The organism is Paenibacillus sp. P4_E11 (assembly GCF_056401635.1).
In genome coordinates, this window is the sequence record NZ_JBFUIX010000041.1 from 1 (window position 1) to 56,173 (window position 56,173).

At 50.6% G+C, this 56,173-nt stretch carries 37 protein-coding genes and 2 pseudogenes; 28 read left to right on the plus strand and 11 right to left on the minus strand.

From position 1 onward, the window contains the following. Window positions 1-383: pseudogene (locus AC1DWB_RS16700) on the minus strand (DNA topoisomerase III); the annotation flags it as partial. On the opposite strand from AC1DWB_RS16700, the gene AC1DWB_RS16705 reads away from it, so the two are divergent. After that, window positions 361-1,095: a phosphoadenosine phosphosulfate reductase domain-containing protein gene (locus AC1DWB_RS16705; RefSeq protein ID WP_477542211.1), complete on the plus strand. Its 735-nt coding sequence runs from the start codon at window positions 361-363 to the stop codon at window positions 1,093-1,095. The pseudogene AC1DWB_RS16700 and the gene AC1DWB_RS16705 overlap by 23 nt on opposite strands. Window positions 1,096-1,534: 439 nt before the next feature. On the opposite strand, the gene AC1DWB_RS16710 is transcribed toward AC1DWB_RS16705, so the two are convergent. Continuing rightward, window positions 1,535-3,787: a helix-turn-helix domain-containing protein gene (locus tag AC1DWB_RS16710; RefSeq protein ID WP_477542212.1), complete on the minus strand. Its 2,253-nt coding sequence runs from the start codon at window positions 3,785-3,787 to the stop codon at window positions 1,535-1,537. A gap of 309 nt (window positions 3,788-4,096) precedes the next feature. On the opposite strand from AC1DWB_RS16710, the gene AC1DWB_RS16715 reads away from it, so the two are divergent. The 10 genes from AC1DWB_RS16715 to AC1DWB_RS16760 all read left to right on the plus strand — a co-directional run bounded on the left by AC1DWB_RS16715 (window position 4,097) and on the right by AC1DWB_RS16760 (window position 13,443). Further along, on the plus strand, window positions 4,097-5,920 hold the full coding sequence (locus AC1DWB_RS16715) for a right-handed parallel beta-helix repeat-containing protein (RefSeq protein WP_477542213.1): 1,824 nt from the start codon (window positions 4,097-4,099) through the stop codon (window positions 5,918-5,920). Window positions 5,921-5,956: 36 nt separating this feature from the next. After that, complete coding sequence (locus AC1DWB_RS16720) at window positions 5,957-7,615, plus strand: extracellular solute-binding protein (RefSeq protein WP_477542214.1); 1,659 nt, start codon at window positions 5,957-5,959, stop codon at window positions 7,613-7,615. A gap of 145 nt (window positions 7,616-7,760) precedes the next feature. Beyond that, window positions 7,761-8,618 (plus strand): ABC transporter permease, encoded by an 858-nt coding sequence (locus AC1DWB_RS16725; protein WP_477542246.1) that lies wholly within the window; start codon window positions 7,761-7,763, stop codon window positions 8,616-8,618. A 49-nt stretch (window positions 8,619-8,667) separates the two neighbouring features. Further along, complete coding sequence (locus AC1DWB_RS16730) at window positions 8,668-9,552, plus strand: carbohydrate ABC transporter permease (protein WP_477542215.1); 885 nt, start codon at window positions 8,668-8,670, stop codon at window positions 9,550-9,552. A 130-nt stretch (window positions 9,553-9,682) separates the two neighbouring features. Further along, window positions 9,683-10,909 carry a Gfo/Idh/MocA family protein gene (locus AC1DWB_RS16735; RefSeq protein WP_477542216.1) on the plus strand — a complete coding sequence of 409 codons (1,227 nt, stop codon included), beginning with the start codon at window positions 9,683-9,685 and terminating at the stop codon, window positions 10,907-10,909. Window positions 10,910-10,939: 30 nt separating this feature from the next. Beyond that, a complete protein-coding gene (locus AC1DWB_RS16740) occupies window positions 10,940-11,209 on the plus strand; it encodes a Gfo/Idh/MocA family protein (protein ID WP_477542217.1) in 270 nt (89 codons plus the stop codon). Beyond that, window positions 11,206-11,943, plus strand: coding sequence for a Gfo/Idh/MocA family protein (locus AC1DWB_RS16745; RefSeq protein WP_477542218.1), 738 nt, complete (start codon window positions 11,206-11,208; stop codon window positions 11,941-11,943). The genes AC1DWB_RS16740 and AC1DWB_RS16745 overlap by 4 nt, the downstream gene beginning before the upstream one ends. A gap of 23 nt (window positions 11,944-11,966) precedes the next feature. Continuing rightward, complete coding sequence (locus AC1DWB_RS16750) at window positions 11,967-12,170, plus strand: SGNH/GDSL hydrolase family protein (RefSeq protein WP_477542219.1); 204 nt, start codon at window positions 11,967-11,969, stop codon at window positions 12,168-12,170. Further along, window positions 12,152-12,619 carry an SGNH/GDSL hydrolase family protein gene (locus AC1DWB_RS16755; RefSeq protein WP_477542247.1) on the plus strand — a complete coding sequence of 156 codons (468 nt, stop codon included), beginning with the start codon at window positions 12,152-12,154 and terminating at the stop codon, window positions 12,617-12,619. Before AC1DWB_RS16750 ends, AC1DWB_RS16755 begins: the two co-directional genes overlap by 19 nt. 350 nt (window positions 12,620-12,969) lie before the next feature. Continuing rightward, window positions 12,970-13,443 carry a DinB family protein gene (locus AC1DWB_RS16760; RefSeq protein ID WP_477542220.1) on the plus strand — a complete coding sequence of 158 codons (474 nt, stop codon included), beginning with the start codon at window positions 12,970-12,972 and terminating at the stop codon, window positions 13,441-13,443. A gap of 770 nt (window positions 13,444-14,213) precedes the next feature. Here the strand turns inward: AC1DWB_RS16760 and AC1DWB_RS16765 are convergent. Further along, window positions 14,214-15,224, minus strand: coding sequence for a LacI family DNA-binding transcriptional regulator (locus tag AC1DWB_RS16765; RefSeq protein ID WP_477542221.1), 1,011 nt, complete (start codon window positions 15,222-15,224; stop codon window positions 14,214-14,216). Window positions 15,225-15,882: 658 nt separating this feature from the next. Between AC1DWB_RS16765 and AC1DWB_RS16770 the strand changes: the two genes are divergently transcribed. After that, window positions 15,883-17,217, plus strand: a complete 1,335-nt coding sequence (locus AC1DWB_RS16770; RefSeq protein ID WP_477542222.1) for an ABC transporter substrate-binding protein — start codon at window positions 15,883-15,885, stop codon at window positions 17,215-17,217. Between the two features lie 89 nt (window positions 17,218-17,306). On the opposite strand, the gene AC1DWB_RS16775 is transcribed toward AC1DWB_RS16770, so the two are convergent. Next, on the minus strand, window positions 17,307-17,603 hold the full coding sequence (locus AC1DWB_RS16775; RefSeq protein ID WP_477542223.1) for a hypothetical protein: 297 nt from the start codon (window positions 17,601-17,603) through the stop codon (window positions 17,307-17,309). 306 nt (window positions 17,604-17,909) lie between these two features. Here AC1DWB_RS16775 and AC1DWB_RS16780 point away from each other — a divergent pair, with 306 nt between their 5' ends. The 3 genes from AC1DWB_RS16780 to AC1DWB_RS16790 all read left to right on the plus strand — a co-directional run bounded on the left by AC1DWB_RS16780 (window position 17,910) and on the right by AC1DWB_RS16790 (window position 21,162). Continuing rightward, window positions 17,910-18,926 (plus strand): sialidase family protein, encoded by a 1,017-nt coding sequence (locus AC1DWB_RS16780; protein WP_477542224.1) that lies wholly within the window; start codon window positions 17,910-17,912, stop codon window positions 18,924-18,926. A 211-nt stretch (window positions 18,927-19,137) separates the two neighbouring features. After that, window positions 19,138-19,296 carry a hypothetical protein gene (locus AC1DWB_RS16785; protein WP_477542225.1) on the plus strand — a complete coding sequence of 53 codons (159 nt, stop codon included), beginning with the start codon at window positions 19,138-19,140 and terminating at the stop codon, window positions 19,294-19,296. Window positions 19,297-19,353: 57 nt separating this feature from the next. After that, a complete protein-coding gene (locus tag AC1DWB_RS16790; RefSeq protein ID WP_477542226.1) occupies window positions 19,354-21,162 on the plus strand; it encodes a beta-L-arabinofuranosidase domain-containing protein in 1,809 nt (602 codons plus the stop codon). 345 nt (window positions 21,163-21,507) lie between these two features. Here AC1DWB_RS16790 and AC1DWB_RS16795 read toward each other — a convergent pair. Further along, a pseudogene (locus tag AC1DWB_RS16795) lies at window positions 21,508-22,335 on the minus strand (IS4 family transposase); the annotation flags it as partial. A 46-nt stretch (window positions 22,336-22,381) separates the two neighbouring features. Between AC1DWB_RS16795 and AC1DWB_RS16800 the strand changes: the two are divergent. The 5 genes from AC1DWB_RS16800 to AC1DWB_RS16820 all read left to right on the plus strand — a co-directional run bounded on the left by AC1DWB_RS16800 (window position 22,382) and on the right by AC1DWB_RS16820 (window position 27,994). Next, window positions 22,382-22,681, plus strand: coding sequence for a hypothetical protein (locus AC1DWB_RS16800; RefSeq protein WP_477542227.1), 300 nt, complete (start codon window positions 22,382-22,384; stop codon window positions 22,679-22,681). 15 nt (window positions 22,682-22,696) lie between these two features. Then, a complete protein-coding gene (locus tag AC1DWB_RS16805; protein WP_477542228.1) occupies window positions 22,697-23,602 on the plus strand; it encodes a phytanoyl-CoA dioxygenase family protein in 906 nt (301 codons plus the stop codon). Window positions 23,603-23,634: 32 nt separating this feature from the next. Further along, entirely contained in the window at window positions 23,635-24,192 is a 558-nt protein-coding gene (locus tag AC1DWB_RS16810; RefSeq protein ID WP_477542229.1) for an SGNH/GDSL hydrolase family protein, read from the plus strand. 68 nt (window positions 24,193-24,260) lie between these two features. Beyond that, window positions 24,261-26,900 carry a glycosyl hydrolase gene (locus AC1DWB_RS16815; RefSeq protein ID WP_477542230.1) on the plus strand — a complete coding sequence of 880 codons (2,640 nt, stop codon included), beginning with the start codon at window positions 24,261-24,263 and terminating at the stop codon, window positions 26,898-26,900. 32 nt (window positions 26,901-26,932) lie between these two features. Continuing rightward, window positions 26,933-27,994 (plus strand): Gfo/Idh/MocA family protein, encoded by a 1,062-nt coding sequence (locus tag AC1DWB_RS16820; protein ID WP_477542231.1) that lies wholly within the window; start codon window positions 26,933-26,935, stop codon window positions 27,992-27,994. 558 nt (window positions 27,995-28,552) lie between these two features. On the opposite strand, the gene AC1DWB_RS16825 is transcribed toward AC1DWB_RS16820, so the two are convergent. After that, the gene (locus tag AC1DWB_RS16825) at window positions 28,553-35,353 is read right to left on the minus strand and encodes an S-layer homology domain-containing protein (protein WP_477542232.1); all 6,801 of its coding nucleotides are present in this window, start codon (window positions 35,351-35,353) and stop codon (window positions 28,553-28,555) included. Between the two features lie 379 nt (window positions 35,354-35,732). On the opposite strand from AC1DWB_RS16825, the gene AC1DWB_RS16830 reads away from it, so the two are divergent. Next, window positions 35,733-36,878, plus strand: coding sequence for a response regulator (locus tag AC1DWB_RS16830; protein ID WP_477542233.1), 1,146 nt, complete (start codon window positions 35,733-35,735; stop codon window positions 36,876-36,878). A 79-nt stretch (window positions 36,879-36,957) separates the two neighbouring features. Here AC1DWB_RS16830 and AC1DWB_RS16835 read toward each other — a convergent pair whose 3' ends face one another. Next, on the minus strand, window positions 36,958-40,032 hold the full coding sequence (locus AC1DWB_RS16835; RefSeq protein WP_477542234.1) for an ATP-binding protein: 3,075 nt from the start codon (window positions 40,030-40,032) through the stop codon (window positions 36,958-36,960). Window positions 40,033-40,167: 135 nt separating this feature from the next. On the opposite strand from AC1DWB_RS16835, the gene AC1DWB_RS16840 reads away from it, so the two are divergent. From AC1DWB_RS16840 to AC1DWB_RS16860, 5 genes are all read left to right on the plus strand, one after another. Continuing rightward, window positions 40,168-41,214, plus strand: a complete 1,047-nt coding sequence (locus AC1DWB_RS16840) for an IS1595 family transposase (RefSeq protein WP_477542235.1) — start codon at window positions 40,168-40,170, stop codon at window positions 41,212-41,214. 47 nt (window positions 41,215-41,261) lie between these two features. Next, the gene (locus AC1DWB_RS16845) at window positions 41,262-41,711 is read left to right on the plus strand and encodes a YhfM domain-containing protein (protein WP_477542236.1); all 450 of its coding nucleotides are present in this window, start codon (window positions 41,262-41,264) and stop codon (window positions 41,709-41,711) included. A 235-nt stretch (window positions 41,712-41,946) separates the two neighbouring features. Further along, window positions 41,947-42,390 carry an OsmC family protein gene (locus tag AC1DWB_RS16850; protein ID WP_477542237.1) on the plus strand — a complete coding sequence of 148 codons (444 nt, stop codon included), beginning with the start codon at window positions 41,947-41,949 and terminating at the stop codon, window positions 42,388-42,390. Between the two features lie 163 nt (window positions 42,391-42,553). Then, window positions 42,554-45,679 carry a hybrid sensor histidine kinase/response regulator gene (locus AC1DWB_RS16855; protein WP_477542238.1) on the plus strand — a complete coding sequence of 1,042 codons (3,126 nt, stop codon included), beginning with the start codon at window positions 42,554-42,556 and terminating at the stop codon, window positions 45,677-45,679. After that, a complete protein-coding gene (locus AC1DWB_RS16860) occupies window positions 45,654-46,805 on the plus strand; it encodes a response regulator (RefSeq protein WP_477542239.1) in 1,152 nt (383 codons plus the stop codon). Before AC1DWB_RS16855 ends, AC1DWB_RS16860 begins: the two co-directional genes overlap by 26 nt. A gap of 100 nt (window positions 46,806-46,905) precedes the next feature. Here AC1DWB_RS16860 and alr read toward each other — a convergent pair whose 3' ends face one another. From alr to AC1DWB_RS16875, 3 genes are all read right to left on the minus strand, one after another. Next, window positions 46,906-48,036, minus strand: a complete 1,131-nt coding sequence (alr, locus tag AC1DWB_RS16865) for an alanine racemase (protein WP_477542240.1) — start codon at window positions 48,034-48,036, stop codon at window positions 46,906-46,908. Between the two features lie 12 nt (window positions 48,037-48,048). Next, window positions 48,049-49,182 carry an alanine dehydrogenase gene (gene ald, locus AC1DWB_RS16870; protein ID WP_477542241.1) on the minus strand — a complete coding sequence of 378 codons (1,134 nt, stop codon included), beginning with the start codon at window positions 49,180-49,182 and terminating at the stop codon, window positions 48,049-48,051. A 103-nt stretch (window positions 49,183-49,285) separates the two neighbouring features. Further along, complete coding sequence (locus AC1DWB_RS16875) at window positions 49,286-50,527, minus strand: PucR family transcriptional regulator (protein ID WP_477542242.1); 1,242 nt, start codon at window positions 50,525-50,527, stop codon at window positions 49,286-49,288. Between the two features lie 262 nt (window positions 50,528-50,789). On the opposite strand from AC1DWB_RS16875, the gene AC1DWB_RS16880 reads away from it, so the two are divergent. Continuing rightward, the gene (locus tag AC1DWB_RS16880) at window positions 50,790-52,154 is read left to right on the plus strand and encodes an amino acid permease (RefSeq protein ID WP_477542243.1); all 1,365 of its coding nucleotides are present in this window, start codon (window positions 50,790-50,792) and stop codon (window positions 52,152-52,154) included. A gap of 206 nt (window positions 52,155-52,360) precedes the next feature. On the opposite strand, the gene AC1DWB_RS16885 is transcribed toward AC1DWB_RS16880, so the two are convergent. Beyond that, window positions 52,361-54,997, minus strand: coding sequence for a winged helix-turn-helix domain-containing protein (locus AC1DWB_RS16885; protein WP_477542244.1), 2,637 nt, complete (start codon window positions 54,995-54,997; stop codon window positions 52,361-52,363). A 96-nt stretch (window positions 54,998-55,093) separates the two neighbouring features. Between AC1DWB_RS16885 and AC1DWB_RS16890 the strand changes: the two genes are divergently transcribed. Next, a complete protein-coding gene (locus AC1DWB_RS16890) occupies window positions 55,094-55,762 on the plus strand; it encodes a transglutaminase domain-containing protein (protein WP_477542245.1) in 669 nt (222 codons plus the stop codon). Window positions 55,763-56,173: the final 411 nt, after the last annotated feature.

The window sequence follows — 56,173 nt, forward strand, 5'->3', positions numbered from 1 at the left end:
GCGCTTCGCCGCGGCGCGTGCCCGCGCGCGAGGCGCCGCTCGCGCCCGGCGCTTCGCCGCGCTTCGCCGCGGCGCGTGCCCGCGCGCGAGGCGCCGCTCGCGCCCGGCGCTTCGCCGTCGGCGTCGCCGCTCGCCGCCTCGAAGGCGGCCTTGTCGGCCTGCGGCTGCACGCGGACCTTGTCCACGATGGACCGCGTGAACTTCTTCACGTTCTCTATGAACGTGGCATCGGACGCCTGACCGCGCGAAATCTCGTTCAGCCGGCGCTCCCACTGCCCGGTCATCTCCGGCGAAGCGAGCAGCTCCACGCCCGCGCTGCGGATGAGCTCGATCGCCGCGCGGCCCTTGCCGGTGATCAGGATGCGCTTCAGTCCGTCCGCCAATTTTAAGTGGTGTGTCGATCGCCTCAAGGTCACTCCGGGCCGCAAGGCGCTGGAACAGTTTGTTGCCGAAGGGAAGCGGGTAAGCCAGCTATTAGGTCTCCGCGAGCCGGAGTCAACCGCCCGCGCCGGCAGCATTGAACGGCATTATGCGGACGAATTTTACGGCAATCATGTGGTGAAAGGCATCCGGACGGCAGCGCCAATCCGCGCATGGTCTGCAACCGACACGATAACGTACTTGGTCCGTAATACCGCACCCTGGATGGAAACCTACGATTATGGCAATTCCCATCTGTTGAATCTCTATGGCTCTGCCATGAGCGGCGGCGGACTTGAGGAATGCCCGATCGGGGCCGCCATCCTTAGCGAGAATGAGGCCGTCCGCTCGTGTACGGGCAAAGCGGCGAGAATGGGCTGCTGGAGCTGTACCTTGGTGTCGGACGATACTTCCCTACGGAACCAGATGGAACTACATGAGGAAATACGGCCACTTTACGAAATGCGTCAGTTTTTCAAGGCCGGACAAGACATTCGGTTCTGCGCCTACACCGGTTACAAGCGGGACAATCATAACCGGCCCCGCTTCGAACCCGGATTCGGTAACTGGTCGCTTGATTTTCGGACGACACTCCTTCAGAAGATGGCGGATCTTCATATTCCGCTGCGGGATGAAGAAGTCGACGAAATCTTTCGCCAGGTGCAGAAGCGGTGAAATTCCAGAAATAATTAGATTTGCTCCAAAATTCGTTAGACGTTATGATCCAAAATCCGTTAGAAAAAGGTACTTATGCAACGGTGTGAATAAAAATGCAAACGGGTCAGGCGAATGCCAGACCCGTTCATTTTTAACCGGGAGTGGAAATGGTGAAGCCGTTGTTGAAGCGTCCGTTCATTTGTCATGATGAATCCGAAGTGGGATATCTACATAGATTAGCGGCAGCAAATCAAAGATAACATAAAGTTCTTGAACTAAAGAGCCTTGATGAGATGAAAGTGTGAGTGAAAAAGTTTTGGTGCTCTTTATTGCGGGGGTGACGAACAAATAAGAGATGGGAGAGGGGCATCGTTTCGATGATGTCGCGCCAAGTACGAACGCAACAGGTGATCGGGCGGCTGAATGGCGCAAATGGCAGACGGCGCCTGTTTCGGCCTCATTGCCTTGACTCCCGTTCCTGAAGTGCAGTTGTCCGCAACCTCCGATATTCTCCCGGTGTGACATGGGTCGCGCTGCGAAACATGCGGATGAACGAATTGGCGTTCGGGTATCCGACATTGGCGGCGACTTCGTGAATCTTCATATCGGTGCCCTCGAGCAGCTTCTTCGCCGCCATCACCCGCACTTCGTTGACGCAATGGGTAATATTTCGCCCGGTTTTCTCCTTGAAGTAGTTCCTTAAATACCCGGCGGACATGTTCAGCTTGTCGGCGATCAAGTCCAGGTATAACTCGTCGCCATAATGGGCGTTAATATACGCGAGCACAAAATCGACGATGGGGTCCCGTTCCGATTTTTTCGCTTCGATCCGCTCCGCCGCTTGTTGGGTCAATTCCTCGAAGAACGCTATATACTCCGCTTTGGACACGAACCGGTCGATCGCCTCGAAGGGCGGGTGCTCCAGCTGCAGTTTTGCGGTATCGATCTTGTTGGCCATGAGTGTCAGCAGCAGCTTCGACACAATCGAGTGCGCGAACTGGCGATATTGCAGCGCTGTCGCGCCCTGCTGGTCCAGCCGGTTCAGCGAACGGCGAATATCGTGCATCCAATTCCGCTCGTTCCCGGCGAGCAGGCTCTCGAGGAAATGCTGCTCTTCCGCCGGCGTAAGAGGATGGACGTCCGGCAGCTTCTCCGGGTCGGTGATGATTTGTACTTCGTCGTCCAGCTTCCGCTTCCGCACCATTTCAAGCGCTTCCACGTACGCATCCGTAAAATCGACCGCGTAACGCAAGCGGGGATTGGCGGCGATTGTCACGTAGTAATACGTTTTGTCCCGGTCGAACACCTTTTTAAAATAGCGCAATCGTTCCATTAGAAGGTCGGTCTGTTCATGCTCCGTATAGACGATCGCCACGATCGAATCCGCTTCGACCTGCAAGGACACCGCTTCGGGAAACGAATCGGTGATGGCGAGGTTGATGAAGTCGAGAAAGAAGGTCGACTTCTTACGCTCCGTGATCGGCGTTTGGCGGAAGCGATCCGTAACGAGAATTTGAAACATGACGAAATAAAACGGCCGATCCGTATCGAGCAGCTGCCTAACCTCGTCGCTGTTGATGTAGATTCCTTTCACCTTGTCGACATATGCGTATTTTTGCAGCAGCGAATCTTTGCGGCGCATCGTGTCAATGATTCCTTTGACGCTGTCGCTGATCTGCTTGAATTCATGAATGTTGCTGTTATGCTGGATGTCCACGCTCATCTGGCGCAGCGATTCGGCGATTTTCTGGATCGGGTGCCTGAATCTGACGCTGAGCATAATCGACAAGACCAGGCTTAAAAAGACGGACAATGCGATCAAACCGATCAGGATCGCGTTCATACGCATGATTTGGGCTTCGATCTGTTGATTCGGGGTCATGCTGACATAGGTCAGACCGGTTAGCGGCCCTTTCTGCATAAAATAATAGTTGTGGTCCAACTGCACGTAGCGGTCCGCGCCGGACAACAAATCGACGAGACGGGGGTCCGGGGCGGCTCCGGTGCGGAAATACGATTCTCCCGAATCATTCAGGATCGAAAAATGATCGTCGTTCGAAAGATGCAGATGCTGGAAAATCGCCTTCGCGTCGAGAAACGCGGCCATGTAGTGCCCCGCGAATAGCTTGCTTCTAATGATAAGCGGAAAAAAAGTTCCGGCTTCCGTTACGCTATTGTCCGGGGTCGTCGTCCGAAAAGCGGTGGCGGGGAACAATTTCAGATGGTACTCGCTTTCGAACTGCTTTTTCCAGAAATTTGCCGGATACCGATCGCTTACATAATAGCGCCCGAACATTTCTTGCTCCGTGTGCGAGCTGTTTTTATCAATAATGACGCCTTGATCGTTAAAATAAACGAACACGTTCTCGGCAAACAGATTGTAATTGCGGATGATCGTCTGGAATTCGCCGGTCAATCCATTGATCAGCGGGTAATTGTGGCTGCCCGCGTCTTTGCGGAGGAGGCCTATATCATTTTGAAAGTAGATCGTTCCGAGTACATTGTCCAGGAGCTGGAGCTGATTTTCAAAACTGCCTACGGTGTTGCTCAGGCTGGACATATTGTAGGTGACGATTTGATCGCGAATGCTGTTCGTAAAAAAGCGATACGACAAGGCGTTGAATACGAACGAGACGATGATGATCGCACCGAAGCTGAACAGCAGCTTGACGAAGAAGGAGTTTTTGTTCAGCATGTAACGTAAGATCATGGTATCTAGTCTCCCTGCGTCGTGGTTTGGTTGAAAAAATAGATATAGATTTTCATAAGTATACATCAAGGGCGCGGGCGGAAGAAATATTCCATTTCGCATACGATGCGCAAATGTGCAGGAAATCGCGGCGTCGCCCGCCGATGAAGGGGCTCTGTCGCACCCCTGCGGCAACAATGATGCGCTCGTGCATATTTTGTGCAAACATGCAGATGTTTCGGCGCATGCATGCCGTTGTATGATCATCATGCAAACGTTTGCGAGTGGCAATCTGGAAGGATATGAAGTTAAGAATGGGAGGTAGGGACAATGACGGAGATGAATACCGAGCATTCGGACAACCATCTTAGCAGACGCAAGCTGCTGGCGGCTATGGGCGCCGCGGGCGTAGGCATCGCTTCCGCTGGGCTGCTAGGAAGCGGTAGCGCCTTCGCCAGCAACAAGGCGAATGCGCTCGATCGGGCGCTCGGTCTGGAGCACCCGAATTGCTGGGCGGTTACCGTGTCGGAGTTGAGGGCGATGACCGATCCTGATGAGCATTTCCTCTATTATGTGATCGACCGCGGGAAGGAAGGGCCTTTCTACTACGATCCGGCAGATGCGACATCAACCGATAATGTGGGGACCGTGCTTGTGTCATCGGCCGGCAAGCGGTTTAAGCGGATTGTCGGCGAAGCGGTCGATGTGAAGTGGTTCGGCACGATCGGCGACGGCGCATCGCATCCGCTGTCGGAACAGTTCGCGACGCTGGAGGCGGCGAAAGCGGCGTTTCCGCATGCCAATGCGCTGACAAATGAGGTCGACTGGTGCGCGATACAGGCTGCAATCGAATATGTGAAGACTGGGGCGGCCCCGACGACGCGGGTATACATTCCGAAGGGCACGTACCTCGTCAACCAGGCGATCCGTCCGGAAGTCGACAACATCGTCGTCTCGGGGACGACCGGTTCGATCATCTCGCTGCAGTTCGATTATATCGCGCTGCTGGTCAATAAGACGACACCGCCCGCAACGAAGCCGGAACCCGTGTACAACGTAACGGTCCGGGATCTGACATTCACGGCTCCGAACGGCTTCGGGCCGAACAATGGAGGCATCGTCGCTTTCAATAACTGCATCGATCTGCTGGTCGACAATATCCGGGTCGTTGGCAATTCGGCCTTGCTCACGAGCAGACAACGGATGACGAACGGGATCGGCACTTCGCAAGGGACGAGTGGCGTGATTCGCAATTGCGTCGTGGACAGCGTCAGCAAGCCCGGCTATTATATTGCCAACGGCTCCCGTGATATCCGTGTCGAAGGCTGCGAAGCCCGCAATGTGTCCGGGCATCTCGGCTACCAGCCGGGCATGGGCGTGTCGGGCTGCGACCGGATTACATTCGTCAACTGCACCTCGCACAACAATCAGGGGGCAGGGTTGCAAATTTCGACGGACGGCATCCCGGCGCCGGGAGGAACGCCGGCCACGAACGTTCAGGTGATCGGCGGGCAATTTTACGATAACGGAGGCCACGGCATCTGGATGGGCACTAACGTTGCTGGCCAATATCCGCGCGACGTACAAATCATCGGCGCCGATACGAGCGGCAATCATCTACATGGCCTGAACATTACCGCCGGACGACGGGTCAGCATCGTCGATCATACTTCCAAAGGAAACGGCAGCAGCGGCATCCTTGTAGACAATGGGGCCAGGCTGGTATCGACGGTCGATGTGATCAATCCGAACGTGTACAACAATGCGACCGTTCTGACGATCGGCGGTGTCGTGATTCGCGGGGCAGAGCGGGTTACCATTCAGGGGGGCCGCGTCTTCGACGATCAGACAACGAAGACGCAAGATTACGGCATCGAGTTTTTCCCCGACAGTCAGAGCTTGAAACCGGCCAACATTCGCATCCTCGACGTCCAGGTATTCGGCAACGTGCATGATTACGGGCTGACGACGGTGGAGGGGGCGAATGTGGAGGCGACCAGCGGCTTTTACCGCATCCGGCATGACGGCAATCCGGAGGGCAATTTGTCGGCGCCGCCGGGATCGGAGTATACGGACGATTCGACCGGCACCAAGTATATCAAGGTCACCGGAACAGGCAATACCGGTTGGAAACAGCTTGCCGTCGTCGTTTAACGCGAGGGCGTGAGGATACATAAGGGGGAGACCACCATGAAACGAACATTTGCAATCGCTGTCAGCCTGACACTGCTGACATCGCTGATCGCGGCGGGCTGCAGCAAGAGCGGTACGGACGCGCCGGGAGCGCAGGCAACGGCGTCTGCTTCCGCAAAGACTTCGGCGGCAGGATTGCCGGCCAAGTTCGATCCGCCGGTCGAATTGAGCACCGTCCAATTCAGCTTGCCGTCGGTCAAATTTTTTAACGGCGACGATATCAACAATAATCCGTGGTCGCGGCATATCGAACAAACATTCGGCATCAAGGTGAAAACGCTATGGGCCGTCCCGGAAACGGAATACGACAAGAAGACGAATCTGATGATCTCGTCCGGAGATCTTCCCGACTTCTTCCCGGCCACGCCGCAGCAGTTCAAGCAGTTGTACGATGCAGGCATGCTTGAGGATCTGACGCAGTTGTACGCGAATACGGCGCCGGACGTCGTGAAGAAGGTCGTAGCCGACGCCGGTCCCGAGGTGACCAAGTCGGCTATGATGGACGGCAAGCTGATGGCCATCCCGTACACGGGAACGGCCAAGGAAGCGGCACCGATTCTATGGATTCGCAAAGATTGGATGGAAAAGCTGAAGCTGCCCGCCCCAAAGACGATGGACGATTTGCTGCGCATCGCGGACGCCTTCACGAATCAGGATCCGGACGGCAACGGCCAGAAGGATACGTTCGGCCTGGCGATGGATAAGGAGCTTAGCGGCATCGCCGGCATCACCAACGGGTATCATGCTTACTGGGACATCTGGATGAAGGATAGCAGCGGCAAGCTCGTGTACAGCAGCGTGCAGCCGGAGATGAAAAATGCGCTTGCCGCCCTGCAAACCATGTTCAAGGCGGGGCAGATTGATCCTGAGTTTCCGGTTAAGCCTGCGAGCAAAGTAAACGAAAGCGTCGGCGCAGGCAAAATCGGGATGATGATCGGCGTCCGCGGCTCGGCCAATTCGCCGCTTGCGACGCTGACGCCGAATCAAGAGTGGCAGGCCTACCCGATTCCTACCGTGGACGGCAAACCTGCATCGCACACGCTGCCGCTCAATATTTACAAATATTACTGGGTGGTGAAGAAAGGAACGAAGCATCCTGAAGCGCTGTTCAAGATGCTCGAATTTTGGCTGAATACGTTCTACTACAATACGTCGGAGGACGTGTTCTATAAGTTCGTCAACCCGAGCAAGGAAGACAAGTCGGCGACCTGGTCGATGGCGCCAATCCGCATCTACTTGTCCGACAACAACATCGAGAACTACCGGCAGGCGAACGCCGTGCTGAAGGGCGAAAAATCCGCCGATCAGCTCGCGCCGGACCGGCGCAATGTGTATGACCGTATCATGCAGTACAAGAACGGCGACAAAAAGCTGTGGGGCGAATACGCGCAGAACGGGCCGGACGGCTCAGCGGCGATCATCGACAAGGTGATCAAGGAAAACCGCTTTGTGGTCAACCAGTTCTATGGAACGCCTACTCAGACGATGACCGATAAAGGCGCAAATTTGGACAAAATCAAAAGCGAAACGTTCATGAAAATCATTGCCGGCAACGCGCCGATCTCGGAGTTTGACAAGTTCGTAGACGATTGGAAGAAGATCGGCGGCGATCAAATTACGAAAGAAGTCAACGACTGGTACGCCAAGCAAAAGTGAGACGCACCACGTTTGAAGCAAAACTAAACGCGGAGCGTCGGGGGGCGAGGCAAATGCGGTTGCTTTGCCCCTCCTTCCGCGTGCTGCAAGGAGGACAGCATGGGTGAAAACGAAACGTTTCGGCAGGGAGTTGCCGCTCCACTTGATGATCTTGCCCGGAGCCGCGCTGATCTTGATCTACCACTACATTCCGATGGTCGGCGTGGCGATCGCTTTTCAGAAATTTGTTCCGATCCGGGGCATTACCGGTTCTTCGTGGGTAGGCTTCGATAATTTTATTTTTGTGCTGCAGCTGCCCGATACGTTGAAGGTGGTAGCGAACACCTTGACGATCGCCGTGATGAAGATCGTTGCCGGCCTCGTCGTCCCGATCGGCATCGCGCTGCTACTGAACGAGATCGGCAGAACGGCGTTCAAGCGAACGGTGCAGACGCTGATTTATTTGCCGCATTTTTTGTCATGGACCATTTTGGCCGGTATTCTGATCGACGTCCTGTCTCCTTCGACCGGACTGGTGAATCAGGCATTGAAGTTTATCGGACTGGAACCGATCTTTTTCCTCGGGGATAACCGATGGTTTCCGTTTACTTTGGTCATTTCCAACGAGTGGAAGGAATTCGGCTTCAGCACGATCGTCTATTTGGCCGCTCTCTCCAGCATCGATCCTTCGCTTTACGAGTCCGCGGTCATTGATGGCGCAGGGCACTGGCGCCGGACATGGCATGTGACGCTGCCGGGGATCCGCCCGATCGTCGTGCTGTTGACGACGCTCAGCCTGGGTCATATTTTAAACGCCGGATTCGAGCAAGTATTCAATTTATACAGCCCGATCGTGTATGAAAGCGGCGACATTATCGATACGATGGTATACAGGATGGGTCTGATCAACGCGCAATACAGCTTCGCTACGGCAATCGGCCTGATGAAGGCGCTCGTATCGCTGATCTTGATCGCGGTCTCTTATGTGCTGGCTTATCGATTCGCCGACTATCGCATTTTTTAGCGCTTGGTTGCGCAACCATGTTTTCAGTAATCAAGGGAGAGATGTTCGCGTGGTGGATACGCCAACCTTAGGCAGACGTTTGTTTGTCGTGTTCAATTACTTCTTTATGGCGTTGCTCGCTTTTGTTTGTCTGGCTCCGCTGATTCACGTGCTGGCCGTTTCCTTCAGCTCCAGCACGGCTGTGGGGGCGGGCAGGGTGACGCTGTGGCCCGTCGAGTTTACGACCAAGGCCTACGACTTCGTCATGCAAAAGCGGGCGTTTCTCGACTCGTTTGTCGTTTCGGTGAAGCGTCTGATCTTGGGCACGTCGATCAACATGACGCTAGCCGTATTGATCGCGTTTCCGCTGGCGAAGGAGGCGTCCGCCTTCCGGTTCCGTACGGTGTATGTGTGGTTCTTCTTCGTCACGGCCTTGTTCGGCGGCGGATTGATCCCGACCTACTTGACGGTTAAGAAGACCGGGCTGATGGATACGATTTGGGCGCTAGTCTTGCCGAATGCGGTTCCCGTGTTCAGCGTGATTCTGCTGCTCAACTTTTTCCGCGGCTTGCCGAAGGAGCTGGAGGATGCCGCTTATATAGATGGCGCCGGGCATCTGCGGACGCTGTGGAGCGTGTATATCCCGCTTTCCAAGCCGGTGCTGGCTACCATCCTGCTGTTTACGATGGTCGGCCACTGGAATACGTGGTTCGACGGGTTAATTTATATGAACGATCCGAAGAATTACCCGCTGCAAAGCTATTTGCAGACCATTATCATTCAGAACGATTTTGGCGCGCTATCGGACGCCGAGATCGAAATGATGCGGAAGCTGTCCGGACCGACGGTCAAGGCGGCGCAAATTTTTCTTGCGGCACTGCCGATCATTCTCGTATATCCGTTTTTGCAACGCTTTTTCATTAAAGGCATCGTGCTTGGCAGCGTAAAAGGCTGACCGCTCGATTGCCTAAAAATTTTACCGGCTGGAGGTTCCTATCTTGGTGCACGATTTGCATGCCAATACGCGCTCCGAACATTTGTCTTCGCCCATTACCGCCGTCATCGTCGGCGCCGGGCACCGAAGCATGCTTTACGCCTCCTATGCGAACATCGCCCCCGATGCGCTGCGCATCGTCGGAGTCGTCGATCCCGATGAAGTACGGCTCAAGGAGGCCGCGGCAAGATACGGCATTCCGCCGGAGCGATGCTACCATTCGGTGGAGGCGCTGGTCGGCAGCGGGGAACGGATTGCCGATGCGGCGATCAACGGGACGATGGACCATCAGCACGTCGCGACGACCATTCCGCTGCTGCAGGCGGGGTATCATGTGCTGCTGGAGAAGCCGATCGGCACGACCGAAGCGGAAGTGTTGCAACTGCTTGAAGCTTCGACGACGTACCGCGCCACTGTGATGATCTGCCACGTTTTGCGGTATGCCCCTTTCTATGCGGAAATTCGCCGCAGGGTAGCGGACGGCGAGATCGGCGACATTCTCAATTTGCAGCTTGCCGAGCATGTCAGCTACCATCATATCGCCTCCGTCTTTGTCCGCGGCAAGTGGAATCGCAAGGACAATGGCGGATCGACCATGCTGATGCAGAAATGCTCCCACGATCTGGACTTGCTAACCTGGATGAAAAGCGGCATTGCGCCCGTGCGGGTCGCCAGCTTCGGCGGCCGCATGTTTTTCCGCGAGGAGAATGCGCCGGAGGACGCGGGACGGCGCTGCCTTGTCGATTGCCCGATTGAAGCGTCGTGCCTGTATTCCGCTCGGAAGCATTACATCGAACTAGGATTGTGGGGACCTTACGTGTGGCACGGCATCGAGTCGCTAAGTCTGACTCCGACCATCGAGCAGAAGACGGAGTCGCTGCGTACGGACAATCCGTTCGGGCGCTGCGTCTGGCACTGCGACAATACGGTCGTCGATCATCAGTCCGTACTCGTCGAATTTGCGGACGGATCGACGGCAACGTTCAATCTGGCAGGCAACGCATCGAAGCCATGCCGCTCCATCCGGCTCATCGGTACAACAGGTGAAATCGAGGGGGTGCTTGAAGACGGCTTCTTCGTCGTTCGGCATCCGGACCTTCGTTCGCGTGCTGGCTATTCGGAGGAGCGGGTCGAATTGAATGTATCCGGCGACATGCACGGCGGGGGCGATTACCGGCTGGTGGAAGATTTCCTGCAAGTGCTTCGGGGGCAAACGCCTTCCCTGTCGACGACGGTTTTGGCGGACTCGATCTATGGGCACAGGATCGGCTTCGCCGCCGATCGCGCGCTGGAGGAAGGCAAATGGATCGAATTGTAACGAAAACACGCAAGGAAGAGGGAGAGAACCATGACCCAAATTCGCATGGGCATCATCGGCTGCGGTGGTATGGCGGCAGCACATTTTAGCGGCTACAAGGAGCTTGGCGATCATACGGAGGTGACGGCGGTATGCGACATCGAGCTGGAACGCGCGCAGTCGGCGGCGAGCCTGCTCGGCATCACGACAGCCGTAACCGATTATCGTGAATTGCTGGAGCATGTCGATGCAGTGTTGATCGTGCTTCCGCACCATGGAGAAGCCGATGTGCAATACCGAGGAGCAATGCGCTCGATTTGATCCGTACGGCGGATCAGCGCGGGTTGATCCTCATGACAGCTTACCCGGTTCGTTTCTGGCCGATTATCGTGAAGCTGAAGGAGCTCGTCGATTCGAAACAATACGGCGATGTGTTCCATATTTCGATATGGACGGAACAGTTTACGAAATATCACGACGGCCATTGGGCCCATTCCACCGCAACTCTCGGGGGTGGGCAGTTTTTCAGCCATGGCTGCCATTACGTCGATCTGATGCTTTGGTTCCTGGGGCGCCCGGTGCGGGGAACGCACATGGGGACGAATTTCGGCACGCCATGGATGGAAAAAGAAGGAACAAGCGATGTTGTCATTGAATTCGAAAGCGGCGCGGTCGGCTATCATTTCGGTACATGGGGCGCGCGAGGCACCCGGCTCGGTTACAGCATTCACGTTCATTGCACGGAAGGCATGCTGGAAGCGAATTTAAAGGAATGGAAGCTATACGCGCATACGAATATCCGGGAGGAGAAGGCGAATTTGGATACCGCTTCGCGGACCAAGCTGTTGTTGGAAGCACCGCAAGGCGGGAAAAGCACGCATTATGAAATTCTGCATTTCCTCGATTGCATCCGCACCGGGAAAAGGCCGCTGGTGGACGGACCAGTAAGCCTGCAAAGCTTGCGCGTCATATGGCGGTTATACGAAGCGGAACGTAACAATAGGGTTGCCGACCTGCGCGGTTTGGGTTTTGACGAAGTCGCCACGATAAGCTGAAATGGAAGGGACATGGGGGACTTATGGTCATTGTCGGTTTTGGCGACAGTATCACAGCGGGTGTTCGGGTTGGGGAGGACGAATCGTATTTGCAGAGACTCGGGCAGCGGTTCGAATGTGCGATTCATAATGAAGGCGTAGCCGGGAACACCTCCGCGCAAGGCTTGGCGCACTGCAAACGGTACTGGAACGAAAGGCGGATATTTGCATCGTTGCGTTCGGGATGAACGATCACGTTATGGAAGCGGTCCATTATCCGAGGGTGGACGTGCCTACTTTCCGCCAAAACTTGATTGAGATATGCCGTGCGCTGACCGCAGGCAGAGCAACTCCGATTCTATGTACGATCCATCCTATTATCGAGGGAGTACCTGAATCGTATTACTATGCCAGAAGCCCGCGGGAATGGTATGAAGCAAGCGGGGGAGCGCAAGCGCGGATCGACATGTACAGCCGTACGATCCGCGACGTTGCCGAAGCGTGCGGTGTTGCGCTTGCCGACATTGCGCTGGCTTGGGCGGCTCGTCTGGCAAATGGCGGAAGCTTGCATGATCTGTTGCTTACCGTGGAGAACAGCGGCAAAGACGACGGTGTCCATCCTTCGCCGGAAGGTCATCGCGTGTATGAGGTGTGTATTGCGGAGACGATCGAACGGGCGCTCCGTCATTGTCCGTAAAGGGCTGGGCTAATGATTTTTGCCGACCAGTACAGCGGGATTTATGCCGAACATGTAGCCCAAGTATTTATTACATTGATTCGCTGTATATTTATGCAGTAAATGAATATTCATTAAATATCGCCCTAAAACTAATTCTAACGAATTCTGCAACAAACCACCTATTGTGATGTTATGCAGAGATATTTCTAACGAATTTTGAAACAACAAAAACGGAGCCGCGCGGGGTTTGCGTGCTCCGTTTTCTAATTAATTCTGGAATATCACACGCTATTAGAAATGACAAAAGAATGAAGCCACTGAAGGAGCCAACAACCTTAATCGAAGCAAGTCCACTAGGAGAGATGACTATGGATTCCTATTTGTTCAGACAGATGAACTTTGTAAGAGAACAGACGTTGAAACAGCTGCAAGTCGTGACGGAAGAAACGGCAGACCGGATTCCCGAGGGCTTCCGCAATTCGATCCGGTGGAACGCCGGACACGTCTATGTTGTGCTGGAACGGTATGCCTTCCTCTATACCGGGCTACCGCTACACATGCCGGAAGGGTTCAAGGAGCAGTTCGAGTTCAATACGTCGCCATTGACGCGGCCTCAGGGTGTTCGGGTTCCGACACTTCCCGAGCTGGAGCAACTGCTGAGTGAGCAGTTGGAGCGCATTCACCAGGCATTGGCCCATCGCCTCTCGGAACGACTCGCGAATCCGTATACGACGTCGACCGGTATGACGCTGGAGACACCGGAGCAGTTCCTCAGCTTCAACCTGTTCCATGAAGGCATGCACATGAGCGTCATTAAGCTTTATAAGAAGCTGCTGGCTTAGGGAGTGGCAATATCTCGACCGTCCGGTCCTTAAGGGAACCGGACGGTCTTTTTTGAATAATAGCCAGAAAATATAAGTTTTTGGGGTTCTGGGGCTGTCCGCTTAGTTGCTTGCTTGAAGGATGCAATAAAGCTCGAATGAGTTGAATAAAAAGGGTTCAGTCGTGATTAGGGAAGTTGGTACTATGCAAAAGCAATTGTTGTTGAGTTCATTCGCACGAATCCTGCAAAAGTACAGGATTTTGGTCCGTTTGCATCCGAATGCTCCATATTGTTGCGAAAGTGCAGCTTTTTAGCTGTGGTTCGGGCGAAATCGAGATTTTGTCGATAAAATCCTGTACATTCGCATTTGCAGGAATCCATTAGCTTTGGACAGGGAGGGAGCGAAAATCCTGCACTATTGACTATTGCAGCATTTCGGAATTCGAAGAGGCCACATGGAAGACGTAACTCCATGAAGGAAGGAAGAACAAGAGAGGGCAGGTAGATGGAGTGGAGAAGCGTCAACGGGTCGCCTTTGAACTTGAATGCTCACCATTAAACTTAACCCCTCCACCTGCCCACCCCCACGCGCTAACTGAATTCATCTTCCAAGGACCGTCCGGTAATTCCGGATGGTAAAGCTTTCATCGTTCTGTGTCAGAAAGCAACCCTCTGCCAAAACATTTGGAACTCGCCGATTATAACGAGTTCCTTTTTTAATTTTATTAGACAATAACAATCAAAAGACATCAAGCTAGAAGCGGCATGGGAAGGGGATCCAGGCCGCTTCTAATGTCTGGAGGAATTGCGAATAATCATCGAAGACTCGAATAATTGGGCGGTGGGGGCGAGGATCTTGCGGGACATTAAATCAACCAGCATGTTCACACATGCTTGCGCCATTTCATTGACCGGCAGATGCACGGTTGTCAAGGAAGGAACGGAAAACTCGGAGACGGGATCGTCGTCATACCCTACGACCTCCACGCGCTCCGGAACTGGAATGCCTCGCTCGTGCAACGCGTGCAGCGCACCGACGGCCATTCCATCGCTTAGGCAGAATAGGGCGCCGGGCGCATCCGTTTCATCGAAGATGTCGGAAGCGGCTTGGTATCCCCCTTTCTCCGAAATATCCGCAAACTTGATAAATTTTTCATATACCTGAATCCCATTGTCCCTGCACCCTTCCAAAAATCCTTCCATTCGTAGGCGAATAGCGGAAGACGATATATGGGGTGAGATCACGCTCGCTTGCCGGTGTCCGTGCTCGGCGAACAATTTTGCAACGCTCCGCCCGTTGGCATAACTGTCTACATTGACGGAGCAATATTTGGAGGAGTAGCGTTGGTGCAAGACGAGTGGCACTTTTATATCGGCTTCTTCCAAATAACGTTCATCCTCTTCCGTAGGGAGCGCTATGATCGCTCCGTTGAATCGAGTTCCCGTAACCAGGCTTTTCACACTGCTCAGGCGGGATCCGACATAGGGCTGAATCATTAATTCATACTCGTCATCTAAACTGCCGATCGCCTGTTGAATTCCGTCCAGAAAACGGCCGATCAGCTGGGACCGGGGATCGGTCGTCCAGAACAACGCGATGATGGGGGCTACCGTTTCCCCGCCGCTGCGCAGTCGCCTGGCTGAGATGTTCGGACGGTAATCCAGTTGGTTCGCGGCTTCCAAAATTCTATGCTGGGTGGCGGCAGAAATCCGGAATTGGTCCCCTTTGCCGTTTAATACTTGGGAAGCGGTGCCTTTCGAAACTTTGGCGAGCGCCGCAATTTCCTTAATGCTGGCCATTCAATTCACCTCAATTCCCATTATAGCGCAAATCGGCATGGAAGCGTCAAGTTTGTCGATCGTGAAATACTCCTTGATTTTGGAAACCCGTTATGTTTTAATAAAATTGAAAAAACGTTATAGCAAAACGTTTTTTCTAAAAATGAAATAAGGGAGTGTACCGATTTCATGCAGTTGGACGATTAATGCTGCGGACTCTTACACAGTTAGATGTCCGCTGCCGGCTGACATGGTTCCATTTGGAGCGCAGTTCAGAACTGCCGCAATATTGTAGATAGGACGGTCGGTTCTGGCTGACGAGTCAGGTGAAGTTAATAATTCGGTACGGGAAAGGGGGAGAGTGAAAGAAGCGATCATTCGAAAATTGTAAGCGATTGCATATGGATTTATACTAGCTGTTCAAGATCACGGTAGAAGGGGAACATATTTGGTGGCGAAAAGCGATTGAAGGTTGAAAGGCTGATTTCAGTCCGTTTATAAAACGGCTGGCTTATGGATCATCTTGAGAGGCGTAAGAACGATGTAAGAATGGAATCCGTAAGCCAGTCCATCTACCAGTGAACATCGATACTGGGGAAGCTCTCTTGTGGAGCGCAGGAATAGACTCCGTTCCCAAGCCGTTGGCATTGGAAATCCAATCAAATTGAGGAGTGGTAACATGAAGCGACATGTCAATCAGAAATCGAGAATGATGGTGTTGATTACGCTGATCCTAATTGTGGCCGTGTTCGCTGCTGGCTGCAATACGGCCAAAGGCGGCGATACATCGAATGGGGAAGGCGATGCAGTCTCCAACAATAAGAAACCTGCCCCCGATATGCAGCCGGTGACTTTGAATATTCTTAACCAGCGCCCCGAGGTCTCGAACAATTGGGACACCTTGCTGGCGGGACCGCTGCAGAAGAAGTATCCGTATATCACGGTGAAAGAAATAAAATCGAATCTGGCGGACGCAATCGCGGCCGGGATCCCGATCGATCTTTACATTACTCCGGAAGTCGATATGGGCGATTACATCCAGAAGGACCTGGCGGAAGATATCGAACCGCTAATGAAAATGAACGGCATGAAGATTGACCAGATCGAACCCACAACCATCCAGACCGTGAGAAACCATTCTGCCGCCAAAAAGCTGTTTGCCCTTCCGTTTTATTTACAGTTTACCGCGCTTTATTATAACAAAGATATTTTCGATAAATTTGCCGCTCCATACCCGAAGGACGGAATGACGTGGGACGATGCGATCCAGTTGGCGAAGAAAGTAAGCGGTACGCTTGGCGGAGGAGACCATATCTACGGGTTGAAGCCCGATCAGGTTCAGCGCTGGGCCGATCCGTTCGGTATTACACCCGTAGACCCAGCAACCAACAAAGCGTCCGTAAACAATGCAAAGTACCGCCGAGTGTTCGACCTGTCCAAGCAGCTTTTCTCCATTCCCGGCAATACGCCAAAGACAGCCCAAGAGGTGAATGCTTCCGTTTTGGATTTGTTCATAAAGGATCAAAAGCTCGCGATGTACTTCGGGGTTAATCGGTTTCCCTTTTTGCAGTCGTCGGATGTCAATTGGGACATGGTGCAATCGCCTTATTTTCCCGATCTCCCGAATATCGGCGGAATCGTAGACAGCTTCGTCATCGGAATGTCCAAAACAAGCAAGCATAAAGACGCCGCCTTCAAGGTGGTGGAAACGCTGCTGTCCGACGAGGTCCAATTGTACTCCGCCAGATCATTGGGTTACGTTTCGCCGCTCGTCAATCCGCAAATGAAAGAGCAGTTCGGAGCGGACATGGCGATGTTAAAAGGGAAACATGTCGAAGCGATTTTCAAGAGCAAAATCGTACCTCACGATGCGTACAGCCTTTATCGCAACGAAGCTCATAAAATTTTATTCGAGGAGCACGGCCAATTTATTATGGGCGAGCAGGACGTCAACACTGCTTTAAGGAAAGCGGAAGAGAGGATCAACCAAAAAATGAGCGATCTGGTTCATTAAAAAGGGATAGCGGCTGCAAGGGGCGGACCCAGACAAGGAATGGCGTGTTCAGCCTTTGGTAGGAAGCTTCGTGATCAGGAGCGTTTCGGCTAGAGACTCATGTTGAAGGAACGTCCATCGACTGTGATGCCGATTAATCTCGGATGGGTCGGGATCGGTTCGAAGTCGTATGTGCCGAAGCCGTAGAAGCAGTTATTCCGGATCTTATGCGTGGCGTCTTCGTAAACGGTGGTTTTTTTGATTGAACAGTCGTAAAAGCCCATGCCGGCCGGGAAATCGTGATTGTTCAGCGCATCGAAAATGATGCCGGTGCTGCTGCCATTGTAGCAATTGAAATGGCAGCGGTAAAACAAGATGAAAGCTTGGGGGCGGTGGTGCTGAAGCATGATCGCGATCGGACATTATAATTCCTCCCTCGAACCTGGGATTTGCAGTTAGCGCCGTTCGGCTCCTCTAAGTGTTCCGGCGATTCCATCATAGGTCAGCCCTGCCGCAACCGGCAACGTGTCATTTTTTTACTTGATTATCTTTTGTTTACCCGTGTGGAAAGAGGAAAAAAAAGACGAAGATTTTTTTACAAATATGGTTGCATTTGAAAAATAGCTGTGCTTTAATGAATTTGAAAAAACGTTATAGCATAACGATTTTTCAAAACGTTTTTTCTAAAAATCGACTATTGGGGTGTATGGGTCATGCAATGTGAATTGGAGCAGAGGGAACTTGTATTTACCGATCAACGTCCGTTTGCCAGTTGCCATGCTTCTAGTCTGATCGTTCTTCGAAACGGCGACCTTCTCGTAACCTGGTTTGGCGGCTCTGTAGAAGGAGCGGACGATGTTGCAATCTGGCTGTCCCGCCGAAGCGAAGGAGGGTGGTCGGAACCGGTCAAGATCGCGGATGAGGAGTCTACGCCTCATTGGAACCCGGTATTGTTTGAAAGCGATAACAACATCTGGCTGTTCTACAAGTCGGGCAGAGTGATCAAAAATTGGTGGACGATGGTAAGGTTCTCCGCGGACGAAGGCCATACTTGGAGCGAGCCGAAACTGTTGGTGGAAGGAGATGTAGGAGGAAGGGGACCGGACAAAAATAAGCCGATCAAGATGGCGAACGGGACCTGGGTGGCACCGAACGCCAATGAAGGACTGGAATGGGACGCATACGTCGATTTGTCGTACGACGGAGGGACAACATGGCAATGCAGCGACATCGTGCCTCTGGACCGCGAACCTACGGCACCGCTCATTGCCGACGGGCCGCTGCCTCCCGTTCCGGCAACTTCTTTCCAAGGAAAAGGCATCATCCAGCCGACGTTATGGGAGTCCCGGCCCGGTCATCTGCATATGCTTCTGCGCAGCTCAATGCGGTTTATTTATCGCAGCGATTCTACCGATGGCGGCAAGACGTGGTGCAAGGCGTATCCGACCGAGATACCGAACAACAACAGCGGCATCGACCTCGCCAAGCTGGATAGCGGTACCTTGATTCTAGCCTGCAATCCTGTAGGGGCGAATTGGGGGGCGAGAAGCCCGTTGGCATTATATGCATCCCGAAACAACGGCTCGACCTGGGAACGGATTTTCGTATTGGAAGACACTCCGGGCGAATATTCGTACCCGGCGGTCGTTTCGAAGGGCAATGATGTGTGGGTGAGTTATTCGTGGAGAAGGGAAAACGTGTGCGTGTGTAGACTGACGGTAGCAGATTAAGAACCTGAATAACCATGAGGAGTCGAATCACCATGTCAAGAAGACGGCAGCTTGCATCTGTCAGCGATTCTGTACCGACGCACACCGGCGATCAACGTATATGATGCGGTAACGTGGAGCTCCGTGTCCCCTTTATCGCATCAATYGGTCCTTGCAGGGGGAAATCCCGTGAAGTTTATCAATTTTCAGAGAAAAAGAGAGGCGGAATGCCGTGGAGGAAAAAGATAGACGTTTTTATGATGAAAACGGTTATGTGGTCATCAAGCAAGTTGTTAAGGACGAGGAACTCGATCCGGTTCGCGAAGAGAACAAGAGAGTAGTCGACCGCAAAATCAATGAGTTATATAAGCAAGGACTCATTAGTAAATAAGTATTTATTTATGAAGTACTAATGATTAATTACAGTTACAAGAGAGAGGTTAAGCTTATGAAAGCGGTATTAGATGCAGGACAGTCCATTGTGCGGTTAGAAGGTTTTCTGCAAGACAGATTGAATGCGAATCTGGAGCAATGGCTGCTGCCTGTAATTTCAGCAAATCCAGCGATGATTGAAATGTTTCGTTTGCGTGACCGGCTTCCGCGAATAGAACTTGTTTCCTGGTATGGTGAGTTTCCCGGTAAATATATGACTTCAGCTGTACAAGCCTGGAAGCTGACAAACGATGGAAGGCTGAAGCAAACAATAGACGACTTGGTGGATGATTTGGCACAGGTTCAGGATTCCGACGGCTATCTGGGACCTCATCCTTATGAAGAAAGATTGACAGGACAAAGAGAAGACGCTTTCAAGCTGTGGGAAATATGGGGCCATTATCATATTATGCTGGGACTTAATCTATGGCATGAAGCAGCCGGTAATGAAACGGCGTGGAAGGTATGTATTAAAGCAGCAGACCATTTATGCGATGCTTTTCTCTCAGGTGGGAAGAAGATTATCGATGCAGGCTGGTCGGAGATGAATACGGCAGCCCATCACATTTATGCCATTCTTTATAAAAAGACGGGAATTGAAAGATATCTGCAGATGACGGACTTGATCGAGAAGTGTTGGGAGCATGAGGAAGGTGGGGATTATTTGCGGGACAGTTTAGCGGGGAAACCTTTCTTCGAGTTGCGAAAACCACGCTGGGAAAGCTTGCATGCGATTCAGGGTATGGCCGAGAAATATTGGTTGACAGGCAGTGATTCCTATCGTCAGGCATACGAGCAAATTTGGACTACTATAGCACAATATGACCGTCATAACACAGGTGGATTCAGTACAGCGGAGCAAGCCTGCGGAAATCCATATGCTGAGGGAGCCATTGAAACCTGCTGTACAATTGCATGGATGGCCTTGACGATCGACATGCTGCGTCTCACCGGAGAGTCGAGGATTGCAGATGAATTAGAGCTAAGTGCATTTAATGGTATGCTCGGCGCCCAACATCCATCCGGAAGATGGTGGACTTACAATACACCGATGAATGGTGTAAAGAAAGCATCAGCCCATGAAATTGTATTTCAAGCCATACAAGGAAGCCCGGAATTGAATTGCTGCTCTGTGAACGGACCAAGAGGCATCGGAATGTTTGCTGAATGGTCATTTATGCAGTCAGACAACGGGTTTGCCGTCAATTATTACGGTCCATCTCGTTTAAGCGGCATAACCAAAGCGGATCAACAGCTAGCGATTATTCAGGAAACGGAATATCCGCTAAATGGCAGTGTAAAGCTGACGATTCAAATTAGCAATCCGGAGACTTTTGAGCTCATGCTGCGAATTCCTCAGTGGTCGGTAAACACGCGTGTATTGGTTAATGGTGCTGCTGTGAAACAAATCATGCCAGGGTACTATTTGACCCTTTCTCATGAATGGAAGGACGGTGATAATATCGAGCTATCCCTCGATTTATCATTGCACTATTGGCATGGAGAAAAGGATAAGGAGGGGCTTACCTCGCTATATCGTGGACCGATTCTGCTTACGTATGATCAACGCTTTAATCAAAAAGACTTGCAGGAAATTCCTACAGTGAGACTCAATAGCGTGTTAAGTAACCCAGTTGCATGGCAAGGAAGACAGCCACCATGGCTGCTTGTAGAAGCCAAAGGAACGAATGGAGAACCCGTGTATTTGTGCGATTTTGCCAGTGCCGGCATGAGCGGTTCACATTACGCGACTTGGTTGGCAATCGCAGATAATAATACACTCGTATCCAGACAGGGTACCGAACCAGCTTGGATTGCTAGATAAACATTTTTAAAAAGCCCTCTCATTGCCGATTTGTTTCTGATTTTACACGTAATGCAGCCATTGATTTGAATAGCCCTTCCGGTAGCTAGACTGGGCTACGCCGCGAATATGCCGAGCATTGGGTGCTTTATTGGGCTGACCTTATTTTCAGATCGATGCAATACTCTACAGGAAATACAGTTATGCTCGAGGCGCTGAAGAGAACGGTGAACACGGCGATTACTTACGATCAGGATGTAAACGGACATATTTCGGGTATACATTCAGATATGCAGCCTTATAATTATGCCAACGTCTCGGAAATGCGATGTTATGGTTCCCATAGCAGCGGCTGGTTATATTAACTCAAACTTCGCAGCTTGAAATAGACAGGTAAGCCTTGAGATAACTGGGCAAACCGGCGATCCATTGTTGTAGTTGACTATTAATCAACTTTGAGAGTTTTTTGCTGGTCATAGTTGCCACCTCATGGATCTAATCAAGCAGTTGCTGTAAAGCTACCACCCAATCCATGGTGCAAACCTCATCGCATAACAAGTAAAATAAACCGCCAAGTGTACTTTAATCGGTGCTTTTCCGATGTTGCCACGCAAGCAGAATGTATCGGGAAAATACAAGGGTCGTATGACTAACGAGCAAATCTTAGGAGAGACCTTGAAACTCCTTTTGCAGGCGTAGCAGGGATTTAGCACACTTAAAGAAGACCTCAATATCCCAACGCATGGAGTAGATACGGATGACTTCCTCGAACATCAAGGTCAGGTCGGTTGAGAGAATCGCCAACCCTTCCTTCTTCTTCGAGCGATGCCGGATAAATACTACGAGGACAGCAATGCCTCGAGCCAATTCCGTCTGGACGGAACGAAGAATGTCGGACTTCTTTCCTTCTACTCGCGGAACCGCTACATACAATTCCTTCAGGTTCAGGCGATTTCCGTTCACGAGGTACCACTTGTTGTCATTTTTAATCATACCAATGACATGAAGCCCTCGGTTCAGGACTTCTATAATAAGCGGTGCATGGGTAAACCAATTGTCCATTAAAGCATAAGAGGCAGAGGCACCGGCGGCTATGGCATGATCAATCATTGACGCAATCACCTTCGGAGCAGGAAGTAGCACTTCTTCACAGCGTTTATAGCCAAGGGTACGTTTGTCGATGCCATCTGTAACCATGGCAATGAAGAACCGCTAATCTGGCTTGAGGGAATGTTCCCTGATGGAGATCATGACAGGAAGTACGAATCGCTTTGGCGTCATGTGGACCAATGGGAACACCCGCAGTGGCGCAAGTGGTCGGCTGCTGCGAATCATGCTGGACATGGAGGCGGCGATTTTCTTCGCGCTCGAAGAATTCTCCTCGGCGATTCTGGAGAAGAGGAAACCGGCGATAGATGTTTACGATGCGGTAACTTGGAGTTCGGTATCTCCTTTGTCGCATCAATCAGTCCTTGCGGGAGGAAATCCCGTGAAGTTTGTCGACTTTATGAGGAAAAAAGAAAATAGCACGATTGGCTGAGGGAGATGTGATGCTATGGAAGAAAAATATAGGCGTTTTTATGATGAGAATGGTTATGTGGTGATCAAGCAAGTTGTTAAGGACGAGGAACTCGATCCGGTTCGCGAAGAGATCAAGAAAGTAGTCGACCGCAAAATCAATGAGTTATATCAGCAAGGACTCATTACGAACAAGCTGGAAGAGCTGCCTGTAAGCACGCGCTGGTCGGAGATTAATAAACAATATCCGTCAAAAGAACAAATGTGGGTAAGGCAACTATTCTCCAAAGCCATCTATGATCTGGGCATTTATCCTCCTATCCTCGATGTTGTTGAAGCGCTTATCGGGAACGAGATTAGGTTTAATGGCGATTTTCATGTGCGTCCGAAAATCCCGCATCATGAACTAACTACGGTGCCTTGGCACCAAGATGCTTATTATTATGGAGGAAAGGAAGCGGGGAATCCCGATTATCCGATCATAAGCGTATGGATCCCGTTGATTGACGTTGACGAACATAACGGTTGTTTACAGTTTGTTCCCGGCAGCCACAAATGGGGGTTTTCCCCCGAGTTAAATCAAAAACTGCCAGGCGTAGGTGAACAATCGGATGTTTCAGGCCATGAATTGGATCATCAAGGGATCAGCTTACTCATGGACAAGGGGGATATGGTTGTCTTTGATAAATTTACGTTCCATCGCTCGTTGCCCAATCTATCGAATGAAATCCGCTGGAATGTCGATTTGCGCTATAGTCCGGCCGATCAATCCTTTGACTGGAGCAGGCTGGGAGAAGAAATCGATGTGAAATATCCCTCATGCATCGTTCGCAGCCATTCCTCTCCGGACAGGGTGTCGGATTGGGAGCGGTACTACAACAAATTTTTGCTAACCTGTGATCGATATGATGAGAACGGAGTATCTAAAGTATCCACGACGTAGGTTGCAATACCGATCGGAAGAATACGGAAAGGATGAAAATGATGAAGAAAGTCTTGTTATTAGGGGATTCGATAAGATTGGGCTATCAGTCATATGTCAAAGACAAACTGGACGGCTTGGCAGATGTGGTCGGGCCCGAAGAAAACTGCAGATTTGCCAAGTATACGCTGTGGAATGTTGACCAATGGACAACGGACTATGGAAGGCCGGATGTGATTCATTGGAATAACGGCATCTGGGATATTCAACATCGCTCTGGAGAGCATGGCATATTTACGCCTTTGGAGGAGTATGTTGCCACCATACAGAGGGTGCTGCTTCGACTAAGGAAAACGGGAGCTCAGATAGTCTGGGCAACAACCACAGCTGTAGATCCCAGGAATCAACAATGCAAAAATGAAGAGATTGACATTTATAATCAAGCGATTGTGCAAATGATGCATGCAGAAAATATTGATGTCAATGATTTGAATCATTTGATTAAAGGGAATATCGCCTCCTATATTGATAACGATCTGGTGCATTTAACGGCTCAGGGCAGTGAAGCTTGTGCCGATGCCGTTGCAGGAGCCGTGAAGAAATATTTGTAATTGGAACGTGTTTGGACAGTAATATAGAATGACTATCGGGCAGACACGATGGGGGAGAGGCGCTTAGGATGAACATTCGGTTGAATGATGTCATGACGGGAAAAGAAGACAATTATATTATCCCGCTGTTTTGGCTGCATGGGGAAGAAGAAGCGGTCATCCGCGATGAAATCGCACGCATCGAGGAGGCGGGCATCCGGGCCTTGTGCGTCGAGTCCCGCCCTCATCCCGATTTTATGGGACCGTTATGGTGGCGCGACATGGATGTCATTATGGATGAAGCTAGGAAACGCGGCATGAAAATCTGGGTGTTCGACGACGACCATTATCCTACCGGTCACGCGACGGGGAAATTGAAGCATGTTTCCCGAGAGCTTCGCCGGCTTTTCATCAAGGAGCATCATATCGACGTTGTCGGCCCGATGAAGCATGCCTCCATCTCGATAAGGGCGCCTATCACCGGTTGGCAAACGGAGGATGAACGCGAGAATCGTCCGATCGGGGTGGCGGCAGTCGAGCGGCACCCCGGCTCTGGCCATTTGATCGAAGGCAGCGGGATCGATTTAAGCGGCTTCGTCAGCGGAGATATGCTATATTGGGATATTCCCGCCGGCTATTGGCGAATATTTTGTTTCTCCGAGACGACGACAGGCGGTGCCGAGCATGCCAAGGATTATTTGAATCCGATCGTTCCCGAATCGGTTCGCATGTTGATCGATGCGGTGTACGAACCTTTTTACGCGCGCTACGGGAGCGACTTCGGGCATACGTTTGCTGGCTTTTTCTCGGATGAGCCGGGCTTCAATAACGACAAAGAGGCTTCGTTCGAAGCGAGAATCGGGAAAAAAAACATGGTGCTGCCATGGAGCACGGAGCTGTATGCGATACTGAAGGAGCAATTCGGCTCCGCGTTCGTTCCTTGCTTACCCTTGCTCTGGCATGAAGGCGGCGCGATGACCTGGGGCGTTCGATATGCTTATATGGATGAAGTGACCAAGCTGTATGCGAAGCATTTCACCGATCAGATCGGCGGCTGGTGCCGCAGCCGCGGCGTTCAATACATTGGACATGTCATCGAAGACAATAATGTGCACGCAAGACTCGGCCCCGGTCCGGGACATTTTTTTCGCGCGATGTGGGGGCAGGACATGTCCGGGATCGATGTCGTTTTGCGGCAAATCGTTCCGGGATTCGACGAGACGCCTCTCACCTGGATCGCGGGCGAGACGGACAGCGAATTTTTCCATTACGGGTTGGCCAAGCTCGGTACTTCGCTCGGTCATCTCGATCCTAAGAAAAGAGGCCGCACATTTGCGGAAGTGTTCGGAGCCTATGGTTGGTCGGAAGGGCTCAAGCTGATGAAATGGCTGACGGATCACATGCTTGTCCGCGGTGTTAATTGCTATATGCCCCATTCGTTCTCGCTGAAGGATTACCCGGATCCGGATTGTCCGCCTCATCTGTATGCGAGAGGGAAAAACCCGCAGTATCGCTACTATCGCGAATTGAACCGGTACACGAATCGAATGTGCCATTTGCTGAACGGAGGACGTCATGTTGCGCCTGTGGCAGTGCTTTATCATGCCGAGGCGGAATGGTCGGGGGAATGCATGTACTTCCACAAACCGGTGAAAGAACTGTTGCGTGGGCAAATCGACTGCGATATCGTTCCATCGGACGTGCTCACAGAGACGGCGTTCGTCAAGAACGGCAAGCTGCACGTGCACGAGGAACAGTTCAAGTGCATCATCTTGCCGTATAGCGAGGCACTGCCGGGCAAGCTGTTGACCGCATTGAGCGAATATGCGGCGCAACATTTACCGGTGTTGTTTATCGGCGGACTGCCGGTCCGTTCAAGCGACGGAAGCGATGCGACGGATGCAATCGCGCGGTTGGCCGCTCATGACAACGTCTACTCCGTCGCATTGAGCGAGTTGACGGATAAGCTCAAAGCTATGGGCGTCCATGAAATCGAGACGGAAGGACATGCACCATATTTGCGTTACTACCATTATGAACATGACGATTTGGATGTGTATATGTTCTTCAACGAGCATCCTTATGAGCTATTGGAAGTTAACGTTCGGCTACCTGCAAAAGGCGATTATTTTCTGTATGATGCATTTTCCAATCGGCTTGGCTCCCTGAATATGGAAGAGGGTCAGGCAGGCAATCAGATCCGTCTGCAGCTTTCTCCCTATGAGTCGGTTATCGCGTTGACGGGAGAAGGGGTATCGCTTGTTCTGCCGGAAAACCGGATGCCGGTCATGGCCAAGCAGCCGGATCAGGCGATGACGATATCCGGGCCGTGGAACATTGCAATTGCGCGCTCGGAGATGTACCCCGAGTTCGAGCCATGGAGGCAGTTGCATGAATTGGTCGATCTGAGCCGCCCCGAATGGCTCCCTTCTTTCTCCGGTACTTTCCGATATGAAGGAGCGTTTGAATGGCAATATGCGGGAATGCCGATCTATCTCGATCTTGGAGAAGTTTATGAAACGGCGCAAGTATGGGTAAACGGATCGCTTGTCGGGACCCGGATTTGCCCGCCTTATCGGATGTATATCGGGCATCTTATTCTTCGTGACAGGAATACGATTGTGATTGAAGTGACCAATACGCTCGTAAGGGAGCAGCCTGATCCGTTTTCCCGCTATTCACCGTTCGAGCCGAGCGGTTTGATCGGGCCTGTGCAGCTTATTTATTAAGCGATACGCTAAATCCGAAGGGGGGATCGGAAATGAAAAAAATGAAGGTTGCCGTCATCGGTTGCGGAACGATTGCAAAGACGCAGCACATTCAGCATTATCACGACAATGAAAGAGCGGTCATCAAGTATCTTGTCGATCCGTTAGAGGAACGCGCCAAGGAGCTTGCCGCCGTCTATCGCGTTCCTCACACGGCTGCCGATTACCGTACGATTCTGGGGGATGAGGAAGTGGAAGCCGTCTCCATCTGCACGCCGAACGATACTCACGCACCAATTGCCATCGCTTGTCTGAATGCGGGCAAACATGTCATCTGCGAGAAGCCGGCCGCGCTAAACATGGAACAGGTTCTTGAGATGAAGGCCGCCGCAGACCGCAATAATAAAATACTTCAAATCGGTGTCGTAAACCGTTACAATACGGCGGTCAATAAAATCAAGCAAATGATCGAAGGTGGCGAGTTGGGCAATGTTTACCACGTGATCTGCTCTTTCCGCGCGTATCGTTCGATACCAGGGCTTGGCGGTCCGTTCACTACGAAAGCTAAAGCTGGCGGCGGCGTATTGGTCGACTGGGGTGTTCATTTTCTTGATTTGATCTTCTACAGCTTGGGTCAGCCCGCGGTTCAGACCGTGTCAGGCGCCATTCATGGCGAATTGGCGAAGGATATGAAGCAATACGTGTATGTCGACATGTGGGCAGGGCCACCTATCTATAACGGAACGAATGATGTGGAGGATTTCGTAACGGGACTGCTGCGCACGTCCGGCCCGACGATCAGCTTGAACGGAGCATGGGCGCAAAATATCGGGGAGTCCACCATGTTCGTGGAATTTCTCGGCGACAAGGCGGGTGTTAAGTTTGATTACGGCAGCGGAGACTTCAAAATATACGCTTCCAAAGATGGGACGTTATACGAGTCGACTCCGTCCTTCACGAAGGCGGATATGTTTGCCGCAGAGATCGACGATTTCCTCAAATCGGCAGCTGACAATGTCAAGAATAGGGCGAATATCGACCAGGTCATGATCACATCCGAAGTGATGGATGCAATCTATAAGTCGGCCGAGCTCGGAAAAGATATAATGCTATGAGAAGATCGGGTTTGCTAACTGAACTCAACTACCTAGAACCCCGCCGCTGGCCGGGGTTTTCTTAACGCCAGAGAAAGTATAACTTTGCTGGTTGTTCATCGTCTCGGTAAACGCACGGCGTCAAAGGACGTCGTTAGGCGGTTATCCTTAGATTCCAGAAAGTTCAACTGGATTGAATGCATGGAGAAGCGGACACAGGAGCCGCTATTGGCTACGAGAGCGCCATATTTAACCTTCTTGTGGACACATGATCCGTTATTAGCAGTGAATTCGCTGAATTTGGCTTAAGATCACGCGGATAACAGCATCTGTGTCCGTAATAGTTACAAATGGGCACTTGTGCCTATTACTCCACACGTTGTGATTTCCTCAAGCGGATTGTTGGTATGCAAGCAAGTGAAGTGGGAAAGTGTCAGTAACTGAACTCATCGACCAAGGCCTGTAAAGGAACTGCAATGATTTTATAGAACCATATCTACGGAAAGAGGAAATAAAGATAAAAAACTGCCTGCCCTCTGTATAGAACAGAGGACAGGCAGCTTGCTTCCGAAAGCAATTCTAGCGGGACACCAACGTTTCGCCGCCTTCTTGACGAACCGTATAGTTATGATCCCGGGACGCTTCTTCGATGTCGCGATATGCCCAGTGGCTCTCCGCCAAATCCGGCCAACTCGGCCCAGGCACGCCATAGAGGGGACCTCTGTGGAACACCCGGTTCAGAATCGTCACCGCTTCGGCGCGAGTCAGCGTTTGATCCGGCTGGAACGTGCCGTCCGGATAGCCGGACATGATTCCTGCTCCTTGAACCGCTGAAATCATTTGGCTAGCCCAATGATCGGCCGCCACATCGGAGAAGCTCGCATGCTTCGTGCTGCTCAGCTTCAAATAATTGAACACGATTGTTGCCATCTCGGCCCGGGTAATCGTGTTCCCCGGCTTAAATTCACCATCCGGATAGCCGCTCATCACACCCGCTGATTTCAACAGTTGTATCGATTTGGCTGCCCAATGGCTGTCATCCACATCCGGGAATCCGCCTGTGAAGGTCACATTGCGGGCTACTCCCAGATTCGTTAGCATCGTGGCCAGTTCAGCGCGTGTCGCGCTGCCTTCCGGACGAATGAGCCCATCCGGATAGCCGTTGATGTAGTGGATGTGGAATACGTTAGGCTTCTCTCCCGCCGATGCCAATCGAATAATCGTAAACGTGCTGAATTTGTCGATCGTAAACCGCAACCCGTACGTGTCTGCGGAGAGCGAATCGACTTCGCCGCGAACGACTTCTTTCTCCCCGTCGTCGTGTTCGATGAAGATGGCAAGCTCATTCAGGAAATCTTGCCGTTCCTGCAGATTTTCCGGCAGCTTCACGCCCCTCAGCGGAAGCGTCAAGGTCACCTTGCGGCTGGACAAATTCGTTTCGATCGTCATCGGACGGGTGACCACTTCAATCTTATTATCACCTGCGTACTTACGAACGATCTCTTCTGTCCGCGCTCTCTCTTCCACTTCCACACGTTCGTTCGGATCTTTGACCGGAACGAGACGGAAGTAGATTTTCTCTTTTAACCCTTCGAGAGATGCATGCGGTACATGGATAACGCCATTATCCGTATAAATCTCCAAATCGATGTTGTTTTTTTGCAATATGGCCAATGCATCTGCCGGGATATCGACGTTCGTTTCACTCACTTTATCCGTCGGATCGGGAATGACGATACGCGCGATCGTTTCTCCGCTCTTGACCGCCTTGTCCGCGGCTTCCTGCGCTTTCGCCGGCGTCAATGTCACCTGGTCCGTAATCCGGCCGTCGGGATGCGTCGTCCGCACGATTTCAACCTTCGTAATGTCGATCTTCTTGTCTCCGCCGATGACGACGTCGACCGTGATGATTTCCTTCGTTGCAGTCGGTGTGGACGGTCCGGTTGCACCGTTTCCGCTGCCCGTTCCTCCGGTTTCACCGCTGTTGTCGCTTACCGTAACGAGACTGTTTCTGGCCGTGATCAACTTGGCCCGAGCCTCATCCACTTCCGCCTGCGTTGCGTTCGGGTCGTCTAGGACGAATCTTGCCGACGCAAGCTTTCTTTGCAAGGCTTCCCAGCTGTCTGCGGTGTAATGGCCCACTATCAGATGGGCGTCATCGATGCTCGTGATGGCTTGACGCAACAGCGTTTTGTCGCTAATGTCGCTAAGCTTCTTTAGGCCAATAACCGCGTCATTCACCGCTTTGGTTGCAGCCTCTACTTCCGCCTGAGTTACCTCCACGTTCGGGTCCTTCGCCTTGACCAACAACACATGAAGGGCATCGGCCAGTTCGTTTTGCAGCGCCTGCCAGCTTGCCGAAGTATACGGTCCCGGCGCCGATGTCGCGTTGTTCACCTGCAGTAGGGCCAGTGCGTCATCCTTCGCTTTTATAAGCGGACGCAAGTCTACCAGACCGACCTCCGCGAGATTCAGTTTGGACAATGTGTTGCCGTACTGAGCCGGAGTTGAGCTCGGATCCGCATATACCGCCTTCGCTACGCTGTATGTTGACGTGAGCAAAGACCAGCTGTGCGCCGAATAATAAGGTTCGTATACACTGCCGATAACAGGAGCCGGATAATGGGCCAGTCGATCGATTTCGACCTTCAACACATTTTGAGTGCCACCCATAGCCTCCAGTGCATCCAGCGCTTGTGCCAAAGCAGCCAACGCGTTATCAATCTCGTACTGGGTCGCGCTCCGGTTAGCCAGTACCGCGATAGCTTGGTCACGGGCTGTTTTCAGCACGGCCCAAGTTGCTGGCGTATACTTGCTCTCGTCCAGTTTCCCTGCCAAATCTACCTTCGCCTGCAGCACATTTTTATGCGTCTTGGCAAACGTGAAGTAGCTGCCGCTTGCGAGCAAGCTGCTGTCGATCGTCACTGTGCCATCGGCGTTCAAGTTATAGAAATCGATCTTCCGCGGGGTTGCGAAATTGCCGTCCGCGTTAAGCAGAAGGTAGATCTGCTCTTTGTTTGCAGCGTCGACGCCATCCAATTTCAATGTTACCGGTCCGTCCTGCCAATTCGTCTTCTCGACTTTGTGCACGCGCTCCATCAAGTTCATATTATAACCGTAGTAGGTCGATTCCGTTACGGTTTGGGAGAACGCCGCGCTCGCTCCATTGTCACTGAGCGTCAGGAACGAGAGATTGTTGCCGATTGTGTTCCCATTCTCTGCATTTGACGCTCGAACGGCATTGCCGAGAGCGATTGTCACCAATGCGCCTTGCTCTTGCGACTTGGACTGCTTCTGCATCAAATCACTCATGTCGTCGCGTCCGATGCCGGTAATGCGCTTGCCGTAGCCAGCGTTCGCAGCGGCGGTCCACATCTTGGTGATGCCGTTGCTGGACATATAGTCGGTCAGACCGTTATTCTCCGGTTTGCCCGTATTCAGGGTCAACCCGTATTTCAGCCCCAAATAGCTCTCTACCTTTTGCTGCTCGGCTGCTGATTTGCTTGTTGGGAAGAGCACGATTTCGGCAATATCGCCCTTATAATGATCCCAGTTGTCCAAGCTTCCTCCACCAAACGTGCCGCCGATGACCGGTGTAAAGGCAATTTGGTTGAAGGCACCGTTCAATTGCATCGGTTTATTGGCCCCGTTCAAACGGCCCGTTGGCGCGGCGGAGTTGCTGCTGTTCAATCCGGCCAAGGAGTAACGGGTCGGGTCGTTAAAGGCAAAACCGTGATAAGTGCTGGTCTTTCCGTTGCCCGCCCACAGCTTACCCGCCCATTGCGAGAAGATGGCCGCTCCGTAATTGCCTGTGGGCGCAGAGGAACCTACCGCAGTCCCCGCTTGTTGCTTCATGACGATATATCCGCTTTGATACGCAATTGGATTGTTGCCACGCAGGTATTCGTTCGGCGCAGCGGTGTTGCTCGCTGTATTCGCGAACGTTACCGCCGAGTTGAAGTTGGCGTTCCCCGGCTTGTAGTCCGGCGTGCCGTTCACCGTGAACGTATTATTGCCCGTTTCGTCCGTCCAACCGGCCAATAAGCCTGAGCCGTTGTCGCTTGCACCCGACGGCTTCAGCCATAACGACGCACCGCTTACGCCGCCCGGAGCTTTCGAGTTATCGATTGTCTGCGCGAATGCGAAGTAGCTGCCGTCAGCCATATCGGAGCTGTTCAACGTGATCTTCCCGTTCACGAGCTGAGCGGCTTTCAGCGTCCCGGTAAAGCCGGAATCGGCACCGATTACGATGTAGGTCGGTTTGTCGGCCTGCACGCCGTCGAGCTGCAACGTGACGTTGCCACCGAGCCAGTTCGTTTTGTCTACCTTGAACGTGCGAGCCATCCGACTCATATTCGTACCGACGGGTACGCTATAAGCTGTATCGCCGTCATTATCGCTGAACGTGAGGAACGAACGATCGTTCGTAATGGTATTGTCCGGATAGGCTTCGTTGGAAGCTTTGATATCATTGCCAGCGGCAATCGTCACCAACGCCCCGTTTTCTTGGGACTTGGATTGCTTCTGTTCCAAACCGCTCGCGGCATCTTTGCCGATACCGGTAATGCGCTTGCCGAAACCGGCATTTTTCACAGCCGACCACATTTTGGTTTCGTTCGAATCGTAGTCACTCGCGATATAATCGGTCAAGCCGTTGTTCAACGTCAACCCATACTTGAGCGCCAAATAACTGTTTACTTTCTTCTTCTCCGTGGGGTTGAGCCCGCGATCGTACACGACAATTTCGGAAATATCGCCCTTGTATATGCTAAAATGGCCGGCACCGATGTAATAAGTGTTAGCCGTAGGCGGATCGAAATTGACGCTGGTAGTCGTTGCGTCGAGCAACTGTTGTCCATCGACCGAAAGCGCCCAATCCTGATTTGCCGCGAACACGTCCAGCAAGCGAGGTTTCGTCAGATCGAGGCCAGGGGCTTCGACAGATCGCAGCACGTCGGATCCGAAGCGCGTTGCGATGTTCCCTTTGCCGTCCTTGTTGCCGTAAGTTGAAGTCTGCAGAGCAGGATTGCCTCCGAAATCCCATGGAAATCCTTTTCCTCCGTCGGTTATTTTGCTGGTCTGCACCGAGAACACTTCCCGAAGCTGATCCGTATTTCCGAACGAAGTACCCCTATAATAACTGTTACCTGGAGCTTGGATGCCGGCATTGGAGTTGATCGCCGCAGCAACGTACGGCATCTCTCCCCCATTGGACCAACTTCTGTTCGAGTCAGCCAAATCTTGCAGAGAGACGACTTTTCCGTCGCTATTGACAAGGGCGCTCTTCCCTACATTAACCCACGAGGTCAGACCGTTGCTTACGCCACCGGGAGCTGCATTGGCAGCAGCAAACGTAAAGTAGTAGCCGCTTGGCAAGTTAACGTTGTCGGCTACAAATGAGTCTCCGCTTGCTCGAAGCCCGATAGCTGCGGCGTTTGCAAAGCTTGCATCGCTGTCGACGAGCAGCTTGATGTTGCTCGCCTGCGTGCCGGCTGCAAAAGCGCTCTTCGCGATACTAAGCTGGACCGGTCCGACACCGTGAGTGTTCTGCACCTTCCAGACGCGTTCGGACGGTTTCCAGTAGGTGTTAGCGATCTTGACCGGGGAACGGAACGTAGTTAACGTTTGGCCATTATCGCCCCATATCATCGATTGCTTGTCAGCAAGCGTTCCTGTGACATCCTCGTTCTTATCCTTCAGCGGTCCGATCCCGATCGTCAACTTCGAAGCATCGTTGGTGGAACGGCTTTGCTTTTGATACAGGCCTTGCCCATCGTCGCGGGCAATACCTGCAATATTGTTGTTGTAATCTGCGTCAGCATTCCAGATTGCACCCCCATTGGAGTCCAAATAAGTGACGTTATCCAACGAAACGCCGTACTTGATGGCCAAGTAAGATTGAATCTTCTGCCTTTCCGTAGCAGTCAACGAAGCGGAATATACAATGATTTCCCCAACTTGTCCGTTATAAAAATTGGTGGAAATCCCTCCTTGTTGTCCTGATCCAAGGGTTGTTTTTTTATTGATGCCTTTCATAGGCTCCGTTCTGCTTCCTGCGGAAACCGTTTCTTTCCCATCCCGGTATATTGATTGGCCAGGAGTAGATCCGATACCGAAATTCATATTCCAAATGTAATATTTGCCGGATTGGGCCGAACCTCCCGATGTAGACACCCTGTTTGCATATATAGAACCCGCATCCCAATATATGTTTCCATCGCTCCAAGGCATGTGGACTTGCAGCCTCGGATCACTACCGGTATTATCAGTATTTTCATAAAATAACGACGTATTTTTTACACTGTCGACACCCGATACAACGAATACGTTGAAATCATTATAGGTACCGCTACCCAGCAAGCCGGCAGCATTCGACAAGTAATCATTTACTCCGTCAAATGTTACGCCCGGATTGAAGTTGAGCCGCTTGCTGTCGCTGTTATAGGCAGGACGATTGGCGTTGGTGCCTTGGGTGAAGTCCCGGCTGTTGCTCATGTCATGCCACGTCGATACTGCGCCGCCGGTCGCCTCCACACCGCGATCCGCCTGGAGCCACAGATGAAGACCTTGGTTTACGCCGCCCGGTGCAGTCATAGCACCCCTAGCTTGCTCCTCCGTGATCGGCCCGTCCCAAATTTTGACTGCATACGCTTTGCCGCCTGATGTGTTCCAAGCGGAAAGAATATCGTCAAAGAAGAAACCGATTCGTGAAGTAGTCCCCGAGAGCTTGAGAGTGGTTGCGCCCGTTGTATCTACAAAAGAGAATTCCTTCGTTAACACACCGTCTCTCCCTATATATGCAGTGAACGTATTGCTCGCAGCCTCTCTGGTAACCACTAAATCGATCATGTCGTTGACATTGAACCCGGATGTACCAGTAGGAGATTGTTGAAGATCCGAATAGAACAATAACTTGTTTCCGTCAAAATAAAATCCATCGTCTTTCACTTTATCCTTAAAGTCTAATATTTTGGTGTACGCTCCTGCGAACGAGTCATACGAAAAGCGAACGCCTATCGTATAATTCGTACTAATATCCCGATTCACATCAACCGTGAATCCGCCGGCATCGTTAGCGCCCCTTGTCCAATACCAGTATGGCCTCCCGTTAGCATCGGTATTAAACCCTTTGGTAGCATTGCCATACGATTTCCCCCCGACTGTCCCACTCACTTCCGCCCACGTTGATCCGTTGAGCGAATCCTGAGTGTTGCCGTTGAAATTGTAGCTCGCGATCACATTTGCCGGAGCTGGCGGAACCGGGTCCGCCGCCGCTTTCTGCGGCGCGCCGATGCCGGTGAAGCTCCCGAGCACCAATGCCGCCGTGAGCGCAGTCGCAATCTTCCGCTTCCACACATGAATTTTTCTAGCTAACAACACTTTCTCATCCTCCTGTTCGTTTCATACGCTTGATAAGTACGATTTGGATTTTATTACCGGCAGCTAGACCAACGACGGCGTCGTATGCAGCATCATGCCGCCTCCTTCAGCTATTTGTTCAGTTGCATCGCCTCTCCCCGCTACGTGCAGCAGTTTCTATCGCTATTCTTGTCATTTCCGTCGATGCCTTGATCTGTTCGTGCCACATACAATAGCGAGAGATCGTAAAGTGTAGTTTTCCACGAACTAAATTATAGACAAAGCTTCTAACCAAACTCTAACCACAGTATTTTCATATAAAATAGGAAACCCGTCTTGCCGATATTAAATAGCATGAGAAATAGCGATACAAGGGTCGACGGACGGAGGCAACGCCTAAATGAGGATCATGCTGGTAGACGACGAGCGGCTGGCGCTAGTCAGGCTGGAAAAAATGCTTGAGGAGTTTCACGATTGCGAAGTGATCGGTTCCTTCTCGAAGGTTGAGTTAGCGCTCCAGCATATCGGCGAGTTCCAGCCCGATGCCGTCTTTCTGGATATTCAAATGCCGGGAATGGACGGTTTGAAGGCGACAGAACGAATCCGCACTATCGCACCGGATACGAAAATCGTCTATGTGACGGCCTATGATGAATACGCGGTTGAGGCATTCGAACTGGAAGCGTTCGACTACTTGATGAAGCCGTTAAGGCGCCAACGGTTGAGCCGAACCATACAGCGTCTGCGGGAGCGCGTTGCGCTTTCATCGGAATCTCCCAAAGAAGAAGAAGTACTGTATCATTGCTTGGGAACCATGCAGATCCGGAATCCCGACGGGCAGTTGGAAGTTCTGAAATGGCGGACAACGAAGGCGAAAGAGCTGTTCGCCTACTTGCTGTATCATCGCGGGAAAGTGATTAGCAAGAATGTCTTGCTGGAGTTGCTTTGGCCGGAATTGGACGAACGCAAAGGGCTCGGCAACCTGCAGACGAGTATTAATCGGATTCGCACCGTATGGAACGATACAGTCGGAGAAGGCTTTATCTCAATCCGATATGCTCAGTACGGATATATCCTTGAAACGAACCGGCTGCGAATCGATGCGGAAGAATGGGAGCAAGAGCTTCGCAGATTTAACCCTGCTTCAATCGAACATGCCCCTGAACATCAGCGATTGTTCGATATGTATCGCGGCAATTTTTACGAAGAAGATCATTATGCGTGGGCGGAGGGCGAACGTCAACGACTCAAGGCGCTATGGCTGCATCATGCCCAGCAGCTGGGGCAATTTTATTGTTCTCATGACATGAATATAGAGGCACTTGGTGTTTACCATCAAATAGTAAAGCAGGATCCTCTGCATGAAGATAGTTATCTCGAGCTTATGAAAATATATGCTCGAATTAATGATGCAGATTCTGTCGACAAACAGTATCAACTTATGATTCGAATATTGAAACAAGAAGCTGAGGTCGATCCCAGTCCTGACCTATTGGAATGGTACGCACGATGGAAACAATCAGACAAAAGTTCGATCCACCTATAGAAGGCAGCCTTCTCCAAGAGAGCTGCTTTTTTGCTGCACCTCATTTGATTGGGCGACTCCTATCGATTATGCTCTCCTCTCATTTCGACACGACAAAACTGACGATCGTACCTTGATTCGGAACACTCCGGATTTGCAAACCTTTGCCGTATAGTTGTTTCAATCGCCGATCCGTATTGTACAAACCGACTCCCGTCCTTGTGCCCACGCGCATGTCCAGTATGTGCTCCACCGTTTCCTCATTCATCCCTACACCGTCATCTGTTATCGAAATTTCCGCTTCATGCTCGTTTTCGGTAATTCGGATATAAATTTCTCCGCCTTCATCACGGCTTAATAGGCCGTGTCGTATGGCGTTTTCGACAAGAGGCTGGATGGAGAGCGGGGGGACTTGCAAATGAAAACTAGCGTCAACATCCCAGCGAATCGTTAATCTGTCTTCAAAACGTTCTTTTTCGATATACAGGTAGGAGCGGACAAGACGAAGCTCATGTTCAATCGGAACGAGTCGTTCCATATTCCGAAAGTCGAAGCTTGCCCGCAAGTAATGGCCGAATGCTTCAAGCAGCGCGGTCATTTTCTCATTGTCGATTTCACTGAGCGCGGCTAACGAATTGAGCGTGTTGTGCAGAAAATGCGGTTGAATTTGCGCCTGAAGCCATGCCGCTTCCATGCGAAGCCTTTCGCGCACCGATTGCCTCAATTCGGTCAACGCCCGTACCCGGGACTTCAATTCCATCGCATCTACCGGTTTCGTCACATAATCGTTGGCGCCTGACAGAAAACCCGTATCGATATCTTCCGGTCTGCTGCGAGCGGTCAGGAGCAGAACAGGCAATTCAGAGACAGAGAAGCGCTCGCGAACGATGCGGGTCAATTCGTATCCGGACATGTGCGGCATCATGATGTCGGTAATGATCAAATCCCATTCTCTCGTATCCAGAACGGCAATTGCGTCCTGGCCGCTTGAAGCCGTGACGACGTGATAGTTTTCCGAAGCAAGGAGGTTGCGCAAAATATTTAAATTGACCGCATCGTCGTCAATGACCAGAATGTAGGGTCGATCCGTACCGGACGCCGACTCCGGCTCGGAAATGTCGCTACGAGTTTCAGAGGAAGCGGAAACCGCCGCTTCGGCATAAACGGCCGATACCGGGGCGATCATTTCGGTCTCGTATTGTCGGAAGGATGATTCAGATAGCGGCAAGGTAAAGCTAAATTCTGAGCCTTGGCCCGGAATGGAGTTGACCTCCAGCGTGCCTCCGTGCAGCTCCACCAGTTGCTTGCATATGCTTAACCCGAGCCCGATCCCGCCTCCGATCGCCGTTATGCCGGAGTCTCCCTGCTCGTAGGGTGCAAACATCCTTTGCTGTGTCTCCAGGTCGATCCCGATGCCGGTGTCGGCGACGACAATGTTCGCCATACCGTCCTTGACTTCGGCCTTTATGGTGATATGTCCTTGATCCGTATATTTCACCGCATTGTGCAGCAGATTGAACAAAATTTGCGTCAGCCGGTTTTCATCGGCCATGACATCGGGGAAGTTGGCCGGGATGTCGTTGACGATGTGAATCGGCTTGCCTTCCGTCATGAAACGAAGCATCTCGGTTACACCGGATGCGACTGCCTGAACGCAGACACTCTTCATGTGCAAGCGGATGCCATTCTCCTGGAGCCGCGTCATGTCCAGCAAATCGCCCAGCATATACGACATTCGTTTGCCTACGGAAATAAGCAGCTTCATGTTTTCTCTGTTTTTGTCGTCGTGCTCGTGAATTCCGGTATCGAGAACGGTCTGGGCGATGTTAAGGATGCCGTGCAACGGATTCCGCAATTCATGGGAGGTGTTGGCCAGGAAATCGTCCTTCAGCTTGTCCGTTTTCTGCAGCTTCTCGGCGAGCTTCGCCGTCTTGGCGGAAATGCGGAAATAGCGTTTGAACCAGAAAGTCGCAAAAGCAAGGAACGCGACGATCAGGTCGATCGGATAATAGCCCATATCGAGCAGACCTTTGAGATAACCTCCAATGACATTAGACAATACGCTGGTAAGACCGAGCACCAAATAAATGGCGTCCTTATCGCTCATTATGGCCGTATGCAGCGAGAATCTCAGAAAGAACAAACAAGCGAGCAAATCTATGAAATAGCATACGGACAATGCGCTTAGCGCGTAGCTGGCAGGCAAAAGCACGACCGGCAACGCCGCAATCACGCAAAGCAAGGGGAACCAACGGAACACGGTGTGCTCCGCATGCTCCGGCAAGAGACTCTTGGCAAACTGCAGCAGAAAGGCGCCTATTCCAATAAAAGAGAGAAGAACAAGCTTAATGGACCACTCGTAATTGATGGCCGGCAGCCAAACCATCAATAGTTTATCATCGACGAGCATTGTCATGACAACGGCACTGACAACGAGCATAAAGAAGTAGATCATCACTTTATGCCGGTGGCCGATCACGTACAGAATGAGCGCGTACAAGGCATGAATCATCAGAACGACACATACGACCAGCTGCATGTTGACGGAAAACCATACTTCCTTGTCCACTGCAAGTTTACTGCCGAACTTGATCGACTCTACCAAACCGCCCTTTAACCTGTTGTCATAATTCGCAACTTGCACGACAATATCGATTTCGCCCGTATCGGCTTGGAAAGTAGCGGAGTAGGGTATGCTTCGGGCTGTATACTGCTCTCTGGTCTTCGCCGGCTGCCCTGCTCTTGCCAAAAGACGATCGTTCACGTACAGTTCGGATGATGTACGCACGTTCGAAACACGGATGCCATAGGTTTGCTCATGATCCGGGTTGACCTTGATGCGCAAACGATAGGAGCCGTAGCCGTATTGCGAGCTGTTGTGCGCGGATTCAGCCGAGTTCCAATTTCCAGGAACGTGAATGAACGTCCTCCCTTCTCCGGATGAGATTGGGTTCGACTCGCTTTTCATCACAAACTCGCCGGGATAAAACTCCCAGTCTCCGTCTAAAGCAACCGTGTGATCTTTGGTGAAGTCGAATCCGCGCAAATCCAATTCGCCCCGAACCGCATGAGGGTGATCCGGCGACGTTTGCAGAGAAGCCCAGATGATACGAATCAGGAATAGGGCGATAAAGAATGCCCCGGTAATAAGGACTGCTTTTCTTTTTGTTATCATAGTCCCATCTACTTCGACAAAAAACAGGGGAATTCCTTTGATTTTGGCTATGTTTAATTATGTTGTTGATAATTGATGTTTGCGAACATTAGTTCTATAATTAGGGTAAATTCGTGATGCGGAGATGATTTACCCATGGATATAAAGGAGTTGAAGAAGCTCGCTGACGCTTTGGACGATAGCGGCAAGCAAGAACTTATTTACTTTTTGCAATCCCGTACTAAGGGAATGACGACACCAATCCGTGTAATTGATGAAATTCAGGAACAGAAACATAAAGAAGGTCTCATTTGCCCGCATTGCAACAGCCATTCGGTTGTGAGATTTGGAAAATACGTGATTAAAACACGTACTGGAAATGTCAAGCGGCAACGTTACCGTTGTAAATCATGTCAACAAACGTTTAACGATCTTACTAACACTCCTCTTCAACGCACCAGAAAACCCCATCTTTGGGTTCGATTCATCGAATGTATGATTGAGGGGTTTTCGCTGAGGAAATGTGCGGAATTGTTGAATGATGAGGTAACTCATGTAACTTTATTTTACTGGCGTCATAAGATTCTTTCCGCATTGAAACAAGTTCCGACCGAACCGTTCCAAGGAATCGTCGAAATGGATGAAACTTATTTCTTGTATTCTGAAAAGGGCAAAAGGATCATCTCCGACCGTAAGCCCCGAAAACGTGGTGGCAAGTCTAAATATCGTGGCATCAGTAACGATCAAATATGTGTATTGGTCGCTCGCGATCGTCAGAAGATGACTTTCTCTGGCGTTCTTGGGCGTGGCCGTATTCGAACAACGAAATTGGATGAAGCTATTGGCGGTCATTTATCTGATTCAAACGTGCTTTGCACTGATTCGTGGAGGGCATTCAGCTCCTATGCGAATACGAAAGGCTTGGCTCATTACCGTTTCAAGTCGGACGGAAAACAGCGTGTGAAAGGCGTGTACCACATTCAGAATGTGAATAGCTACCACAGTCGTTTAAAAAGATGGATGGATCGTTTTAATGGTGTTGCAACCAAGTATTTGCAACATTATCTGGCTTGGTTTCGTTATTTAGACAGCAAGGAGTATGAGAACACAACGTCGAATAAGAAAAATATGTTGGTCACTTCTTGCCTGTTTACTGTAAAAGAGACAAACACTAAACTTCGACGAATATCATCTTCCTCCTGAACTAACGGTAGGGTAAATACTAAATCCATTATTAATTGAGGTGATTAATGTTGAAAAAAATAGTAGGACTGCTATTATCCATTTTATCAATAAGCATCCTGTTGATTGCATGTACTGAAAAAGATCTAAAGACATTATCTTTAGAACACGAGAATATAAGGTTTGTATCAATACATAACAAACAAGGATTTAACAAGATATTGGAGAATTCAAATCAAATTTCAATCATTGTGAATGCAATTGAAAATTCAGAAAAAAGTGATGAAATTCTGAATCCACTTACTCCAAATCGAACCCCTGATGAAGACTATTCCTTAGAGGTGATTTACTTTGACCCAACAGTTAAACATGATGTAATGAAATCTTATTTTGCCTGGGTTAATAAAGAGAAACAAGAAGTTAAAATTGCACCAGTTCAGAAAGGAATGACTTATTTGTATAAGTTAAGTCCTGAAACGGTTCAAGACATAGAAAAGTTGAGTTTGTTCAATGATTAATTAACCGTCTTGTTAGTGGGCGGTTTTCTTTTTGTTGAGAATCAATAATAGAATTTAACATAGCCTTGATTTTAAATACTCAATCGTGAATGTCGATTGCGTCATACGAAAATCGTAATCCTACCGTGTAGTTCTTGCTTTTTTTTGATATAAAATAAAACTCATTAACGAGATAGGGATTATATGATATAATTTTGTTAGATTCTTAAAAGCTATTTTTAAAGGAGAAATCATCATGCCAATTACGACATTTAAAGCTACAGCCCATTTACAAGAAGGTGTAGTTGTCAAAGTACGTTCTAGAAATTTTGAATTTACAATTGATGAACCAAAAAGTTTGGGTGGAACCGATACGGGTATGAACCCTGTAGAAGCGGTGCTTGGTGCTTTGGGGGCCTGCCAATCGATCGTGGCGCGAGTATATGCCAAGAAGTTTAATGTTCGTCTCGATGATTTTTGGGTAGAAGTTGAAGGTGATCTGGACCTGGATGGCTTCTTCAAAAAATCAGACGTCCGTCCTGGTTATTCTGATATTCGCTATAACTTTCATATCAAGACCGATGCCCCAAGAGAACGAGTTGAAGAATTTGTGCAATTTTTGGAGCAGACGTGCCCAGTTGGAGATACACTTGCGAACCAGGTCAATCTCAAATTAAACAATATTATTATTGAAAACTAACTTCAAACGAATACAGATAGCCCGCACCTGAAAAGGTGCTTTTTCTTTTGGGGCAGAATTCAACGTACAACGCTATGGATCGCAAATGAAACTCAACCACAACCTGATATTCCCATGATATAATAGGGCCAATCATTCGGACCGTGCAAGAGGAGCAAGTTAGATGCGTAGAAGCGTGGCAATGGTAGTTATCGCATTAACGTTAGTTGTAGTCGCATCAGCCGTATACTGGTTCTCGATCCAGCGGGTATTGCCTCATAATGGAGCCGTCTCGATTAAGGGAGTAGCCGATCTTACGGGTGTGGACGCAACCCAATCTAAGCTGCTGAAGCTTGATGGGGAGTGGGAGTTTTATCAGAACCAGCTGCTGCGGCCAGAAGATTTCCACGCATCAGCGGCGTCAGATGTGAAGCCACAATTGACYGGATACATCGGCGTACCGGACACTTGGGACAAGTTCTCGGTGGATGGTGAAACCATGCCGCAGCGAGGATATGGAACCTACCGATTACTTGTCAAGCTACCGACGGAGTCTGAATTGCCAAATGGCATCCGTGTCGGCAATATTCGGACCGCGCATCGCTTATTCGTGAATGGAGTTGAACTGGCATCCAGCGGCGAACCTGGTCTAACGGAAGGGCAATCTGTTGCTCGCAATGTGCCTTATGTTCGTTATTTCATGGCAAAGGATGCCGCAGCGGAAATTATTGTCCAGGTGTCCAACTTTCATTATAGTGGTGGTGGCATAGTAGGGCCGATTGTTGTCGGCGAGCAGATGAAGGTTGCCGCCTACCATCAATTTTACATCGTACATGACATTGTTTCTTCTACCGCGTTTGTGTTGCTCGGCTTTTATTTTCTGGCCYTGTTCCGATTAAGGAGAACGGAGCGGTCTTGGTTATACTTCGGCTTGTTCGCTTTATCATTATGCGTCTACACGCTTACTAAGGGAGATAGGCTGCTGGCGGTATTCATACCTGCTCTACCCAATGAGTGGTTTGTCAAAATCCAGTATTTGAGTGGCACTGCGTTGAATTTGTTCCTGCTTATGTATACGCGAGCGATGTTTCCGAACATCGTAAGGGTTCGTTGGATCAAGTTCTTGCAGGTCGTGTTCGTCTTGACAGCGGCAGCCATCCTCGTCGTTCCAGCCAAATATTATTCCTATATGAAGATGGCCTTCGTGCTGTCAGGGGCTGTGATCGGCTATGTTGTGCTTGTTATGCTGATCGGGACGATCCGACGTATGGATGGGGCCTTCTATATGATGATCAGTTCGTTGCTTGTCTTGCTTAGCACGGTCCTCTCCTTCCTGGAATTTATGGGAATTGCGAATACGAATGACCTGATTCCACTGCTGTTGATCGCTTTCTTGCTAACCCAAGCGTTATGGCTCAGTAAGCAGTTTACCCGGGCGTTCTCTACGATCGAGAACTTATCCACCCGACTGTTGTCCGTCGACAAGATGAAAGACGAGTTTCTGGCCAATACGTCGCATGAACTGAAGACACCGCTTCATGGGATGGTCAATATCGCACAGTCGTTGATCGAAGGAGCTTCGGGACCGTTATCCCGCAAGCAGGAGGAGGACATCTCCATCATTGTGTCCAGCGGCAAACGAATGGTCAATCTGGTCAACGATATACTGGACTTCTCCAAGCTGAAGCAGGACGAGGGAATTATATTAAGGCCGAAGGCTATAGCACTAAGTCCGCTAGTGCAAGCGATATTCGATATGTTCGCACATCTCACAGGAAGCAAGCCCGTGCGGTTCATCAATGGCTTACAAGGAGGCCGATTCGCAGTCTATGCCGATGAAGATAGGCTGACGCAAATCATGTACAACCTGCTCGGCAACGCCTTCAAATTCACAGAGAAGGGTGAAGTTCGTGTCACCGCGAAGCTGGATGGAAGTTGGTTGTCGATTGCGGTCGCGGATACCGGAATTGGTATTACGAAGGAACGGCAGGAAGCCATATTCGATTCATTCGTGCAAGCGGACCAAGACATTGCCGTTCATTATGGCGGGACTGGGCTGGGACTCAGTATAACCAAGCGGTTGGTTGAGCTTCATGGGGGAAGCCTGCGAGTAGATTCTGAGGTCGGTCGAGGCTCTGTATTCACATTTACGATACCCGCAGCCATGAGTGGAGCTGTAGATTATCCCGATCAGCCAGAAGTCGAGCCGAAACCGGCGAGCACATACATAGGTTTACCTGCGGCAGTACGTAGTATCGGGCCGGTTGAGCGTAAAAAAAATGATCGCTCCGAGGCACCCGTGATTCTTGTAGTTGACGACGATGCGGTGAATCGAAGAGTACTGTTGAATCTGTTATCGGTAGAGAAATATCAAGTCATTATGGCAATTAACGGGGAAGAAGCTTTGCAACGACTGGAGCATACGCCTCGCATTGATCTCGTCATTCTCGATGTGATGATGCCTGGCATGTCGGGGTATGAAGTATGTCGAACGATTCGGCGCAAGTATTCTCTCTCGGAACTGCCCGTACTTATGCTGACGGCTCGTCATATGCCGGAAGACATTATGTCCGGTTTTCATGCAGGAGCTAGCGACTATATTGGCAAGCCGGTGGAGGCAGGGGTCATGAAGGCACGGGTTCACACCCTCCTCGCGATGAAGAAATCGGTGGCCGACTTGGTCGGAGCGGAGATGGCTTTCCTGCAAGCCCAGATCAAACCGCACTTTCTGTTCAATACATTGAATACGATCTTGTCGGTAAGCCGGAAGGATCTGGCGAAGTCCCAGCATTTGCTGACCGAATTAAGTCAATATTTGCGTGGAAGCTTCGACTTCGACAACCGGGAACGGCTAGTTTCGATTCAAAAAGAGCTGGAGCTCGCCCGATCGTATGCGGCCATCGAACAGGCCAGGTTCGGCGATCGCTTGAAGGTCATTTGGAACATTGATGATGATGTTAGCTGCCGTCTGCCGCCATTACTCATCCAACCCCTTGTGGAAAATGCGGTGCGGCATGGCGTGATGAGCCGCCCGCAAGGGGGCGTTGTCAGCATTACCGTGAAGTCTCACGATACTTATGTTTCGATTGAGGTCGAAGATAACGRAAAAGGATTCTCCATGGGCGTTGACGAATTGTTGACGAAGCGAGGCGGAGGACGGAAGGGAGTAGGTATTCTTAATATTGAGCGTCGTCTTCGGGCTGTGTATGGTTCGGGTCTGGACATCCGTAGTGTAGCAGGAGAAGGAGCAGTAGTAACGATAAGGATTCCGGGAGGGCATGGACATGTTGAGAGCCATTATAGTGGATGATGAGATTCCTGCGTTGGAATGGCTGGACAATATTCTGGTCGAGATTGGTAGCGTGCACTTGGCAGGAGCTTATACGGACCCGATAGAGGCGTTGGACCAATTGAAGACGGAATCGATCGATATCGTCTTTCTGGATATCGAAATGCCGGGAATGAATGGACTTGAGCTTGCCGAACGGATGTTAACGATCAGTCCTGCGACGGATGTCGTGTTCGTAACGGCCTACCATCAATATGCTCTGGAAGCTTTCGAATACTATGCGCTGGATTACGTGCTCAAACCCGCATCAGCTGAACGAATCCGAGCGACTCTTGCCAAAGTATCAGCGCGACGGGGCAATTCAATGAATCGTGTAAAGGCGAATGGGAAGGGTGAAGGCTTTCAGAGCTTTGGCCGCTTCGAATGGATGCACTTTTCGGAACCCGATGGACTAGTGAAGTGGAGAACGGCCAAGGTGCGGGAACTAGCCGCCTATCTCGTCCATAACCGCAATCAGTGGGTCAATAAAGACAAAGTGCAAGATGATTTGTGGGGGGATGAGCACCTTGAACAATCTCGTACTTACTTGTACACATGTGTATACAATTTGCGAAAAAAACTATTGGAGCTAGGGTTTGAAGAGCTCTTGAAGTCGGATCAAAATCGCTACAGGCTGGAAATCGAACCATTCTGGAGTGATGTGAACGAATTCATGGTCGCTACGGAAGAGGTGACCGCAGTCGACGCTTCGAATGTAGAACAACTAGAGCATGTGGCCTCTCTGTATCGGGGGGATTACATGGAGGAAGATAGCTTTCTCTGGGCGGTGGATGACCAGGATCAGTACAGGGAGAGATACATCGCGCTCTTGAGGCAACTATCGGACTATTATGTGACGGATCGTAACTATTCCCCAGCAATCGACTGTTTGCGCCGCATCCTCGAGAAAAATCCGTTTCTGGACGATGTCAATGAGCAGATGATCCGGCTGTATGCCAGGATCGGTGATCGATTGTCCATGATCCGTCATTTCGAGAAGTTCACGAGCGAATTGAAAAGAGACTTGGGCATCGAGCCCCTGGAGAGAACCGTTCGATTATACGAGCATTTGCGGAGCGGCCGCTCAGAAGATAGTTTTTCTTCTTGAGCGGTTTTGTTTTGATGGGTGATCCGGCGCACAACAAAAAGGGCCCTCCGTCATAATGGCGGAAGAGGCCCTTAAACCTTCAGTTCAATCGGGTAATCCATCAGACATAAACCCTCGGCACTCGTTTTCCGATTAAGCAAACGACTTCATAATTGATGGTGTCCATCCAGTCCGCAACCTCGTCGATGGCGATTAGCTTGCCATCCGACTGGCCGAATAACGTAGCTTCATCTCCAACCTCCACATCAGGGAGCGAAGTCACGTCTAGCATCGTCTGATCCATACAGACCCGGCCCGCGACTGGCAGGCGTTGGCCGCGTAGAAGCGCGCTGCCTTTGTTCGAGAGCTTCCGCGACAAACCGTCGGCATAGCCGATCGGAATCGTTGCGATGACGCTGTCCCGTTCCGGCACGAATGTGCAGCCATAGCTCACGGGTTGATTGGAGGAAACGCGCCGTATCGCAGACAGCCGAGTTTTCAGGCTCATGGCTTGTCGGATGGGGAAATTCTCTCGTTGCAGCCATTTACCTGGGTATAGACCATACAAAGCTATTCCGACTCGAACCATATCCAGATGCATGTCGGGAAAACGCATGGCAGCCGCACTGTTGCAGCAATGCTTGATCGGAATATCGATATTTCTCTGCTTGAATGCTTCGACGAATGCCATTAAAGCTTGAAACTGTTTCCGTGTATAAACATCGTCTTCGCCGTCGGCGTCAGCCAAATGCGTGAACAATCCCTCAATTGACGTGTAACGGGAGGCAAGCGCCAGTTCGGCAAGCGCTAGCGCTTCCTGAGGCGTCTGAACACCGATTCGGGACATGCCCGTATCGACTTTGATGTGAATTCGCGCCGGACGGTTCAGCCGTTCCGAACACAAGATGATTTCTTCCAACACTTCGCGGGAAAATACCGTCATCGTAATATCGCGGGCAACCGCCGCTTCAACGGAGCGCGGCGGCGTGTAACCGAGAATAAGAATCGGCGCTTGTATGCCCGCTTCCCGCAACCGAAGGGCTTCATCTAGAAAAGCAACACCTAAATATTCCGCGCCCGCCCCGATTGCGGCTTTGGCTGTCTCGACAGCCCCGTGCCCGTAGCCATCGGCTTTCACGACAGCCATGAGTCGGCAGCCCGGTCGGATATGAGCTTTCAAGAGTGAAGCATTGTGAGCGATCGCGTCCAGTGAAATTTCCGCCCAAGTATCCCTATAGCTTGGCACATGCATATGAGTAACCGGTTATTCCGCGGAAAGCGCGTTGTCGAGCGCTTGCAAGGCCGGAACAAAGGCGTATCCCAAATCCTTGGCTACCGCTTCATAAGTGACGAAACCTGCTGCAGTATTGACTCCCAGCATCAGGGAATGATTATCCCGAATCGCTTTCAATACGCCTTTGTTGGCCAGTTGCAATGCGTATGGCGTGGTAGCGTTAGTAAGCGCGATGGTGGATGTTCTTGGGACAGCGCCGGGCATATTAGCGACGGCGTAGTGAACGACTCCGTGCTTGACGTAGGTCGGATTGTCATGGGTTGTAATACGGTCGACGGTTTCCAAAATGCCTCCCTGGTCAACGGCCACATCAATGACGACGGCTCCCGACTTCATCGCTTTGATCATCTCTTCGGTGACCAGCTTCGGCGCTTTAGCGCCCGGAATGAGCACGGCGCCGATGACGAGATCCGATTCGGCTACCGCTTCGGCGATATTTAGCGGGTTCGACATCAGCGTACTGATCTGCGAACCGAAAATATCGTCCAACTGACGAAGCCGGTCCGCGCTCAAATCGATCATCGTTACTTCCGCGCCAAGCCCGATGGCGATCTTGGCTGCATTGGTGCCTACGACTCCGCCGCCGATAATCGTCACTTTACCGCGTTTCACGCCCGGAACGCCGCCGAGCAGGATGCCGATACCGCCATGAATTTTTTCCAGAAACTGTGCCCCGATTTGGGTAGACATCCGCCCCGCAACTTCGCTCATCGGCGTGAGCAGCGGCAACGTACGGTTCACCTCGACGGTTTCGTAAGCGATGCCGGTCACTCCCGATTCGGTAAGGGCGCGGGCAAGCGCGGGCTCTGCCGCCAAGTGCAAATAAGTGAACAAGATGAGATCTTTACGGAAAAAGCCATATTCCGACGGCAACGGCTCCTTCACCTTCATGACCATATCGGACTTCGCCCACACCTCGCCGGCTTCCTCCAGCAGAATCGCGCCCGCGGACGCATAATCTTCGTTCGCGAATCCGCTACCGATGCCAGCATCCTGTTCAATATACACGGTGTGGCCGGCTTTGACGAAAGAGACGACGCCTGCAGGCGTTATCGCCACCCTGTTTTCATTATTTTTAATTTCCTTCGGTACGCCTATAATCATCTGATTTTCCCCCTTTACTGGACTTCTCAGCCAAGTATAAGGGTGAAAACGCTTTTTTACTTTGTGTGGGAACAACAAATTGATTGGGAACGGTTGTGGAGATTCACAAAAGCGTCGCTCCGTTCAGCTTGCGTATTTTGAAATCAAGGAAAACGGTCACCTTCTGGTCCATGTTGTCCAGGTCGATGCCGCCGATTTCTCCGATCCGTTTCAACCGGTAACTCAGCGTATTGATATGAACGTGCAGCGCCTCCGCTGCGGCTTTCACGTTGCTGTCGGAGGACAAAAACACTTCCAACGTATGCAGCAGGTCGCTGTTGTGCTCCGAATCATACTCCCGCAACTTCTTCAGACACTGATTCTCGATGGGGTGAGTGCGGCTTTCGGCGAGCAAAGCCGGAAGAAAGCGGTAATAGCCGAGCGTCGGATAATCGTAAACGTTCCGGGTTTCATGAGGAAATTGCTGCTTGATTCGCAGCACCGTTAGCGCTTCCCGATAACTTTGCTCCACCAGGGTGTAATCGTCGTAAACGGAGCCGCTTCCCCCGCCGGAGGGCGAGAAGCCGAACCGCTGCTGCATTTGTTCGAACAAGTATTCGAAATGGCCGAAATCGGATTCCTTGCCGTTCTGGCGCTGCTTCAGCCCGGACAGCAAAATGAGCTGATTATGTTTTATCGTATGAAATAAGATGGAAACCCGCTGCGTCGTCGTAAGCATATATTCGATCTGCTGCTGCTTGTCTTGAATTTCCGCTTCGAATTCCAAGACGATGATTCGATACAGTGGCGGCAATTCGATCTCGAGCGTAGCAGCTTTCTCCCTAATCTCGGCGCTTGTTGTCAAGTGTCCGGTCAGCAACTGCCAGAAGAAATCCTCGTGTCCTTTATCTTCTTTACGTTTCTTGACTTGAAGCTGCAGCAGCTTCGTCGTGGCTGCATGCGCCGCTTTCTTCAGCTTGTCGGTGGCTTCTTTGCCCAGCCTTTTGTCCGTTTCCAGCACCCAAATATAGCCGAGAATCTTATGCTGCTTGCGAATGGCCATGACTAGCCGATCGCCTAAACCGACTGACTCGATTGCGGAAATGGTGACCGGTTCATCGCTTTCCATAATTCGCTGCATGATTCCTTCCTGCCATAAAGCTCGAATGACCTTCTCGGGAACGCGGCGGCCGATGATGGTCGCCACCCGAGCGGTATCGGATTGCGATTCGTGAGAGCTATAGGCGATGAGACGATGATTATCGTCTTCGATCGTAACGGGATTATGCAGGACTTCGCTGATCGTATCGGCCAGCGCCTCCAAGCTTTCGAAGCTTCTGTTAAAAAGATCGTGATTCTCATTCAAGATGGACAACACCTTTTGAAGGCCTCTCCCGAGCCTTTTATTGTTGATTATAACAAAGAAAACGGATTTATTTCTGAAAATAGAACAAAAACCGGGAAAGATGATTGTGATAAGATGGCTCCATAAGTTTCGCGGTTCTTTAAGTTTGGCTCCAGACCGCAAATTTATACGTCATCCGGTTGCCCCATTGGTTAGAGGAATAATTTCACAGGTATTTGATAGCGCTTCCAAATAAATAATATTTTCATTAAGGGGAGACATTATGAAAAATCAAAATGAAACAGAGCTGCATCGGGGGCTTGAACAAAGGCACATTACTTTAATGTCGTTGGGGGCCGCGATTGGCGTCGGGCTGTTCCTTGGTTCCGCTTCGGCCATCAAACTCGCGGGTCCGGCCATTTTGTTAGCTTATGCGCTTGGCGGTTTAGCGATATTTTTTATCATGAGGGCGCTAGGCGAAATGGCAATCCAAAATCCGGTAGCAGGCTCGTTTAGCCGCTATGCAAGACAGTATATTGGACCGATCTTCGGGTATTTAACGGGCTGGAATTATTGGTTTCTCTGGATTGTGACGTGCATGGCGGAAATTACGGCGGTCGGCATCTATATGGAATTCTGGTTTCCCGACGTTCCCCGCTGGATTTGGGCTTTGGCCGCTCTGATCATCATGACGTTGGTCAATCTAATTGCCGTTAAAGCTTACGGAGAGCTGGAATTCTGGTTTGCGCTCGTCAAGATCGTCACAATCGTTCTGATGATTGGTTTCGGACTTGCGATGATTCTATTCGGGTTCGGCAACGGGGGCGTGGCAGTCGGCATCAGCAATTTGTGGAGCCATGGCGGCTTCTTTGCAAACGGTTTCACCGGGGTTTTAATGTCATTGCAGATGGTCATGTTCGCTTATCTTGGCATTGAGATGATTGGCGTCACCGCAGGCGAAGTGAAAAATCCGAAGAAGTCACTTTCCAGAGCAATCGATTCCGTCTTTTGGCGCATTCTCATTTTCTATGTCGGGGCGCTGTTCGTGATCATGTCGATTTATCCATGGAACGAAATCGGAGCAACGGGAAGCCCCTTTGTTATGACATTTGAGAAAATGGGCATTCCATTCGCTGCCGGCATTATCAATTTCGTCGTCATTACGGCCGCGCTCTCTTCCTGCAACAGCGGGATATTCAGTACGGCGCGCATGCTTTTTAATCTGGGCCAGCAGGGAGAAGCGCCCGCCAGCTTTGGCCGGATTACGAAAAGAGGCGTGCCGGGTATGGCCACGTTAGCATCGGGTGCCGTATTGCTGGTCGGAGTCGCGCTCAATTATTTGGTGCCGGAGAAAGTCTTTACATGGCTGACCAGCATCGCGACGTTCGGCGCCATCTGGACTTGGGCGATCATACTCGTTTCCCAACTGAGATACCGCAAAAGCCTGAACAACGATGAGATTAGTAAACTGTCCTACAAAATGCCGTGGGCTCCTTACAGCTCATACCTCACGCTTGCGTTCCTGATTGGCGTAATCGGGCTGATGGCCTACTTCCCGGAAACGCGCGTTTCATTAGTTATCGGTCCGATCTGGTACGCCATTCTCGTCGCGTTCTATTATGGGAAAGGATTACACAAGCAACGATAATTATAGCACTGCCCAGCCGTAAAAGGGGCTCCCTTTCCTGAGGGAGCCCTGTTCGTTTTGCCACAAAGATATAACCGGCATATATAACCGGGGATAGACTTCGGTTAAGATTTCCATTGTTACAATTCATTTTGTAACAACCATTCTGCATTTAATAAGGAGGAATCCACCATGGGAAAACGGACAAATAACTTCAAATAATCGTGCTAGTCAAGTTGCTGCGCTTTCTGTATGGCTTGAATGCGTCCTTTCACCTCTAGTTTTCCATAGATCCGATTCAGGTGAAGCTTGACGGTACCGACGGTCAGCACCAGCTGTTCTGCGATTTCTTTGTTAGATAAGCCTAGGCACGTCAGCTTTAAAACTTCACGTTCTCTTGGCGTGAGCATGTACGATGATCCCGATTGTTTATGATCGCTTACGTCCCGCTCCTGTCTTGCACCGCCTAGCGATTGCAGCTTCTTCACGTAGCCCATTGAGACGGCTGTTTGTATTTCCGGCATATAGTTGTTTTTACGCAAAGACGCATATTTGTCCAAAAGGCTGCTAGAAACATGTTCTATGTCCAACAGGGTACGAAGGTATCCCTCTCGTTCGCCTAAAGTAAGCGCATTGTGCAAGTTCATCATGGAGGCATAGGTGTCATCGATCCCGTCATAGATGACCGCCAGGAACAAATAGCTAGTCAGCTTCGTCATCGTCGAATCCTTATTTTGCGCCGCTATCAGCATTCGCTCGGTCCAGTCCAGGGCTTCCGTAAATTTCTTCTTGGCTAACAATATGAGAATCAAGGTCGAAGTTTCAAACTCTTGATTGATTACAGTCTCTATATCCTTGCTGAAATTGCTGCTTTGCAGCCATTCTTCAGCCCGCTCGATGGAGCCGTTCTCTATATAACATCGAATCAGATAAGCATGCAATAAGTCATACCCATGCGACAGATGCGCATTCTCTTGTTGTAGCTTGCTCATTGCCGAGTTAAGGATGTCGACAGCTTGCAGAGGACGGCTCATTGCCCGTTCTATACGAGCTTTTACGATGACTGCCGGGACATATGCGCCGAAGCTCCCGTGCATTTCGGAAGCTGCAATGGCGGAGTCGGCGTATTGCAACGCTTGCTCCAGATGATTGTTCTCATAATGGATCTCACTCATGGCCGTATACGGATAAGCGACGAAGTGCCACTTTGCCAGTCGATGCTTCCGAATAAAGGCATCGTATAAGTTGTGGATATCCGCAGCCTTTTTCATTTTTCCGTAAAAACCGTAGTGTCCGCTAATCAGAGGTACCWTACCGCCGCTGATATCGATAATATCAAAGAGCAATAACCGCGCCACTTCATCACCTGGCAATGCATCCCGCGAATACAACTGATGGATTCTATTGAAAGCCGTGTCAAAATCCCCATACAGCCAGGCTTGGAATGTGGCAATGTTATTGGTTTCTTCCTGCAATTGCGCTGCCGTCACGGAATGAGGATCGGCTTGGTAAGCTTCCGCCGCCAATCGCTCCATCCTCTCGATGTACTCGCCTGCTTTGACTTTGCTCCCAGTCAATAGTTCCGTATAGGCTCGGATAATAAGCATGGCCGGGTATTCTATAATCGATTCCGGCAGCCTGCCAAACCAATTTCGCAGCGTCTCCAATTGTCGCCGTTTGAACAATACGACCCCATGTCGTTGAATGAGTTCGGCTGCTTTCGCATCATCCGAGGCAAGCAAGGTATGCTCAATCGCTTCCTCCATATAACCATGCTGTTCGAACCACGCGCTTGCCTTTTGATGCAGCGAAAGCATCTCTTGACCTGCTAGTTGTTTGTATCGGCTGCGCAAGAAGTCGGCAAAAAGGTGGTGATAACGGTACCAACGGTTCACGCCGTCAAGCGGAATGAGAAATAAATTCGCTTTCTCGATGAATTGTAACAGCTGCAGTTCCTTGGGCGTTCCGGTCACTGCCGCACACAAATCGTCGTTCATGCGTTCCAGAATCGAGGTTTGAAACAGGAACGTCCGTATCGCTTCGGGAAGTTGAAGAATGACGTCCTCCATTAAGTAGTCGACGATATAGCGATGGTCTCCGGAAAATTGGGCCAGTGTTTGATTCAAATTGCCTGAATTGGACAATGCGGCCAGTTGAATGCCGGCAATCCAGCCTTCCGTTCGAGAGGCAAGCTGATGGATTTGTTCCCTCGTCAAGGAGATCTTCATCTGCTGTAGCAAGAAAGAAGAAATTTCATCTTCGTTAAACTGTAAATCGGCAATCCCGATTTCAATTAATTGACCTTTGGCGCGAAAGGCACCTAAGGGCAATGGCGGAGTTTTTCTGCTGATGATACAAAGATGAACTTGCTCCGGCAATCGTTCCAGAAAGAACGATACAGATCGATGAATATCTTCCGACTCCAACAAATGATAATCATCCCATACAAGGACGACTTTATTCGAAATCGTATGAAGAGCGTTAATAAGCAGAATGATGGAATGCTCGATCGGAACCGTCATGGAAGATTGGAGAAAGGATAACGCTTTGTGACCTGCTCCAGGCTGGACGTCTTCGATTGAGGCTATGGCATAACTCCAAAAGCGCTGGAGATCGTTGTCCCCCTGATCCAGCGAGAGCCATGCTGCTTGAAGAGGCACGGGCGAGTGACGCAGCCATTCGCTTATCATGATCGATTTGCCGAACCCCGGAGGGGCGACAACAATAGATAACTTGCACGGCAATGCCCGGAGCATCTTCTCTATCAATCGATCTCTGTAGACAACATAAAGCGGACTTTGCGGAATCCTCATTTTGGTAGCCAACATGGGGTGAAAAATAGACGACTGATTCGGCAAATGCATGGAGCCCCTTTCCCAAAATGCTAGAAATCGTTGCTATCTTCATTCGCTGTTAGGATGGTAACTCCTCTTATTTCAACTTTGAAAGGATGATTGCCTATGAATTACTTATCGAGTTCGACGATTATCGATTACGACAATGAAGCCATCGAAGATCTGTTTCATGAGCTGAATACGGACAGTACGGATTCCACCTTTTTGACAAATGTTTTTCGGTTCGCCCGAGACGAGATCAAGTTCGAGTTCTGCGATTTCAGAGATAAAATCAGCGATACCGTTATGAATAAGAAAGGTCACTGTTACCATAAAACGAATCTGATTACGGGTCTATGCAGAAAAAAGGGCATAAAAGCAGGCATTAAGCTTTGTCATATTAAACTGGACGTGTTGCAGCCGTATCTCTCAAAGGAGGTGCTGCCCATCTTTATGAATCAACCGGTAGGCCACTTTTTCCCTGTCATTCTCATCGATGGCAAGTGGGTTTCGCTTGATCCCATCTTTGATATAGACCTACTGTGCTATTCGAATAGACTTCATTGGGATATTGCTCAAGATTGGAATGGAAATAATATCTGCAAACTTCCAACAGACATGATCCTAAATGAACAAAACGGAATTTTAGAAAATGCGTTCAGCGATCATGAATTACCGCCGCCTAATAACTTCATGGGTAAAATGAATGAAAAATTGCGGCTGATCAGGAGCGAGTTGAACAACAATGGAGAGGAACAAGAGTATGGGAAGCATGAGGATGATTTACGGAGTTAAGCTGCTAATTGGTGAAAAGCTGAGGTGACAACGGAAGGCACTTGATTTGAAGGTAAGGCTCCCAAAAGGGAGCCTTTAAAAATTCGGAAAAACTCACAGCAGGCTTGGAAAAGGCTTTGCTGCTGGGTTGGGCAAGGACCACAAGAGGCGGAGATGCCTTCGCAAACGGGCTTCTGATGAGTCTCAACTCTACATACCTCCTGAAAAAAGAAAATGACCCCTCAAAAAAGGGGTCTTTGTACTATAGGGAATTACGTTAACGAACCAAAGCCCACATGGACAAAAGGATATCTCTAAAAAGACATGGATACATAATAGTGTATAAAAAAAATCAACATAAGTCTATTACTTTTTTTGAATAAATTGTATTGTTATTTATGCGGCCGCGGCGCAATACGAAAAGGGATGAAG

Excerpts from the sequence above, each read along its gene's own strand:
- AC1DWB_RS16705 (WP_477542211.1), top strand. The coding sequence starts at position 361 with ATGCGCTTCAGTCCGTCCGCCAATTTTAAGTGGTGTGTCGATCGCCTC.
- AC1DWB_RS16710 (WP_477542212.1), bottom strand. The coding sequence starts at position 3,787 with ATGATCTTACGTTACATGCTGAACAAAAACTCCTTCTTCGTCAAGCTG.
- AC1DWB_RS16715 (WP_477542213.1), top strand. The coding sequence starts at position 4,097 with ATGACGGAGATGAATACCGAGCATTCGGACAACCATCTTAGCAGACGC.
- AC1DWB_RS16720 (WP_477542214.1), top strand. The coding sequence starts at position 5,957 with ATGAAACGAACATTTGCAATCGCTGTCAGCCTGACACTGCTGACATCG.
- AC1DWB_RS16725 (WP_477542246.1), top strand. The coding sequence starts at position 7,761 with ATGATCTTGCCCGGAGCCGCGCTGATCTTGATCTACCACTACATTCCG.
- AC1DWB_RS16735 (WP_477542216.1), top strand. The coding sequence starts at position 9,683 with ATGCTTTACGCCTCCTATGCGAACATCGCCCCCGATGCGCTGCGCATC.
- AC1DWB_RS16740 (WP_477542217.1), top strand. The coding sequence starts at position 10,940 with ATGACCCAAATTCGCATGGGCATCATCGGCTGCGGTGGTATGGCGGCA.
- AC1DWB_RS16750 (WP_477542219.1), top strand. The coding sequence starts at position 11,967 with ATGGTCATTGTCGGTTTTGGCGACAGTATCACAGCGGGTGTTCGGGTT.
- AC1DWB_RS16760 (WP_477542220.1), top strand. The coding sequence starts at position 12,970 with ATGGATTCCTATTTGTTCAGACAGATGAACTTTGTAAGAGAACAGACG.
- AC1DWB_RS16765 (WP_477542221.1), bottom strand. The coding sequence starts at position 15,224 with ATGGCCAGCATTAAGGAAATTGCGGCGCTCGCCAAAGTTTCGAAAGGC.
- AC1DWB_RS16770 (WP_477542222.1), top strand. The coding sequence starts at position 15,883 with ATGAAGCGACATGTCAATCAGAAATCGAGAATGATGGTGTTGATTACG.
- AC1DWB_RS16775 (WP_477542223.1), bottom strand. The coding sequence starts at position 17,603 with ATGCTTCAGCACCACCGCCCCCAAGCTTTCATCTTGTTTTACCGCTGC.
- AC1DWB_RS16780 (WP_477542224.1), top strand. The coding sequence starts at position 17,910 with ATGCAATGTGAATTGGAGCAGAGGGAACTTGTATTTACCGATCAACGT.
- AC1DWB_RS16790 (WP_477542226.1), top strand. The coding sequence starts at position 19,354 with ATGAAAGCGGTATTAGATGCAGGACAGTCCATTGTGCGGTTAGAAGGT.
- AC1DWB_RS16800 (WP_477542227.1), top strand. The coding sequence starts at position 22,382 with ATGGAGATCATGACAGGAAGTACGAATCGCTTTGGCGTCATGTGGACC.
- AC1DWB_RS16805 (WP_477542228.1), top strand. The coding sequence starts at position 22,697 with ATGGAAGAAAAATATAGGCGTTTTTATGATGAGAATGGTTATGTGGTG.
- AC1DWB_RS16810 (WP_477542229.1), top strand. The coding sequence starts at position 23,635 with ATGAAAATGATGAAGAAAGTCTTGTTATTAGGGGATTCGATAAGATTG.
- AC1DWB_RS16815 (WP_477542230.1), top strand. The coding sequence starts at position 24,261 with ATGAACATTCGGTTGAATGATGTCATGACGGGAAAAGAAGACAATTAT.
- AC1DWB_RS16820 (WP_477542231.1), top strand. The coding sequence starts at position 26,933 with ATGAAAAAAATGAAGGTTGCCGTCATCGGTTGCGGAACGATTGCAAAG.
- AC1DWB_RS16830 (WP_477542233.1), top strand. The coding sequence starts at position 35,733 with ATGAGGATCATGCTGGTAGACGACGAGCGGCTGGCGCTAGTCAGGCTG.
- AC1DWB_RS16835 (WP_477542234.1), bottom strand. The coding sequence starts at position 40,032 with ATGATAACAAAAAGAAAAGCAGTCCTTATTACCGGGGCATTCTTTATC.
- AC1DWB_RS16840 (WP_477542235.1), top strand. The coding sequence starts at position 40,168 with ATGGATATAAAGGAGTTGAAGAAGCTCGCTGACGCTTTGGACGATAGC.
- AC1DWB_RS16845 (WP_477542236.1), top strand. The coding sequence starts at position 41,262 with ATGTTGAAAAAAATAGTAGGACTGCTATTATCCATTTTATCAATAAGC.
- AC1DWB_RS16850 (WP_477542237.1), top strand. The coding sequence starts at position 41,947 with ATGCCAATTACGACATTTAAAGCTACAGCCCATTTACAAGAAGGTGTA.
- AC1DWB_RS16860 (WP_477542239.1), top strand. The coding sequence starts at position 45,654 with ATGTTGAGAGCCATTATAGTGGATGATGAGATTCCTGCGTTGGAATGG.
- alr (WP_477542240.1), bottom strand. The coding sequence starts at position 48,036 with ATGCATGTGCCAAGCTATAGGGATACTTGGGCGGAAATTTCACTGGAC.
- ald (WP_477542241.1), bottom strand. The coding sequence starts at position 49,182 with ATGATTATAGGCGTACCGAAGGAAATTAAAAATAATGAAAACAGGGTG.
- AC1DWB_RS16880 (WP_477542243.1), top strand. The coding sequence starts at position 50,790 with ATGAAAAATCAAAATGAAACAGAGCTGCATCGGGGGCTTGAACAAAGG.
- AC1DWB_RS16890 (WP_477542245.1), top strand. The coding sequence starts at position 55,094 with ATGAATTACTTATCGAGTTCGACGATTATCGATTACGACAATGAAGCC.